This is a genomic window from Mesorhizobium sp. CA8, assembly GCF_020164955.1.
GTDB lineage: Bacteria > Pseudomonadota > Alphaproteobacteria > Rhizobiales > Rhizobiaceae > Mesorhizobium.
Genome location: NZ_JAIUHG010000031.1, coordinates 1 through 55,561, shown reverse-complemented (window position 1 = coordinate 55,561; position 55,561 = coordinate 1). Strand labels below are relative to the sequence as shown.

Genomic DNA, 55,561 nt, shown 5'->3' with positions numbered 1-55,561 from the left:
TGCTAATTCGTCGTCGTGCCGGGCGGCCGATCGGCGGATCGACGCGGGCAAGGCGTCGGAGGAGGCTGTGCCGGCATGCGTCAGCCACTCCCAGGCGGGCTCCGGGGCGGGGGTTTCGGAGCCCGTCCGCTTTGCGTGAAGCGAGGCGGACTGAACGGGCCGCCGACGCGGCGAGCCACCGAGATCGGCTTCACCGACCTGCTGGCCCGGTCGGCCACGCACAACGCGGGAACCCTAAGCGGCGTCGCGCATTCAACGCAGGGGCCTTGATGAGCCGTGACCTGTGCGTCGCCGGTCGCGCAGGGAGGTCCGCAATCCTGTGAAGCTCGCTTCAGCATTCCTGGCCGCCGGCATGCTGCTGGGCGCTGTTCAAGCGCGAGCCGTGGAACTGTCGATCGTGTCGGGCGATACCGGCAACGGCATCAAGGTGCTGCGCGAGATACTGGATCGTTACGAGAAGAAGAGCGGCAACAAGGTCGATATCGTCGTCATTCCGCCCTCGACCACCGACCAGTTCGGCCAGTACCGACTCTGGCTCGCCGCCGGCAGCAGCGATATCGACGTCTACCAGACCGACGTGATCTGGGCCCCGCAGCTTGCCAGCCAGCTGGTCGACCTGACCGAGGCGACAAGGGATGTGGTGGGTGAGCATTTCCCGTCGATCATCCAATCGCAGACGGTCAACGGCAGGCTGGTCGCGCTGCCGATCTTCACTGACGCGCCGGCGCTCTATTACCGCAAGGATCTGCTCGACAAATATGGCGCCAAGGTTCCGACCACCTGGAAGGAGCTGGCCGATACCGCCAAGCTTGTGATGAACAAGGAGCGGGCGGCCGGCAACAAGGACATCTGGGGCTTCGTCTTCCAGGGCAACGCCTATGAGGGGCTGACCTGCAACGCGCTCGAATGGGTGATGTCGAATGGCGGCGGTCGGATCATCGAGCCGGACGGTGAAATCTCCATCGACAATCCGAAGGCGGCCGCGGCGCTCGACATGGTCAAAGGCTGGATCGGCACGATCGCACCGCCGGGCGTGCTCGCCTATCAGGAGGAAGAAACGCGCGGCGTCTGGCAGACCGGCAATGCCGTCTTCATGCGCAACTGGCCCTATGCCTATGCGCTCGGCAACAGCGAGAATTCGCCGATCAAGGGCAAGTTCGACGTGGCGCCGCTGCCCGCCGGCGAAGGCGGGCGGCCGGTCGCCACGCTCGGCGGCTGGAACCTTGCGGTGTCCAGATATTCGAAACATCCAGACGAGGCGATCGAGCTGGTCAAGTTCATCGCGTCGCGCGAGATGCAGAAATACCGGACGCTCAGAACGTCCAACCTGCCGACCATTCCGGCGCTCTATGACGACGCCGACATCGCCCGGCAGCAGCCGATCGTGCCGCGCTGGAAAGAGATTTTTCTCAACGCGCAGCCAAGGCCGTCGGCTACCGCCAGGATCAAGTACAACGAGGCATCCAGCCAGTTCTGGACTGCCGTGCACGACACGATCTCCGGCCAGGGCGGCGCCGCCGACAATCTGGCCGATCTCGGCGCGAGGCTGACCAGGCTGAAAGGCAAGGGCTGGTGAGCGCGGCAAGGCAATCGCCGCTGATGCGCCGACGCGTGCGCACGGCCTGGCTGTTCCTCGCGCCGATGCTTCTCGTGCTCGCCGCCGTCGCCGGCTGGCCGTTCCTGCGCACGGTCTATTACGGTTTCACCGATGCTTCGCTGGCGGACCTCGACGCGCGGCAATGGGTGGGCTTCGACAATTACTTTTCGGTGCTGCGCCTGCCGAGCGGCCGCCTGCTCTATGACGGGTTGCTCGTCGATCCGGTCTGGTGGCGCGCGGTGTGGAACACGGTGCGCTTTGCCGTGGTGTCGGTGGCCTGCGAGACGGTGCTGGGCATGATCGTGGCGCTTGCGCTCAACACGGAATTCCCGGGACGCGGCATCGTGCGGGCCGCGATCCTCATTCCCTGGGCGATCCCGACCATCGTCTCGGCCAAGATGTGGCAGTGGATGCTCAACGACCAGTTCGGCATCATCAATGTCGCGCTTCTCAATCTCGGCCTGATCGACACCAAGATCGCCTGGACCGCCAATGCCGATACCGCGATGATCGCCGTGCTGATCGTCGATATCTGGAAGACGACGCCGTTCATGGCGCTGCTGATCCTGGCGGCCCTGCAGATGCTGCCGCGCGAGATTATAGAGGTGGCGAAGCTCGACGGCGCGAACCCGTGGCAGATCTTCTGGCGGGTGACCTTGCCGTTGATCCGTCCGGCGGTGATGGTGGCGGTGATCTTCCGCGCGCTCGACGCGCTGCGCATCTTCGACCTGATCTATGTGCTGACGCCCAACAATGTGCAGACCAAGTCAATGTCGATCTTCGCGCGCGAGAACCTGTTCGAGTTCGACAAGTTCGCCTATGGCTCGGCCGCCTCGACGCTGCTTTTCCTGATCATCGGCCTGCTCACCATCGCCTATATCCGCATCGGCCGGCTGAGTTTCGAGGGAGGGCGCTGATGTGAAGATGCTGAAGCGCGCCGGCTTCTACCTGCTGCTCCTGGCGATCGTCTTCGTCGCGGTGTTTCCGTTCTACTACGCCATCGTCACCAGCCTGAAATCGGGAACAGAGCTGTTCCAGGCGGGCCTCTGGCCGCAATCGTTCAGCCTTGCCAATTACCGCAACGTGCTGACCGAAGGTCCCTTCCTGCGCAATCTCGTCAATTCGCTGATCGTCTCCGGCGCGGTCGTCGCGGTCTCGCTGCTGCTCGGCGTCACCGCGGCCTATGCGCTGGCGCGCATTCGTTTCCGCGGGCGCTCGGCGCTGATGCTGGCCATGCTGTCGGTCTCGATGTTTCCGCAGGTCGCGGCACTTGCCGGGCTGTTCGAGATCATACGGGCGCTGCATCTCTACAATTCGCTGCTGGCGCTCATCCTGTCCTATATGATCTTCACGCTGCCGTTCACGGTCTGGGTGCTCACCACTTTCGTGCGCGACCTGCCGGTCGAGATCGAGGAAGCGGCGATCCTCGACGGCGCCGGACCATGGACCATCCTCACGCGCATCTTCCTGCCGCTGATGTGGCCGGCTTTAGCCACCACCGGGCTGCTCGCCTTCATCAGCGCGTGGAACGAGTTCCTGTTCGCGCTCACCTTCACCTCCACCAACACGCAGCGCACCGTGCCGGTGGCGATCGCGCTGCTGTCAGGCAATTCGCAGTTCGAGATTCCGTGGGGCAACATCATGGCCGCCTCGGTGATCGTCACCGTGCCGCTGGTGGTGCTGGTGCTCGTCTTCCAGCGCAGGATCGTGTCGGGTCTCACGGCTGGCGGCGTCAAAGGCTAGATACGACGCGAAAAAGTGACCGGAAAGCGTGCGCCGAAATGTCGGATCAGGTCGCGGCGAGCCGTCCTTGGATCGTAGAGCAACCCGCGCCGGGACGCCGGCGCCAGGAGACGATCATGATCACCTTTCCCAATGAATCCACCAAATATCGCACCGCGCGCGAAAAATTGCTGCGCAAGGAAATCGAGCTGCGCCGCGCCATGGAAGCGGTGGCGGAGGCAAGGCGCGCTTTGCCGCCGGGTGGTTTGGTTTCGCAGGACTATGTGTTCGACGCCCTGGACGACCAGGGCCAGACGGCGAAAGTCAAGCTGTCGGACCTGTTCGCGCCGGGCAAGGATACGCTGATCCTCTATCAGATGATGTTCCCGCGCCACCCGCAGGAGACGCGCGAGGTGGCGGCGAGCGGCGAGACGGCGAAGCTTGCCCGGCAGGACCAGCCATGCCCGTCCTGCACGGCGCTGCTCGACCAGTTCGACGGCGCGATCGGCCATCTCGAAGCGGCGGGCTTTAACTTCGCGGTGGTGGCGAAGACCGCGCTCGACAATCTGCTAGCGCTCGGCCGCGACCGCGGCTGGAAAAACATGCGGCTCGTCTCGTCGGCCGGCAACGCTTTCAAGCGCGACTACAACTCCGAAACGGCCGAGGGCGCGCAGATACCGCTGCTTTCGGTGTTTCACCGTAATAGTGACGGCATCCGGCATTTCTGGTCGTCGGAGCTAGACTTCGCGCCATCGGACCCGGGCCAGGACCCGCGCGGCATCGGCACCTGCGAGATCCTGTGGAACCTGATGGATTTCACGCCCGAAGGGCGGCCGAACTGGCACGAGCAGCTGCAATATGCCGGGCAGACCGCCGGCGCGCACTGCCACTGATGGCGATGCGGGCGCCCGGCCCGCGCGCTTCCTTTCGAGGCAACCTCTTAGGCAACCCTGGGGCCGGTGCCGCGTTGGGGAAGGCGGAGGGGCTGTTTCGGATCGGAGATCGAGATGAAAACGCTGCTGCCCCTGGTCGCCGTCGCGCTTCTTGCCGGCGCGCCCGCCGCGTTCGCCCAGTCGGACAATTCAGACGCCGTGGGACCGATGGTGACCGAGAACAAGGTCGACACCCAGACCTTCGTCACGACGGTGCCGAATGCCAATATGTTCGAAATCGAGTCGAGCAAGCTGGCGCAAGAGAAATCGGCGTCGGCCGACGTCAAGGCTTTCGCCGCGCAGATGATCAAGGATCACAGCAAGGCCGGCGAGGATTTCAAGGCGGCGTTGAGCCAGGGCCAGACCACCGCGTCGATCAAGCCCGCCGGCCCCGCGCTGCAGCCTAAGGAACAGCAGCTGCTCGACGACTTGAAGGCTGCGAGCGGCAAGGAATTCGACGCCAAATACATCAAGATGCAGGCCGACGCGCATAAGGACGCTGTGGCGCTGTTTTCCACCTATGCCAATTCCGGCGACGACCCGGCGATGAAGGAATTCGCCAAGAAAACGCTGCCGGTGCTGAAGATGCACGAGAAGCATGTGAAGGAACTGGCGGTCGCGCATCAGTGAGGCCGCCCTTGCCTTCTCCCCTTGCGGGAGAAGGTGGCCGCGAAGCGGCCGGATGAGGGGTGTTCCAGCGGAGCGAGACGCTGGCAATAAGCCACACGGGTTGGACGAGCGATTTTGCCAGGCTGGAACACCCCTCATCCGTCTCGGCGCTATCGCGCCGATCCACCTTCCCCCACAAGGGGGGAAGGGAAGGCTGGCGTTCCCTCGCTGCCGCGATAAGCTCGCGCGCAACAAAGGGAGGACCGCCATGGACAAGGAAGTCATCGAAGTGCCTGTGATGTCGGCCAAGGTGCGCTCGCTCGGCCTGCCGTGCTCTACGGCGGTGCGGGCCAACGGCTTCGTGTTCATCTCGGCGACGCCGCCGGTGGACATGGTGACCGGCGAGATGGTGCGCGGCGACATCGAGACCCAGACCGAGGCGTCGCTGAAGGCGCTGAAACATTGCCTGGAAGCGGCCGGCACCTCGCTGGACAAGGTAGTGATGGTGCGCATCTACGCCGTCAATTCCGGCTTCTACAGTGCCATCAACCGGGTCTATGCGCGGTATTTTTCGACCAACCCGCCGGCACGGAGTTTTGTGCCAGTGGCGTCATGGCCGATGGAGTTCGATATTGAGATCGAGTGTGTAGCGGTGGCGTGAGGGCTAATTCTGAACAAGTTTGAATGACAGGTTGTTGCACAAGGGAGTTCGGACGTACCTTTGATCGGAATGATGCGGTTTCGTCTATGGTTTATGCTGCCGCTTGGTCAACTTCATCATTATCAGCCTTACTGCGTCGGGAAAGAAGCGAAAGTATCTTACTCGCGTAATTTTTGCTGGGAGCGTATAAATAGTCCTCACTCATATGGTGCTTGAGGTGTTCTTTTAGCATCTCAATCTTCGTCTGGGTACGAAGCTCGTACCTTTCGTCGTTTGTTAGTTCCATCCCCTCCTGCGACGCGTATGAGACGTCGGTAGCGATAATACTAATCTTATATAGGTCTTGTCTTTTCCGATTAATATTTAGGATCTCTGATATAAGCCTATATAAAATCGAGTAACAGACCACGAGCACAGATGCTGATATCGCTACGTATGGAATTCGGGAAATCAAGAATTCAACAATCCCAATCTGATGGTTTTGAAGGAAGAAATTGAGAAGCTTTTCAGAATTTGCAAATAATCTGATCGTTATCAATCCGATTATCAAAAGCGGAACGACGCATATCCCTGCATAGAGACGTATGTTGTTCGTCCCCTGCTTAACGTATCCCGCTATTTCTGTCGGAAATAAATTTATATTATTTTTAATCTCCCGAAGATACGCTTCTTTCTTAGATATATCGCTGCTAATCTCTTCTCTTTCGGAATTCAACTTGTTTATGCTCAATTCAATTGCTTTTACTCGTTCATTTCGCTCATTTTCAACCGAAACGCCGATAGCAATTCTCTTGTCGATTTCGTCGCTTGATTGTTTAAGATGTTGAATATTTGAATTTAGCTCCTCTATTTCCGAATTATTTGCCTCAATCTCGTTGCTTTGTTCCGCAATTTTACTTATATTATATTGCGTCTTGTTATACGATATCTTGGCTTCTTCTAAGTACAACTTGAGAGAGCTTTCAATTCTATCCTTCTCAATCGCAAGATTCTCAAATAGATTTACAATAGAAGAGAAAAACTTCTGCTCAACTCCCTGTACTTCAATTCTCGTTATACTCGCAGTTTTCCAGAATCGCTCACTAGGCCTGATGCCGAATCCACCGATGAATCTCTTCGGCTCAAAGGAAAATGAAGAACCATCATATTTTGCCGTTTCTACGATCGTGGCGCCGTTTGAAATCTCTACAAAGCTTATTTCCATCTCATGATAATCTTCGTATCCAGTGCAATAGACTTTAACTGAGGTGACGTACGCTGTTTGAATTAGGTCAAAGCTAAGCCACTCTTTTTTTGCTTTTATCAGATTACCCGAGCTCTTGTTGCCGATGAGCTGAGTGGATTTTCTCGTGCGGTGTGAAAAGAAGGAAATATCCATCTCGGCTGGCGACGGTATGGTGCTGGTTCCCAACTCTTCAATCTTGGAGAGATTCAATTCGTTTGGGGGAGGTGGTAAGTCCGCTTTGGGCTCGTCTGATGCATTTTCCGCAGCCATCGAAGACTCCTTTAGGAAAATTCGATTTCCACGTTACACAAAATTTGGGCGCGGAAGAATGCCGATTTGGAACTCATGCACAGCAATTGTGCAAGCAAAGTAATTCGGATGAAAGGAAGCGATATCGCTATTTAGCCAATCTATTTGGCTGTCGGCTAACCCTCACCCAAAATACTCCTGCAGCGGCCGCACCTCCAGACTCCCCGCCCGCAGCGCCGCAATCGCCTCCGCCACCGCCGCCGCACCTGACAGCGTCGTGTAATACGGCACCTTCTGCATCAGCGTTGCCCTGCGCAGCGACTTCGAGTCCGACACGGCCTTCTGACCGTCCGTCGTGTTGAAGACGATCTGGACCTGGCGGTTGCGGATGGCGTCCTCGATGTGGGGGCGGCCTTCCAGCACCTTGTTGATCTTTTCGGCCGTCACACCGTTCTCGGCGAGGAAGCGGGCGGTGCCGGAGGTGGCCAGCACTTTAAAACCTTGGCCGGCAAGGCGTTTGACAGCCGGCAGGATGCCCTTCTTGTCCTCGTCGCGCACCGAGACGAACAGCGTGCCGGAGCGGGGGAGATCGACACCCGCTCCGAGCTGGCTCTTGGCGAAGGCCAAAGCAAAGTCGCGGTCGAGGCCCATCACCTCGCCGGTCGAGCGCATCTCCGGGCCGAGCAGGATGTCGACGCCGGGGAAGCGGGCGAAGGGGAAGACGGCTTCCTTGACCGCGATGTGGCCCGGGTTGCGCGCGTCGGGCATGGCGCCGTAATGGGCGAAGGCGTTTTCCAGCGTCTCGCCCGCCATGATGCGCGCGGCGATTTTCGCAATGGGACGCCCGATGGTCTTGGCGACGAAGGGCACGGTGCGCGAGGCGCGGGGGTTCACCTCCAGCACATAGACCGTGCCGTCCTTGATCGCATACTGCACGTTCATCAGGCCGCCGACATTGAGGGCGCGCGCCAAGGCCGCCGTCTGGCGCTCCAGCTCGTCGACGAGGTCGGAGGGCAGCGAGTGCACCGGCAGCGAGCACGCCGAGTCGCCCGAATGGATACCGGCTTCCTCGATATGCTCCAGAATGCCGGAGACGAAAGTATCCTTGCCGTCGCACAGGCAGTCGACATCGACTTCGATCGCACCGGAGAGATAGGTGTCGAACAGCAGCGGGTTCTTGCCGAGCAGCGTGTTGATCTGGCCGGTCTTGTCGTTGGGGTATTTCTGCTTGATGTCCTCAGGCACCAGGCCCGGCACGGTGTCGAGCAGATAGGTCTGCAGCATGCCTTCGTCATGAATGATCTGCATGGCGCGGCCGCCGAGCACATAGGATGGGCGCACCACCAGCGGGAAGCCGAGCTCGCCGGCGACGAGGCGGGCCTGCTCGACCGAATAGGCGATGCCGTTCTTCGGCTGGCTGAGGTTGAGCTTGTGCAGGAGCTTCTGGAAGCGGTCGCGGTCCTCCGCCAGGTCGATCATGTCGGGCGAGGTGCCGAGGATCGGGATGCCGGCTTTCTCCAGCGCGTCGGCCAGCTTCAGCGGCGTCTGGCCGCCGAACTGGACGATGACGCCGACGAGCTCGCCCGAGGCCTGCTCGGCGCGCAGGATCTCCAGCACGTCCTCCGCCGTCAGCGGATCGAAATAGAGCCGGTCTGAGGTGTCGTAGTCGGTCGAGACCGTCTCCGGGTTGCAGTTGACCATGATCGCTTCATAGCCGGCGTCGCGCAGCGCGAAGGCGGCATGGCAGCAGCAATAGTCGAACTCGATGCCTTGGCCGATACGGTTCGGGCCGCCGCCGAGGATGACGACCTTCTTGCGCGACGACACGCGCGCCTCGTTGGCAGGCTCGCCGACGAAGGGCACTTCATAGGTCGAGTACATATAGGCGGTCGGCGAGGCGAATTCGGCGGCGCAGGTGTCGATGCGCTTGTAGACCGGATGAACGTCGAGCTTTTGCCTTGCCTTCTGAATCGCTTCCGCGTCGGTCTTCGTTAGCGAGGCGAGGCGGGCGTCGGAAAAACCCATCGCCTTCAGCATGCGCAGATTGACGGCATCCTGCGGCAGGCCGTGCTCGCGGACGCGTTCCTCCATGGCGATGATGCCGGCGATCTGCTCGAGGAACCACGGGTCGATCTTGCACATGGCGTGCACGTCTTCCAGCGAGGTGCCCATGCGGATCGCCTGCGCCACCATGCGCAGCCGGTCCGGCGTCGGCGTGCCGAGCGCGGCGCGGATCGCGTTGCGGTCGTCGGTGTGGCTGGCGGCGGTGCTCCCGTGGCCAAGGCCCGGAATCTCGATCTCATCCAATCCGGTGAGACCGGTTTCCAGTCCGCGCAAAGCCTTCTGCAGCGATTCCTGAAAAGTGCGGCCGATGGCCATCACTTCGCCCACCGACTTCATGGCGGTGGTCAGCACCGGCTCGGCGCCGGGGAATTTTTCGAAAGCAAAGCGCGGGATCTTCGTCACCACATAGTCGATGGTCGGCTCGAACGAGGCGGGCGTCGCGCCGCCGGTGATGTCGTTCTCCAGCTCGTCCAGCGTGTAGCCGACGGCAAGCTTCGCCGCGACCTTGGCGATCGGGAAGCCGGTGGCCTTCGAGGCAAGCGCCGACGAGCGCGAGACGCGCGGATTCATCTCGATGACCACCAGCCGGCCGTCGGCCGGGTTGACGGCGAACTGCACGTTGGAGCCGCCGGTCTCGACGCCGATCTCGCGCAGCACCGCGATCGAGGCGTTGCGCATCATCTGGTATTCCTTGTCGGTCAAGGTCAGCGCCGGCGCGACGGTGATGGAATCGCCGGTGTGCACGCCCATCGGATCGAGGTTCTCGATCGAGCAGATGATGATGCAATTGTCCGCCCTGTCGCGGACGACCTCCATCTCATACTCCTTCCAGCCGAGCACGCTCTCCTCGATCAGCACCTCGGTGGTGGGCGAGGCATCGAGGCCCGACTGGACGATGTCGTAGAATTCGGCACGGTTGTAGGCGATGCCGCCGCCGGTGCCGCCCATGGTGAAGGAGGGGCGGATGATGGCCGGCAGGCCGACATGGTCGAGCGCCTGGGCGGCGATCGCCATGGCATGGCTGATATAGCGCTGCTTGCGGTCGCCTTCGCCGAGGTTCCAGCGGGTTTCCAGCGCATCGAGCGCGGCATCGAGGTTCTCCGGGTTTTCCGCCTTCAGCGCGGCGCGCTCGGCCTCATGGATCTTGCGGTCGGCGTCCTTGACCTCGGTGGCGTTGGCCAGCATCGACTTCGGCGTCTCGAGCCCGATCTTGCTCATCGCCTGGCGGAACAGCGCGCGGTCCTCGGCCTTGTCGATGGCGTGGGCGTCGGCGCCGATCATCTCGACTTGATAGCGCTCGAGCACGCCCATGCGGCGCAGCGACAAAGCGGTGTTGAGCGCCGTCTGGCCGCCCATGGTCGGCAGCAGCGCGTCCGGCCGCTCCTTGGCAATGATCTTGGCCACCACTTCGGGCGTGATCGGTTCGATATAGGTGGCGTCGGCCAGCTCCGGATCCGTCATGATGGTGGCTGGGTTGGAGTTGACCAGGATGACGCGGAAACCCTCTTCCTTCAGCGCCTTGCAGGCCTGGGTGCCGGAATAGTCGAACTCGCAAGCCTGGCCGATGACGATGGGGCCGGCCCCGATGATCAGGATCGACTTGATGTCGGTGCGTCTTGGCATGTCTACGGGTTCCGTTCGGCGAGCGGCTTGCACGAAAAACCGGGACGGGAGGACCCGGCCGGTTGTGCTTGCGATTCTGGTATCAGGCTAGGAGGGCCTTATAGGGAAGAGTTTTGCGGGATGTAACCCCGAAAATGAGGCAGTAGGGCAGTAGGGCAGTAGGGCAGTAGGGGCATCTCTTCCCTATTGCCTTACTGCCCTACTGCCTTATTCGCCTGTATCAGTACCCAAGGCCAGCGCGTCGGTGATCTCGAAGCGCTCGGAAACGCCGATGCGGATCAGGTTGAGGCTGCCTTCGCGGGTGAAGCGGAATTCGTCGGAGGAGTCGGAGCCGGCGGGCTTGCCGTCGCGGAAATTGATGAGGCGGGTACCGCCGTCCGGCCAGGTCACGGTCACGACGCTGTCGCCGCCCTCATGCGCTACACTGATTTCACAGCGGGTCATCGGCTGGCCGACATGGCGGGCGCAGGGGATGCCACCGGCGGCATCGGGGGCAGTGGCGTCGGATTGAGCGGTTGCCGAGGCCGCGAAGGCGAGGGCGTAGGCATCCCGCATGGCGATCGCGCTGATGTCGGTTGCCGTTGGCGGAGCGGCCGGCTCGCTGCGACCCAGGCGCGCTGCAATGTCCGGCTGCGGTTCTTCGGAAGACTCGGGCGGGTTGGCTTCCCGTGGCAGGCTGGCGTCCGTCGCCGGCGCTGCTGCATCTTCAGGGGCCGGCGCCGGGTTGGTGGGGCTGAGATAGCGGGCCGGCGCCCAGCCGGTTATGTGGGCGTCCTGCGTATCCTCGACCTTGCACCACGGATTCTTGTTGACGGTCCTGCAGCCGTAATTCTTCACGGCCGTGCCGTTGGGCAGGCGTGCTGCCACCTTCCCACTTGCTGAAGCGGTGGCGCGGATGTTGAGGAGATCACCCGGCGCGAGGCCGCCGATAATCGATACGATCGGGCCCGGCGCATCCTGGGCCATGGCCGGCAGGGCCGCCGCCAGCAATGGAGCGACGAAGAACAGCGCCGATGGGAGCTTAACCTTGCGCTTCATGCATAGGCTCCGCTCGATTGGGATATGAACTCCGTTCAACCCTCATAAAACCGGTCCGCAGCGCGTGTGCCCATTCCGGCCGTCCCGCCTGTTCGGCCTGCTTTGCGGCGGCTTCATGGTCGTAGTCCACGGCGATACCCTCGAAGCGGTCGGCGCGGCCGGGCACGTCCAGCTCGACGATGCCGTAGCGGGCATGCGGCGAGCCTTGCTCGGAGACATGCGCCGGCGGCGTGTCATCCTCATAGGCGGGGCAGCCGACGCTGCCGGGGTTGAAGACGACCGGGCCGTCGGGAATACGGATCAGCTCGTTGCGGTGGCTGTGGCCGCACAGCACCAGGCGGCAGGCCGGATCGAGCGGCTTCAGCCGGCGCCTGATCGCGGCGAGCGGCGCGCGCACCAACTGGCCATCGACAATGGCGTCGGCAAGATATTTTTCGTCATGGTCCGGCCGGGCGTGGAAGGCTATGACGCCGGGCACGATCTCCAATGTGAGCGGCAGGGCGAGCAACGCCTCGCGTTGCGGCGCGGTCAGCCGTTCCCGGGCGTAGCGATCGGACGGCCACATGGCTTCATCGGCTGTGTCCTGCGCCACGCGTCGGTCGTGATTGCCGCGCACCGTCGGCAGGTTGAGCGCCTGCAACCGTTCCATTGTCTCGCGCGGCCAGAGCGGGCCGGAGACGCAGTCGCCGAGATTGACGATGATGTCGGCGCCACCCCGCTGGTTCAGATCGTCGAGCACTGCCTCCAAGGCGAGCACGTTGCCGTGGATGTCGGCCACTACGGCGATCCGCATGAGAGCTCCATGACAGGCAATTTCGTCAGCGCCGCATCAGGCGTCCACTTCCATCTCGGACGTGCCGACCGCGGGCAAAGCGGAGTCGCCGTCGGCCGCGGCAATCACGCTGTCGAGCAGGCCGGGGAAGCGCTTGTCGAGGTCGTCGCGGCGCAGCGTGATCAGCCGGCTGGTGCCGACCGCCTCGCTACGGGTGACGCCCGCCTCGCGCAGCTTGGCGAGGTGGTAGCTGAGATTGGTCTTGGAGGCGAGGTCGAGGAACTTGCTGCAGTTCAGCGGCACGCCTTCCTTGCGAGCCAGATAGCGCACGATGGCAAGCCGGGTCGGGTCGCCGAGCACGGCGAGCACGATCGGCAGGCTGATCTGGTCGGCGGTTGGATGGGGCAGGCTCATGGCCCAGAATTAAGCACAAACGGCACGAACTTCAACGCGGCTTCCTTTTCTGCCGACAGACATGGCCTCTTCCTTCGGCCCCGTCCTGACACAGGGCTGTCAGCAGGGTTCAGCTATTTTGTCCCCGCTCGGTTGACATCATGCCCTGTTATGTCCAATTGTTCAATAACCTTTGAACTAAGGACAGTTTCCCATGGACAAGCGGATCTTCTGGCTTGCGCTCGGATCGTTCGCGATCTCGACCGAAGGCTTCGTCATCTCCAGCCTTCTTCCCGATATCGCCACTGACGCCGGCATATCCGTGCCGCTCGCCGGCTCGCTGATCACCGCCTTCGCGCTCGCCTATGCGTTCGGCGCGCCGGTGCTGGCGACGCTGACCGGCGAATGGGACCGGCGGCGCGTCATCTTGTGGACGCTGGTGTTCTTCGTCCTTGGTAATGTTGCTGCCGCGCTCAGTTCGTCCTTCGAGCTGCTTTTGATCGCCCGCATCGTGATGGCGCTGTCGTCCGGCCTGTTCGCGGCGACCGCGCAAGGCACGGCGGTGGCGCTGGTCGACGACCACCACCGGGCACGCGCCATCGCCGTCGTCGTCGGCGGCACCACGGTGGCCGTGGCGGTCGGCGCGCCGCTCGGCGCGCTGGTCGCGGCGATCGCCGGCTGGCGCGGCACTTTCTTCGCCATAGCCGGGCTCGGCGCGCTGGCCGGTGCGATCCTCTGGTACCGGTTGCCGCGCGGCATCGTCGGCACCAAGCTGCCGCTGAGAGCGCGGCTGGCGGCGGCAGTGCGGCCCGGCGTGATGCCGATCCTGCTGAGCACGGTGCTGGCGCTGATCGGAGCCTTCACGGTCTTTGCCTTCATCGCGCCCTTGGCCATAGAAGGCGGCGAGCTCTCTCCGATCGCGCTGCCGGGCATGCTGCTCGCCTTCGGCATCGGCGCCGTCATCGGCAACATCGCCGGCGGGCAGGCCGCCGACCGCTTCGGCGCCACCCGAACCGTCGCCTGGTCGCTGGCCCTCTCCGCCGCGATGCTCGCCACCTTCTCGGTGATCCCGACCTTCTTGCCGCATCATATCGCTGGGCCGGCGCTGATGGCCATGATGGTGCCGTGGGGCATCGTCGGCTGGGCTTTTCCGCCGGCGCAGGCGAGCCGCATCATAAAGATCGCGCCGGATGCCGCACCGATCGTCTTGTCGCTCAACGCCTCGGCGCTCTATCTCGGCGTCGCGCTGGGCGCGGTGGTCGGAGCCGCGGTGCTGCGCTTCGGCGCCCCGGCCGATCTCGGCCTGGTCGCCGCCGTGTTCCCGATCGTCGGGCTGGGCGTCGTGCTTGCCGGCCGGATGTTGGCGCGCCCCGTGGCGATGCCGGCGGAATAACCAGTCAAAGCCTGGTTGACGGCCGCCTCCTCAGTTCGAAGGGGCGGCCGTCGGTCTTGCGCCGGCCGGCGCACTACGCCGTCTGATCCTCTCTTAAGCTGGCCGCCACATCTGCAGGATCGAGGCGGCCAGCAAAAGGCCGAGCACGATGTTGAGCGCACGCCATTGGCGCTCGGTCTTGAGCAGGCGGGCAAGCAGGGTTCCCGCCACGCACCACAGCGACAGCGAGAACGCTGCGGTCAGCCCGAACACGGCACCCAGCAGCAGCGCGAGTTGCAGCGGACCATCCGCCAGGGCCGCGAAAGATGCGGCGGCGCCGAGCCCCATTGCCCAGCCTTTCGGATTCATCCACTGGATGCCGGCGCCGCCGAAAAAGCTGTTCGGCTTGGCCATGCTGATATCGAGGTTGGGCGGACCGCTGCGGCCGATCTTGATCGCCAGCCAGATCAGATAGAGCGAGCCGGCGATCTTCATGGCAAGCTGCAGGGATGGAATGGCGACTAGAAGTCCAGCCAGGCCTGCCGCGCCCGCGGCTGCCACGGTAGCCAGCCCCGCAGCGCTGCCGGCCATCAGCGGCACCGACCGGCGAAAGCCGAATTGCGCGCCGGACGCGGTCGACAATGTCGTGGCGATGCCAGGCGTCGAGGTGGAGATCAGCGCGAACAGGACCAGCGGGATGATGGTGTCGGACATGCGAGCTTCCCAATCGAGGAGCAGGCATGCTGAGGCGCTTGGCGGCATCAGTAAATGCAATGTTTGATATCGTTTCCATTAGCAATTATAATGCCGATCATGATCCGCGACCTCGACACGACCCTCATCCGCACCTTCGTCACCACGGCCGACAAGGCCAGCATGACGGCGGCCGCCAATGCGCTTCACCTGACGCAAGGCGCCGTCAGCCAGCAGGTCAAGCGGCTGGAGGAGATGCTCGGCCAGAGCCTGTTCGAGCGCGACCGCCGCGGCCTGAGGCTGACGCGCTCCGGCGAACGGCTGCTCGACAAAGCGCGCCGCCTGCTACAGCTCAATGACGAGATCCTCACCGAGATCAGGGGAAGGGCGGTTGCCGGGCAGGTGCGGCTCGGCGTGCCTTACGACCTCGTCGGCACGCTGCTCGCGCCCGTGCTGAAAGCCTATACCGAAGCCTATCCGCAGGTGGAGATTTCGCTGGTCTGCGCTTCCTCGCCCGAACTCGCGGCGGCCCTGGCGGCCGGCACCATCGACCTTGCCGTCATCGAGGAGCGTGTCGGCCCGACCGTGGGCGAATGCCTGCTCGTCGACCGGCTGGTCTGGGTCGGCGCCAGAGGCGGGGCGGCACGCCTGAAGCGGCCGCTGCCGGTTTCGATCGTCGCCGACACCTGCGCCTTCCGGCCGGCGGTGCTCGCCGCGCTTGGCGAGCATGGGCTCGACTGGCGCACCGTGTTCGAGAACGGTAACATCGATGCCACGACCGCGACGGTGCGCTCTGACCTTGCGGTGACTGCGTGGCTTGCCTCGACGGTTCCGGCCGATCTCGACATCTTGTCCGATGCCGGCCTTCCGGCGCTGCCGAATTTCTCCGTCAACCTGCACCTGCCGAAACATGCCACCGCGCCAGCCGCAAAGGCTTTTGCCAGCCATATCCGCGAAGGTCTTTCCCGCTATCGCCAAGCGGCGTGACGCCACCGCCGGTCAGCCATTCGATGCCGCCATGGCGACCGCCAATTGCGCATCGAAAGCGCGCTTGAAGGCCGGCCGCGCCTCGCCGCGGGCGACATAGGCGGCAACGTTCGGGAACTCGTTCAGCAGTCCCGATCTCTGCAGCCGGCGTAGCACGCCCACCATGACAAGGTCGCCTGCGCTGAAGGCGCCATCGAGCCAGTCGGAATCGCCGAGATGGCGGGAGAGCTCGGCCAGCCGCTTGCGGATCCGGTCATCGACCAGGGGCAGGCGCTCATCGTGCCACGGCGCATCGCGCTCGAGGATCACGGCGGATGCGCGCTCGAGGATCGGCGGCTCCACCGTGCTGTACGCGGCGAACATCCAGGCGACCGCGCGCGCCAGGGCGTTCGCATCGTCGGGCAACAGGCCCACGTGACGCACCGCGATGTGGAGGACGATCGCGCCTGACTCGAACAGAGCGAGATCGCCTTCTTCGTAGGTCGGGATACTGCCGAAGGGATTGATCGCAAGATGCGCGGGCTGCTTCATCGCATCGAATGAAACGAGGCGAACATCATAGGGCTGGCCGACTTCCTCGAGCGCCCAACGGACTTGCATGTCACGCGCGAGCCCTCTGCCGCCATCGGACGATCGTTCAAAGGCGGTGATGATGGGCATCATCGGCGGCTCCTGACCGTTCAATCGTCGTTTCAAAGAGAGGCAATGCGCGGCAGGTCTGGCCCGCCGCGCGACAGCCTTGTGCTACTTCCAGGTCCTGCGCCGTTCGAGCTCGGCTTGGGAAGGCTCCTGCTGGGCAAACGAGCCCGTACGGATTTCGCCTCCGCGCTCATAGGTCGCGATGATGACGCCGGTGGTGGAAGCCTGCGATTTGACGAGCTTGAAGGCGGCGGGCATCGCGTTGTCGCCGAACAGCCGCTTACCCTTGCCCAGCACCAGCGGGAAGGTCATCAGCCGGATCTCGTCGATCAGCCCGTTGGCGAGCAGGGTCTGGATCAGATTGCCCGATCCCTGAATGAGCAGGTCGGGTCCGTCTTCCTGCTTGAGTTCCTCAAGCCCTGCAACAATATCGGGCCCAAGCGACCGGGTGTTCTGCCAGGTCAGCGACTCCGGCCGATGCGTCGCCACATATTTGGTCGCAGGGTTGAAGACGTCGGCGATGGCGTCGTTCTGATACGGCCAGTACGCGGCGAAGATGTCGTAGGTTCTGCGGCCGAGCAGCAGGTCGAAGGGTTTGGAGAACAGTTCCTCCATGGCCGCGCCTGCCACCTCGTCAAAATAATGGAAGGTCCAGCCGCCGAATTTGAAGCCGCCGACCGGATCCTCTTCCGGCCCGCCCGGCGCCTGCATGACGCCGTCGAGGCTGACGAACGTGGCGGCGATGATCTTGCGCATCTGTCTTCTCCTTTTCGCTGATCCGCGCCATCGCGGCCGGATTTCTGTCTTTTCCTGGAATTGCTCCAAGGACGGACGGCAAGGCCGCTTTCCGACACGGCCCCGCGAATTTCTATCGCGTGTTGTCGGCGCGAATGGTGCGTGACGAGAACCAGACCTCGCCGAAGACGGCAGTGGCGGTGCGGTCGGGCGCCTTGTCTTTCCTCAGCCAGATCGAGCGGGTGCGCGCGGCGCGCTCGCGTGTCGGTATTTTCGCGCCCGGCTCGGCGGTGGAGGCGCCGACGCAAGGGATGAACCAGGAGCCCATGAAGGGCCTGCAAGCAAGGCCGTTTTCCAGGCGGGTTATGAGGACCGCGAGGCCGACCGTTTCGGAAGGGCGCCAGGGAAAGACCATGCGGCCGCCGGGTTTCAGCGCTTTCAGCCATGCGGTGGGCGGCGCGACTACGCCGGCATTGACATAGATGATATCGGAGGGCGGCAACGGCTTGGCGACGGCGTTGCCCTGGATAATTTCGACGTTGGCGTATCGGGCAAGGTTCGCCTTGGCGCGCGCGGCAAGATCGGCCTCGATCTCGAAGGCGGTGACGCCGCCGCCCGGCTCGACCAGTCTCGCCAGCAGCGCCGTGTAATAGCCTGTGCCGGCGCCGATATGGGTAACGTGCTCGCCCGGCTTCGGCTCGACCTTGCCGAGCCACATCGCGTGCAGCATCGGCTCGCCATTGTTGATGCCCTTGTCGGCATCGAGCACGACGAGGACATTCTGGTAGATGTAGCCAGGATCGGCGCTCGGTGTCTCGAACCGGCCTTCGCCGGCAAAGACAGTCCATGGCCCCGGACCCAGGAAAGCCTCACGCGGTACCGAGGCGAACACCTCCTCGATGCGCGGATCGGCCGACCGGGCCTGCGCAGCCATCAGCCTGGCGTAGAATCTGCGGGCTTCGTCCGGTTTGGCCATAGCGCCAAGATAGCGCGTCCGGCTGGAATGTCGCGGTCAGCCGGCGAAGGTGTCGTAGAGCAGCTTGACGTTGAGAACGAGGATGATTGCGGCCACCACCCAGGCCAGGACCGCGACGGCACGCGATATGGCGAAACTGCCCATCTTCTTGCGGTCGGACACGAACTGCACCAGCGGGATGACCGCGAAGGGCAGTTGCATCGACAGCACCACCTGGCTGAACACAAGCAGCTGGGCCGTGCCCTTTTCGCCATAGAGCGCGGTGATGACCACCACCGGGACGATGGCGATGCCGCGCGTCATAAGGCGCCGCGCCCATTGCGGGATGCGCAGCCGCAAAAAGCCTTCCATCACGATCTGGCCGGCGAGCGTCGCGGTGACGGTCGAGTTCAGGCCGGAGGCAAGCAGCGCGACCGCGAACAGGATCGAGGCGATGCTTAGGCCCAGCAGCGGCGACAGCAGCTCGAAAGCCTGACCGATCTCGGCAACGTCGTTATGGCCGGTATCGTGGAAGGCGACCGCCGCAACGATCAGGATCGACGCATTGACGAACAGCGCCAGGATCAGCGCGATGGTCGAATCCGTCGTTGCCCATTTGATGGCGTCGCGCTTGCCGCTGTCGGTGCGCTCATAGGCGCGGGTCTGCACGATCGAGGAGTGCAGATAGAGATTGTGCGGCATCACGGTGGCGCCGATGATGCCGATGGCGATGTAGAGCATCGCCGGATTGGTGACGATCTGCGACGACGGCACGAACATCGAATGCAGGATCGTGCCGGCCGGCGGCGCGGCGACGAAGATCTGGATGGCAAAGCAGCCGAAGATGATGATCAGCAAGGCGATGACGAAGGCTTCGAGATAGCGGAAGCCCTTGTTCATCAAGAGAAGCACCAGGAAGGCGTCGAGCGCGGTCAGCATGGCGCCGCCGATCAGCGGAATGCCGAACAGAAGCTGCAGCGCGATCGCCGTGCCGATCACCTCGGCGAGGTCGCAGGCGATGATCGCCAGCTCGCAGGCCATCCAGAGCACCAGATTGACAGGGCGCGGATAGTAGGCGCGGCAGGCCTGGGCGAGGTCGCGGCCGGTGGCGATGCCAAGACGCGCGGCAAGCGCCTGCAGCAGGATCGCCATCAGGTTGGACAGCATGATGATGAAAAGCAGCGTGTAGCCGAACTGCGCGCCGCCGGCGAGATCGGTCGCCCAGTTGCCCGGATCCATGTAACCGACCGAGACCATATAGCCCGGTCCCATGAAGGCAAACAGGCGGCGGAACCAGACGCCGGTCTGTGGCACCGCGATCGAAGCGTTCACCTCGCGCAGGCTGGGCGGCTCGTCGTCGGGCCTGTCAAATCGCCATGCGGGTCGGGCTACGGTTGCTGCATCGGCATCGGACATGGGATTTCCGCCGGAATTGTCGAATGTTCCTTTCATGTACGCCATGGCTCAACATTATGCAATAGGCTATATTTCATTGTTCATGCTTTCGTGATACGCCGGAGCAAGTCTGGACGCGGGCGACCGCAAACGCCGGTTGCGCCCGGGCGGGAATGCAAATAAACGGCCGGACCATCAGGGGTTCGTGTTATGGATACGATCCCGATTCAGTCGAAGAGATAGGGGCATGGTGCCGTCCGAAAACCCCTTCACACTTTTCGGCATCATGCTCTGGGACAGGCCAGGAGGAGCGCATATTGGCGCTTAGGAACAAACCGGTTCGACGCGAAGAGCCGCTTCCCGATGCCGAGATCCATTCGGAAGGATTCCGGCAGACGCGCGAGGCGCGCCGCAGCGCGCTAGTGGAGGACTATGTCGAGCTGATCGCCGACCTGATCGAGGACGGCAACGAGGCGCGGCAGGTGGATATCGCAGCAAGGCTCGGCGTGGCGCAGCCGACGGTGGCAAAGATGCTGACCAGGCTGTGCGCCGACGGGCTGGTCTCGCGGAAGCCCTATCGCGGCGTGTTCCTGACCGAGTCCGGCCGCAAGGTCGCCGAGGAAAGCCGCATCCGCCACCAGACTGTGGAGGCCTTCCTGCGCTCGCTGGGCGTCAGCGCCGAGACGGCGCGCATCGACGCAGAGGGCATCGAGCACCATGTCAGCGCCGAAACCCTGGAAGCTTTCCGCCGGGCGATGACCCCCGCACGTTGAGTTCGGGATCGATACAGCGCTGCAGGGCGGCAAAGTGTCGGTACCGACCTGGCGAAAAATACTGTGACTTGACGTATTCGTTGCGATAATTGTCTGAAGGGGGCGGTTGCGGGCCGGTTCCTCCTGACGTTCGCATTGCGAGGAGTTGCCATGCTTTGGAGAGGCCGCCGTCAGAGCGACAACATCGAGGATGACCGCAGCGACAGCGGGCCTGGCGGCGGATTGGGCGGTGGCGGCCAGTTCCGCATCCCGATCGGCGGACGTACCGGTGGCGGCGGCAGCATCATCCTGGTCGTCCTGATCGTGCTCGCCGGATGGTATTTCGGCTTCGATCCATCGCAGATCCTGGGCGATGGCGGCGGCCAGATCACTGAAGACACCGGTTCGCAAAATGGCGGCTCGCCCGCCAATGACGAGATGAAGCAGTTCGTCGCGACCGTGCTTGCCGACACCGAGGACACCTGGACCGGCATTTTCAAATCCCAGGGCCTGACCTATGAAGATCCCAAGCTGGTGCTGTTCAGCGGCCAGGTCCGCTCGGCCTGCGGCTTCGCCTCGGCGGCGGCCGGGCCGTTCTACTGCCCGGGCGATCACAAAGTCTATCTCGACATGACCTTCTTCCAGCAGCTCGACCAGCAGTTCGGCGCTTCCGGCGAGTTCGCGCGCGCCTATGTTGTGGCGCACGAGGTCGGCCACCATGTGCAGAACCTCACCGGCATCATGGGCAAGTTCAATCAGTTGCGGCAAGGCATGAGCGAGGTCGACGCCAACCAGCTCTCGGTACGCATTGAGCTTCAGGCCGATTGCTTCGCCGGCGTGTGGGCGCACTACACGCAGCAAAAGGGCATCTTGGAACAGGGGGACATCGAAAGTGCGCTCAATGCGGCCAAGCAGATCGGCGACGACACGCTGCAGAAGAGGATGCAAGGTTATGTCGTGCCGGAGAGCTTCAATCATGGCACTTCGCAGCAGCGGCAGACCTGGCTGGCACGCGGCTTCAAGAGTGGCAAGCTGTCCGACTGCAACACGATGAGCGGCCCGATCTGAGGCGGCGCGTCCACCTCTTTTCCACTGACGATCCGCGATCGAAGGCCGCTGGCAAGGGATGTCAGGATAAGGCGTTCGCGTATTGTTCCCGCCGGCAACGTCGCCTATAAGTTGCCGCCCGCCTCGGGCGGCCTGAGGAGCTTATCGCCATGATCGACCCGAAAACCGCCAAGCGGGGCCTCGCGCTCGTTTTCACGACGCTGCTGCTCGACGTCATCGGCTTCGGCATCATCATGCCGGTGCTGCCGGCCTATCTGGAGGAGCTGAGCGGCGTCAGCGTGAGCCAAGCTGCCATCGAGGGCGGCTGGCTGTTCTTCGTCTATGCTGCGATGCAGTTCTTCTTCGCGCCGATCATCGGCGGCTTGAGCGACCGCTTCGGTCGTCGGCCGGTCCTGCTTGCCTCGGTGCTGACCTTCTCGATCGACAACCTGATCTGCGCCATCGCCTGGTCCTATCCGATGCTGTTCATCGGCCGCGTGCTCGCCGGTATTTCCGGCGCCAGCTATTCGACGACATCCGCCTTCATCGCCGACATCTCGAACGACGAGAACCGGGCGAAGAATTTCGGCCTGCTCGGCATCGCCTTCGGCGTCGGCTTCGTCATTGGCCCGGTGCTGGGCGGTCTGCTCGGCACGTTCGGGCCGCGCGTACCGTTCTATTTCGCTGCCGCACTTGCCTTCGTAAATTTCCTGATCGCGATGTTCCTCCTGCCGGAAACGCTGGACGAAAAGCACCGCCGGCCCTTCGAATGGAAGCGCGCCAATCCGGTCGGCACGCTCATGCAGATGCGCAATTATCCAGGCATCGGCTGGATCGGGCTGGTCTTTTTCCTGATGACGCTCGGCCATATGATGTATCCGGCGGTCTGGGCATTCGTCTCGAATTACCGCTATGGCTGGAACCAGCAGCAGATCGGCTTCTCGCTTGGCGCCTTCGGCTTGTGCGGGGCGATCATCATGGCGACGGTGTTGCCGCGGATCATTCCGAAACTTGGCGAGTGGAGGACAGCTGCGATCGGACTGACCTTCACCGCGCTCAGCGCCTTCGGTTATGCGTTCTCGACCCAAGGCTGGATGATCTATGCGGTGATCGTGGCCGGTTGCCTGGAAGCGCTGGCAGACCCGCCGCTCAGGAGCCTCGCCGCCGCCAAGGTGCCGCCTTCGGCGCAGGGCGAATTGCAGGGCGCGATGACCTCGATCTTCTCGATCACCTCGATCATCACGCCGTTGCTCTACACGGCGACCTTTTCATGGTTCACGAGCCCGGCCGCACCCGTCGTGTTCGGCGGCGCGCCCTATGTGCTGGGCGCAATTTTCCTGACGCTGGCGGTGATCGTCTTCGTGACGAAGGTGGCCAAGCCGACGCCGAAGGAAGTCGAGCGCATGCACACGCAGGAACCGGTGACGGACGCTGCTTAGGCTGGTGGTTTAGGCTAGGCGCATTCGGCCAGCGCTTCCTCGCCGCGCCGCTCGCGGATCAGGTTGACGAAACGCCGGAACAGGTAATGCGAATCCTGCGGGCCGGGCGAGGCCTCGGGATGGTGCTGGACCGAGAACACAGGCCGGCCGGTCAGCGCGATGCCGCAGTTGGAGCCGTCGAAGAGCGACACATGGGTTTCCTCGACGCCTTCGGGCAGCGAGTCCGCGTCGACGGCGAAACCGTGGTTCATCGAGACGATCTCGACCTTGCCGGTGGTGTGGTCCTTGACCGGATGGTTGGCGCCGTGGTGGCCCTGGTGCATCTTCTCGGTCTTGCCGCCGAGCGCCAGAGCCAGCATCTGGTGGCCGAGGCAGATGCCGAACACCGGAATGTCGGTCTTCAAGAGGCTCTGGATCACCGGCACGGCATATTCGCCGGTCGCTTCCGGATCGCCGGGGCCGTTCGACAGGAAGATGCCGTCCGGCTGCATGGCGAGGATCTCGTCGGCGCCGGTCTTGGCCGGCACGACGGTGACCTTGGCGCCGAGCCCTGCCAGCAGGCGCAGAATGTTGCGCTTGACGCCATAGTCGACGGCGACGACATGCATCGACGGCGCGTCCTGCTCGCCATAGCCTTCGTTCCAGACCCAGGGCGTCTCGCGCCAGACCGAGGACTGGCCCGACGTGACCTCCTTGGCGAGATCGAGGCCGATCAGGCCCGACCAGGCAGCCGCCTGCCGCTTCAAGTCCTCGATGTCGAAGACGCCATCGGGCGCATGCGCGATGACGGCATTGGGCATGCCCTTCTCGCGGATCAGCACGGTGAGCGCGCGGGTGTCGATGCCGGACAGCGCGACCATGCCGCGCCGCTTCAGCCAGTGGTCGATATGGCCGGCGGCGCGATAGTTGGACGGGTCTGTGACATTGGCCTTGAAGATCGCGCCGACGGCGCCGGCGCGGGCCGCCGGATGCAAGTCCTCGATGTCCTCGTCATTGGTGCCGACATTGCCAATATGCGGGAAGGTGAAGGTGACGATCTGGCCGGCATAGGACGGATCGGTGAGGATTTCTTCATAACCGGTCAGCGCGGTGTTGAAGCACACTTCCGCAACCGCCGATCCGGTGGCGCCAAGGCCGCGGCCTTCGATCACCGTGCCGTCGGCAAGCACCAGAAGGGCGGTCGGCTTTTCGGTGGCCCAGGGGGCGGTGGTCGTGGCCATGGCGGCACTCCTAGAGGCTGTTTCGCAATTGTCCCGCAAGCGGGACGATCCGCGCAACAAACGGCGCGCGGCGGCGAATTCGCGAGCCTGCGCGCAACCAAAGTTTCAGTTCATGCGAGGCTCAGTACATAGGCGAAGGCACGGGAGCGGTCAATGCGGCGCCCCCGAACCACGGCCGATTTGCTTTCGTCCAGCAATATCAGCAGCTTGGCGGGATTTGCGTTGGCCGTTCGGCAAAGCTATTGTCCGCCGCATCCGAAGGAGAAGCACGATGCGCGAGAAAATCGCCGAATCCATGAAGAGCGCGATGAAGGCGCAGGACAAGCACCGCCTGCCGACACTGCGGCTGATCCAGGCCGCCATCCACGACCGCGACATCGGCAATCGCGGCGCCGGCAAGCCGCCGGCGAGCGAGGAGGAAGTCCTGCAGATCCTCGCCAAGATGGTGAAGCAGCGCGAGGAATCCGCCAAGGCCTTCGAAGACGGCAAGCGGCCGGAACTGGCGGCGCAGGAGCGCGGCGAGATGGAGATCATCCGCGAGTTCCTGCCGACGCAGCTCGACGACGCGGCGATCACCGCGGCAGCGCGCGAGGCGATCGCGGCGACCGGTGCCGCCAGCCAGAAGGACATGGGCAAGGTGATCGGCGCGCTGAAGCAGAAATATGCCGGCCAGATGGACTTCGCCAAGGCGAGCGCCATCATCAAAGGTCTGCTGCAATAGACGGCAGCCTCAGTCCTTGCAGATCGGCACCGGCTGCGGCGGCGGCGCCGGATGGTCCTTCTTGTACTGGGCGATGATCGGCTCCAGTGTCTTCTTCGGCCAGAATTTGGGGGTGCCGATCTCCTTCAGGCAGGAGGCGTTCCAATAGGTACCCGCGCTTGAGAGCGCCTGGCCGGCAGCCTTGGCCCGCGCGACAGCGGCGATGTCGCGCGATTCCGGATAGATGTAGAGCGTCGTCGGGTTGTTCTTCACGAGGGGGATGATCTGCTCGGCATCGGCGGGCGACCAGCTGGTGCAGCCATTGCTGCGGCCGCCGGCATAGTTCACCAGCTTGCCGAACGGAACCAGGCCGTCATGATCGGCGTAGGAGCTTTGCGGGCTCTTGCGCATGCACAGGCCCTTCAAGATCGCGGCTGGATGGCCGCCGATCACGCGCTGCCTGGCGTTTGCCGCTTCGCCTTCGCCGTCGAACTGGATGAAGGTGCGCATGAACGCCGCGTTCTGCGCGCCGACACGGTAGTAGCCCTTGAAGGACGTCTTGGCCTCCGCGGTCATATAGGCGCCGCCGGCTGTGAGCTCGGAGTCCATCGCGTTGCCGAAGTTCTTCGCGCAGCGCCTGCCGTTGGAGAAATCGGCAATGCCCTTGAGATTGCGGCCGCCGCCATGACCCGAGGAAACCGCGCGGAAGAGCTGCTTGGCCTCGCAGATGATGTAGTAGCGCTGGCCGAGCACGCTGTTGCCGAGGTCGCCGGGACGCGTCGCATCCATGGCGAAGTAGCAGGGGTTGCTGACCGAACCTTCGCTGACCTTCTTCTGGTAAAGCGCGCGCGCCCGCTCCAGCACGACCTGCGAGATCTGGCCCTCGCCGTCGCCGACATGGCGCTGCAGCCAGTCGGGAATGGTCGACGGCCGCAAAGCGGCGAATGAGCTGACCGATGCCGTCAAAGCGGCCAGGATCGCGACAAGACAGAAGATGGCCGCGCCCAGCGGAACAGATATCAACCGCACCCTTCGCCCCTCCTGTCGAAATGTCTCGTACGCGTGAATCACCCGGGCCGATCATAGAAGGTCTCGCATCCATCGGCGAAACACTTCTAGTTTAGCGACGCCTTTTAGAGGTCGGATTTTCGGCCCGCTTCGATTGAGCTATGATCTGATTCCGGCGCGCCCACGCCTCCTCCCTCCACCGGGAAAGCATCGTTCATGCAGGGCAGTCGATCACCCGGCCAACTGTTCGAGCGCCAGGCATAAGGAGGGGTTGCCAAGACTGCTCGCGGCAGGAGGTTTTCGATGCGGCTTTCCGCACCCGTCTATCATCTGAAACGCCAGGCGAAGCTCCTGTCCCGCAGGGAAAATGTTCCGCTTCATCAGGCGCTCGACCGCGTTGCTGGTGAAGAAGGCTTTGCCACCTGGAGCCTGCTTGCGGTCAAGGCCGCGGAGGCTGAGTCCGGCGACAGGCTGCTGGCGCGGCTTATGCCCGGCGACATGGTGCTCGTGGCGGCGCGGCCGGGGCAGGGCAAGACGCTGATGAGCCTCGATCTTGCCGTGGCGGCCATGAAGCAAGGCAGTCGCGCCGTATTCTTCACCCTGGAATACATGCACGCCGACATCCTCGATCGGTTCCGTGACATCGGCGTCCAGCCTGCCGATTTCGACCACCTGTTCACCTTCGACAATTCTGACGCCATCAGCGCCGCCTACATCATCGAGGCGTTGCAGTCGGCGCCGCGCGGCACGCTCGCGGTGATCGACTATCTGCAATTGCTCGACCAGAAGCGCGAGAATCCCGAGCTCATGGTCCAGATACGCACCTTGCGATCGTTTGCCCGGGAACGCGGACTGGTGCTGGTCTTCATCTCCCAGGTCCACAGATCATATGATCCCACCCGGAAACCGTTCCCGGATATAGAAGATATCCGGCTGCCGAACCCGCTGGACCTGTCGCTGTTCGACAAGGCCTGTTTCCTGAACAAGGGCGAAATCCAGTTTCAGGCGACTTGAGCGGTCCATGCCACTTCCATGCCAGTCTCGACCGGGAAACGAAGCATGATCGAGATCGTCAAACCTGCGCTCGAACATTTGCCGTCCTACAAGGCGGCGCTCGAGCGTGGATGGTCGCCCGACAATGTGCGGCTCCTCGAGGCGACGCGCGAGCAACTCGAGGCGATCGAGAAAGATCCCGTTGAATTTCTCGCCGGCCTTGACGACCCCGGAGCGAAGGGGCCGCCCATCGCTTTGCCCGACGGCACCGAGGTCGCGCGGCTGCCTGGATTCCGGCGCTGGATCTGGGACGGCGAGGCCGCCGGCTCTATCGGCTTTCGCTGGCAGAAGGGCACGTCGGAGCTGCCCTCGCATGTGCTTGGCCATATCGGCTATGCGGTGGTGCCGTGGAAGCGCAACCGCGGCTATGCCACCGAAGCGCTGCGGCTGATGCTGGACGAGGCGAGGGCGGTCGGGCTCGACTATGTCGAGATCACCAGTGATCTCGACAATCCTGCCTCGCACAAAGTGGTGCTTGCCAATGGCGCAGGCTGGTCGGGCGGTTTGCCAAAATTGCAGCCTATGGCGGCGCAGAGAGCCTGAGGTTCCGGGTCGATCTTTAAATTATTCCGCGGCCGCCGGCAGCGGCGGTGTCGCGCGGCTGCGCCATTCCCAGGTCTGCGAGGCAAAAGCCACCACGACCGCCACCAGCATGGCGAGCACACCGGCGAGCGGCAGGCTGCGATAGCCCAGGCCGGCATTGAGCATCGCCGCGCCAAGCGACGCGGCGAGGGCGATGCCGACGTTGAACCCGGACGGGATCAGTGAGGAAGCGAGGTTGGAGGCATCGGCCGTCCAGGCGAGGATGCGTGTCTGGATCGGCGCGCCGATGGCGAAGTTGAGACCGCCCCAGATGACGATTGCCGCGATCATCGGCACGGGGTAGGGGCTGACAAGATGGATGACGCCGAGCGCCACGGCCTGCAGGGCGAGCATGACGATAAGCGAGGGCATCAGCTTCCAGTCGGCGAGCTTGCCGCCGACCAGAACGCCGATCGTGGCGCCGACGCCGTTGAGCAAAAGCACCCACGGGATCAGGCTCTCGTCGAGGCCGGTCACTTCGAGCAGCATCGGCGTGATGTAGGTGAACAGCGCAAACTGGCCGATCATCAGCATCAGCATCAGGATCAGCGACGTCCAGACCTGTTGGCGGCCGAGCACACGAACTTCGCGCGCCAGCCCGGCAGGCCGGTTGGCGGCGCCCGCCCTGCGCGGCAACAGCGCCAACATGGCGACAATCGCGATGATGCCCAGCGCGCCCATCACCCAGAAGGTCGCGCGCCAACCCCACAGGCTGCCGATCGCGGTGCCGGCGGGCACGCCGATGACATTGGAGACCGTCAACCCCGAGAGAATGACCGCGACCGCCCGGCCGCGCTGGTCCTCGCGCACCAGGGTGACCGCAACCACCATGGCGACGCCGAAATAGCAGCCATGCGCCACAGCGGTGGCGATACGCAGCAGAAGCATCGAGGTGAAGTCGGGCGCCAGTGCGCAGGCTACCTGGCCGAAGGTGAAGGCGATCGTGAGCCCTATCAGCAGCGTCTTGCGTGAGACTTTGCTGGTCGTGAGCGCCAGCAGAGGGCCGCCGATCGCGATGCCGCAGGCATAGCCGGAGACGAGATAGCCGGCGGTCGGCACCGAAACGCCGAGACCCTGCGCCACCTCCGGCAGCACGCCGGCAATGACGAATTCGGTGGTGCCGAAGGCAAAGGCGGCAAGGAAAAGGGCAATCAGCGGCAGCATGGTTCAAAACATATGCGAGGAATGTATGGTCTCAAACCACGCTCGGGCGGTTGCGGCAATGCAGAAATTGGCGATGGCGCTTTAGCTTTTCTTGACTGGACCGTTCGATGCCGGCCCGTCGCTCCGACTACGCGGCTGTCTTGCGTCCATACGGGATCTTCAGCCAAGCCCGTTCATGGAGATAGTAAAGCAGCGACTTGGTGACGACTTCGGTGAGCCCGATGGTGGCCGCGAGCTTGATGCTGCCGGTGACCACCAGCGATATGATCATCGTGTCGATCGTGCCGGTGGCGCGCCATGAAAGCGCCTTGGCGAAGCTGCGCGAATGCGTGTCCATCGACCGATCGTCCTCCCAACAGGTCCTCAGGCGATCCTTAGCCGACAGCAGCGGGGATGAGCAAAGACTAATTTTTCGGCTGTGCTCGATCGCCTCAGCTCGCCTTCAGCCGCGAGCCGCCAAGCAGGCCGCGCTCCTCGAGCACCGGATAGGCGATAGAGGCAAGCAGCGAGTTGATCTGCTTCAGGTCGCGGATCGTGTCGAGGTGGATCGAGCTCGTCTCGACGCTTTTGGCGGTGCCTTCGCGCAGGCGCTGGAAATGGCTGGCGCTGGTTTCCTTCTCGCGCTCGCGCAGCAGGTCCTTCTCCAGAACCAATTGCCTGGCGGTTTCCGGGTCGCGCGAGACCAGAACGTTGAAGGCAAGGCGCGCGTTGGCCAGCACCGAGGAATGGAAGGCGCAAAGCTCCTGCCAGCCTTCAGGCGTGAATTCCAGGCCACGCTCCAGCTTCTTCCTGACATGCACCAGCATGTTGCGCACGACGATGTCGCCGACCTGCTCCAGCTTGACGCAGGCGCCGATCAGCTCCTGGCACCGCAATGCCTCGTCCTCAGTCAGCGGATTCCTGGTGATCTTGGCGAGGTAGAGCTTGATCGCGGCGTGCTTCCTGTCGACGCGGTCGTCGAGCGCGGCAAGCGCCTTGATCTTGGCGGGATCGGCATCCTCGTAAAGCTCGATGATGCGCTTCAGCATGATCTCGACCGTCTCGCAGACCCGCACCACCTCGCGCGTGGCGTTGGCCAGCGCCTGGCTCGGCGTGTCGAGGGCGCTCTCGTTGAGGGCCGAGAGCTCCACGACCTCGAGCGCGGCGGCGGGTTGAGGCTTGCTGCCCAGCGCTACGATCTTTTCGGAAGCGCGGTAGACGAGGCCGGCCAGCGGCAGTCCGGCCAGCAGGATCAGCACGTTGAACAGGATGTGGGCGTTGACGATCTGATCCGGGGCGGTCTTGCCAAGGAAGGCGACATCCGGCCTGAAGGTCATGATCAGGACCAGCATGATCAGCGAGCCGAGACCGCGCATCAAAAGGTTGCCTATCGGCACGATGCGCACCTCCGGCGGTGCCGACCGCGTCAGCATCGGCGCAATCAGCGACGAGCCAAGGTTGACGCCGAGCACCAGGACCACGCCGAGCTCCGGGGTGATCAGCCCGCGGCCCGCCAGCGTCGCCATCAACAGCACCGCGGCGATGCTTGACTGGAACAGCCAAGTGACCAGCGCGGCCAACAGATAGGTGGTGACGGAATCACCCGAGAAATAATTGATGATCAGCGGCATCAACTGGCTGTTGCGCAGCGGCTCCGACGCCTGGCCGATCATTTCCAGGGACAGGATCAGGAGGCCGACGCCGATCAGGATGCGGCCCATCTGCCGCCAGTCGCGCCGCTCGGTGGCCATGAACATGACCGTGCCGGCGATCAGGCAGAGCGGCACCAGAAGCGTGAGATCGAAGGTGAGCAGCTTGGCCACCAGCGCCGAACCGATCTCGGCGCCGCGCACTGCCAATTGCCCGGCGGCGCCCGAAACGATACCTGCTCCGGCGAAGGAGCCGACCAGCAGCGTCACCGCCGTCGAGCTCTGCAGCGCGATCGCCAGCCCACAGCCGGCCAGCACCGCCATGATCGGATTGCGCATGGTGGCGCGCAGCCTGTGTCGCAGCACGTCGCCGTAGGCGCGCTCGACCCCTGTCTTGACCATGCGGGTGGCGAACAGCATCAGCGCCACCGCGCCGGCGAGGTGCAGGAGGACGACAGAGCCGCTCACAGCCGAACTCGCGAGTTGGCACCGGCGGTGCGGAGAGGGGTACGAATCTTAGTCATTTCAACGAGTCGAAATATACCAGTTAAGATTAGCCGAATAATAGATTTTTCTGATGCGATGATCGTCTCGGCTCGACGGCGCATGTCGGAAATGAATGGTGGAAGCATTGGTTGCATGCGCCTGGCGGCCGCGCTTCGCCTCATAGCGGCCGACGCCAGGGCGCGTGGTCGGGGCGATCCGAAGCGTTGTTGAAGCGGCCGGCGCAAGCCTCGGAAACTATTCATCTTCGGCGCGGTCACCGCGCGGTAATCCGCGACAACCCGGAAACTCAGAAGGCGGTCACCCGGCCGCCTTCTTTTCGTCTGTGAAAAGCGGGTACGATGGGCCAACCAGAGTCGCCGTCGCCGGGCGGCTTGATTATATGGAGGGCAAACGAGTTTCCCCGATGCGCTTTCCGCCCGCCTTCCTCGACGAGATACGCGACCGTGTGCCGATTTCGCAGGTCATCGGCACGCGCGTCGCGTGGGACAGGAAGAAGACCAATGCGTCGCGCGGCGACTATTGGGCCTGCTGTCCGTTCCACGGCGAGAAGAGCCCGTCCTTCCATTGCGAGGACAAGAAGGGCCGTTACCACTGCTTCGGCTGTTCGGTTTCGGGCGATCACTTCAAATTCCTCACCGAGCTCGACGGCATGAGTTTTCCCGAGGCGGTCGAGAAGATCGCCGAAATGGCCGGCGTGCCGATGCCGGTGCGGGACGAAGCGCAGGAGCGGCGCGAGAAGGAACGCGCCAGCCTGACGGACGTCATGGAAATGGCGACGGTCTTCTTCCAGGAGCGGCTGCAGAGCGCCGAGGGTGCCAAAGCCCGCGCCTATCTGCGCGACCGCGGGCTGACGCCGGCAACGCAGCAATCGTTCCGGCTGGGCTATGCGCCCGACAGCCGCAACGCGCTCAAGGAACATCTTGCCGCCAAGGGCGTGCCGAAGGCCGATATCGAGGCCTGCGGCCTGGTGCGGCACGGCGACGACATTCCGGTCTCCTATGACTGGTTCCGCGACCGCATCATGTTTCCGATCCCGGATTCGCGCGGGAGGATCATCGCCTTCGGCGGACGGGCGCTGGCGCCCGATGCCTTGGCCAAATACATGAACTCGCCGGAGACCGAGCTCTTCCACAAGGGCAACGTGCTCTACAATTTCGCGCGCGCCCGCAAAGCCCTGGCAAAAGGCGGCACGGTGATCGCGGTCGAAGGCTATATGGACGTGATCGCGCTGGCGCAGGCCGGCTTCGAGAACGCCGTGGCGCCGCTCGGCACGGCGCTCACCGAAAACCAGCTCGAGCTTCTGTGGCGCATGGCGCCGGAGCCGGTGCTGTGCTTCGACGGCGACAAGGCCGGGTTGAAAGCGGCATGGCGTGCTGCGGATCTGGCGCTCCCCTCCGTCCAGGCCGGGCGCTCGGCACAGTTTGCGCTGCTGCCGGAAGGCAAGGACCCGGACGACCTGGTCAAGGCCGAAGGGCCGGATGCCTTCCGGGCGGTGCTGGCGGAGGCGCGACCGCTTGTCGACCTTCTGTGGATGCGGGAGACCGCTGGCGGCGTCTTCGAAACGCCGGAGCGACGCGCCGAGCTGGGAAAAAGGCTGGGTGAACTCGCCAGCCGTATCCGGGACGAGAGTGTTCGCTACGAATATCAACAGGTGATGCGCGAACGGGTGCGGAGCTTCTTTGGCGCCCAGCGCGACACCAGGCAGGCCCGGCAGGATGGCGGCCGGCCGGGAGATCGCGGCCCGGGCAAGGCCACGGCACCTGGCGGGCAGTTCGCCAAGGGCGGAAGCGGCCGCATCGCGATAACCGAAAGCCTCGGCCAGTCGGTGCTGGTCAAGCGTGGCGGCGAGGGCATGTCGGTGCGCGAGGCGACGATCATCGTGGCCCTGGTCAACCATCCGGCGCTGATCGACGAGAATTTCGCGCATGTCGAATTCCTCGACCTCGCCAATTCGGATTTGCGCAAGCTGCACGCGGCCATTCTCGACGCCATGGCGCATGACGCGGCCGACGAGCGCGGCGCGGTCATCGCCACCATCGAGCGCGCCGGATGCAGCGGCATCTGGGAGCGGGCGGTGGAATTGATTAAGCGCGCGCGGCAATGGCCGGCGCTCGAAACCGCGGCGCTCGACGACGCCCGCGACGCCTTCAACCAGGCGATGCACTTGCAGCGTAGCGCCCGCACATTACATAGAGAGCTGAAACAGGCGCAGGCGGCGCTCGATGCAGACCCTTCGGACGAAAACTTCCGGCATCTCGTCGAGATTCAAGCGCAATTCAACGATGTGCAGGCAACGGAAGCGCTGATCGAAGGGTTCGGCGTTTCATCGGGCAGGGTTGGCCGCGTTTGAGGCCGAACACCAGCCATTGAAATGGAAATGAAATGCGCAGCGCGTCGAATCGACGCCTCTAAGTCGGGTAATTGATTCGCTTTTTTCATGCGAATCATGCCAGAGGCGCTTGACCTTCTGGCAGATTGGCGGAATCAGGACGATTCGAAACGTTAACCGTGCCCGGCGTCGGCGGGAAATTTGAGCGATGTGAGGTACTGGTGATGGCTGGACAGGCAAAGTGCCTGCTCCAGATATCACGGTTAAGCTGGACTTAATGCGTGTCGCCCAAAAGTGGAAAGCCGGTTTTGGGCGACATGCACAAACAAAAAGAGATGACGCGGTTGCCGGATCGGTAGAAAGCGTTCCGGCGCACATCCGGCAAACCGGTCCGACAGTTTACGCGGCCTCGATAGCGGCCGCTTGGAGACGACAAAGAATGGCGACAAAGGAAAAGGAAGAGGTCGAGACCGAACGCGAAGGCGCCACCGATGGCCCTCTGCTCGACCTTTCCGACGATGCTGTCAAGAAGATGATCAAAGCCGCGAAGAAACGCGGCTATGTCACGCTCGACGAGCTCAACGCGGTGCTGCCCTCGGAAGAGACGGATCCGGACCGCATCGAAGACATCAATGCGATGCTCAGTGACATGGGCATCAACGTCGTCGAGGACGACGAGGTGGGCGAGGAGACCGAAGCCGAGCCGGCCGCCGACGCCGAGGAAGACGCCAACGAGCTTGCCGAGCAGACCGGCACCGCCGTTGCAACCACGACCACCAAGAAAGAGCCGACCGACCGCACCGACGACCCGGTGCGCATGTATCTGCGCGAGATGGGCTCGGTGGAGCTTCTGTCGCGCGAGGGCGAAATCGCCATTGCCAAGCGCATCGAGGCCGGCCGCGAAACGATGATCGCGGGCCTGTGCGAAAGCCCGCTGACCTTCCAGGCCATCATCATCTGGCGCGACGAGCTCAACGAATCGAAGATCCTGCTGCGCGAGATCATCGACCTCGAAGCGACCTATGCCGGCCCCGAGGCCAAGCAGGCGCCTGTGGTCGAACGCGTCGAGGAAGCGGCCAAGCCCGAGGAGAAGCCGCGCGGCCGCGTGGCGGCTCGCGAGGAAGAAGACGACATCACCAATGTCGGCGGCGACACGCGCGGGCTGGAGGAAGAGGAAGACGACGAGGACGAGGCGAGCCTGTCGCTGGCCGCAATGGAAGCGGAACTGCGCCCGCAGGTGATGGAGACGCTCGACGTCATCGCCGACACCTACAAGAAGCTCCGCAAGCTGCAGGACCAGCAGGTCGAGAACCGCCTGGCCGCTGCCGGCACGCTCTCGCCCAGCCAGGACCGCCGCCTGAAGGAACTGAAAGACCAACTGATAAAGGCGGTGAAGTCGCTGTCGCTCAACTCCGCGCGCATCGAGGCGCTGGTCGAGCAGCTCTACGACATCAACAAGCGCCTGGTGCAGAACGAGGGCAAGCTTTTGCGCCTCGCCGAAAGCTATGGCGTGCGCCGCGAGGAATTCCTCAAGGAGTATCAGGGCTCGGAGCTCGATCCGAACTGGACCCGTTCGATCGCCAACCTGACCTCGCGCGGCTGGAAGGAATTCACCAAGAACGAGAAGGACACGATCAAGGAGCTGCGCGCCGAGATCCAGAACCTCGCCACCGAAACGGCGATCTCGATCCTGGAATTCCGCAAGATCGTCAACCAGGTGCAGAAGGGCGAGCGCGAGGCCGCGATCGCCAAGAAGGAAATGGTCGAGGCGAACCTTCGCCTGGTCATCTCCATCGCCAAGAAATACACCAACCGCGGCCTGCAGTTCCTGGATCTCATCCAGGAAGGCAATATCGGCCTGATGAAGGCGGTCGACAAATTCGAGTACCGCCGCGGCTACAAGTTCTCGACCTATGCGACTTGGTGGATCAGGCAGGCCATCACCCGCTCGATCGCCGATCAGGCGCGCACCATCCGCATTCCGGTGCACATGATCGAGACGATCAACAAGATCGTGCGCACCTCGCGCCAGATGTTGCACGAGATCGGCCGCGAGCCGACACCGGAGGAGTTGGCCGAGAAGCTCGCCATGCCGCTGGAAAAAGTGCGCAAGGTGCTGAAGATCGCCAAGGAGCCGATCTCGCTCGAAACGCCTGTCGGCGACGAGGAGGATTCGCATCTCGGCGACTTCATCGAGGACAAGATGGCGATCCTGCCGATCGACGCGGCGATCCAGGCCAATCTGCGCGAGACGACGACACGGGTGCTTGCCTCGCTGACGCCGCGCGAGGAACGCGTCCTGCGCATGCGTTTCGGCATCGGCATGAACACTGATCATACGCTGGAGGAAGTCGGCCAGCAGTTCTCGGTGACGCGCGAGCGTATCCGCCAGATCGAAGCCAAGGCGCTGCGCAAGCTCAAGCATCCGAGCAGGTCTCGCAAGCTCAGAAGCTTCCTGGACAGCTGAGCGGAACGCAATCATACGAGATCGAAAGGGCGTCTCGGCGCCCTTTTGCGTTTTTCGGCTGCCTCTCATGCCGCCTTGCCGGGTTTGCCCGACAGGAGGATAATTCCGGGGTCGGATGCATTTGTGGGCGACAAGCCGGATGCCCGCCCCGGCGCCGGTCGCAGTGGCCAGGCGTCGCGCTCCGTGGCTCCCGGTGGGAGGTGTGCCATGACGACCTATATCATATTGATCAACTGGACTGAGCTCGGCGCCAAGAATGTTCGGGAGTCGCCGAAGCGGCTCGATGCCGCCAAGAAGCTGCTGGGGGAAATGGGCGGCTCCTTCAAATCATTCTACTTGACCATGGGCGAATGCGACATGGTCGCCATCGTCGAAGCGCCGGACGATGCAGTGCTTGCCCGCTTCGCGCTGCTGTTGTCTTCGGGCGGCAATGTCAAAACGCGAACGATGAAGGCGTTTCCGGAATTCGCCTATCGCGAGATCATCAGCTCGCTCGGGTAACTGGCTGAAGGAAGCGGCGTGGCTGTTGCGAAGCCGCGCCGCATCCCCGATAGTCGCGCCATGCCCGAGCCGTTGCTGACCGTATGGTACAACACACGCTGTCCGGTGTGCGACGCCGGCATCAACCGGCAGAAGCGGCGGCTCATCGAGGCGGTCAAGGCTGGCCGCGTCGACTTCCGCGACATTAATTTCGAACCTGAGGCGCTCTCCGCCTTCGGCGCCTCGCTCGAGGATATCCGCCGGCGTCTGCATGCGACCGACGCCAGCGGGCGACTGCTGGTCGGCGCCGATGTGGCGATCGCGGTCTGGCGGCTCACGCCGGGCGAGGAATGGCTGGCGAGCTTGTTCGGCAACCCGATCGCGCTGCCCTTGACGCGCTTTGCCTATGACCGCTTCGCGGACCTTCTCTATGCCTGGAACCGCCGCAAGGGCCATTGGTAGGCGGCTTGCTCCTACCCTCTCCGTGCATTACGGGCAGCTCTTGGCCAAGGCTGCGATACATCTTAAGATATATCTTCACTTCGAGCACGGTTAGCCTTACGTAAGATGTATCGTAAGATATAACTCAAGGAGCAATCCATGCACAAACACGGTCACTTCGGGCATAGCCATTTCGGCGAGCGCATGTTCATGCATATGGCCGGCAAATTCGGCGGCCGCAGCGGCGGCGGCTTTGGCCCGTTCGGCCATGGCGGCAGGGGCGGCGGACGCGGCGGCCCGGGCGACATGTTCCGCGCTGGGCGCATGCTTGCCGACGGGGATCTCAAGCTGATCACGCTGTCGCTGCTGGCCGATGCGCCACGCCACGGCTACGACATCATCAAGGCGCTGGAAGAGCGCACCAGCGGCATCTACAGCCCGAGCCCGGGCGTGGTCTATCCGACGCTGACCTTCCTGGAAGAGGCGGGCTATGCGGTATCCTCGAGCGAAGGCAACAAGAAGGTGTTTTCGATCACCGAGGCCGGCAGGGCGCATCTCGAAGAGAACCGCGAGATGATCGACAGCGTGCTCGATCATCTCGAGCGCTTCGGCCGCAAGATGGCCGCGGCGCGCGAATGGTTCGGCTGGGGCGACGACAAGGACGAGGGGCGCCGCGGCCGTTCGGAAACGCGCGACCGGTTCCGCGCGCTGCGCCACCGGCTGCGTGCCGCGCTGGGCGACATCGCCGACGCGCCGGAAGACAAGCAGGCCGAGGCGATCAGCATCCTGGAAGACGCCGCCGAGGCGATCGAGGCCTTGGCTCGTCGCTAAGACATTCTCATAGGAAGCTCCAAAAGCCCGGATCGCTCCGGGCTTTTGCATTCAGTTCGCGACCGCAAGGGCAGGGGATCATTCCTTGCCGACATATCCGCTGATCAGCTTCTCGTTGCGCGCCTTCTCGATCTTGGCGGTGGTCTCGGCCGCGATCCGCTCGTCGGTGCGGTACTTGACCAGGTTAACCAGACTGCCGGTGAGCAGCAGCACGCCCATCGCCCAGTAGCCTTTGGTCGAGAGGTCGACCGGCGCCAGCCACAGCGACAGCGCCAGCATGAAGTAGGCTGCGCCCACCGATACCGTGTTGAACAAAATATAGGTCTGATTGCCGTTCATCGTATTGCTCCTTGGATTTGGTCTGTTTCGGGATTTGATCTGTTTCGGAAATAGCGGGTTCAGTTCAGGGATTTGAGGCGCGCCAGGACGTCCTCAGCGCGTACCTTGGTGGCCGGTCCATGACCTGCTTCGGCGAGGTGCTCACGGATCGCCTCGTGGCGCAGTTCGCCATCGATTTCGTCGAGGATGCCGGCTTCCTCGAACGGGTCGCTGCTTTCCTTGATGCGGGCCAGCAGTTCCTCCGCTTCGTTGATGCTCGTGGTGCGGCCGATCGAACGGTTGAGGCGCGACTGCGCCTTGCGTTCGGCATCGATCGCCCGGGCCGAGATCATGCCCTGGTCGAGATCGATGATGCGGCGATGCGCCTGTTCTACGGACAGACGCATCCGCAAGGTCTTCTCGCCCAGGCTTTTGGCCGCGGCGCGACGGACCTCGCGCTCGTTCTCGAGCTCGGCGATCGCGGAAGCGCCGCCTTCGGCAAGCCGCCTGGTTGTTGGCCGAGAGCGCGCTGAGGGTACGGGTTTCCAGATCGGCGATGCGGCGGTCGAGGCTGGTCTGCTCGGTACGCTAGCGCACGATCAGCGAGGCGAGCGTCTGCTTGGCGGCGGCGAGTCCCGCCTCGGCGTCGCGGGTGCGCTGGGCCAGAAGGTCGATGGCAAAACGATCCTTCAGATTGTCCTCGGCCCGCGCGCTGGCGCCGTCCAGCAATGTCTTGATCAGGCTAAGCATGGTCTTCTTCTCCCTGTTTCGTGAACGTTGTTCACAAGCTCAACATAACAGGAAATGAACGTTGTTCAAGGGCTATTTTGAACGCTGTTCATGTAGCGCCGCACATGGTAAACGCAGGCAACGGAATGAATCCCGGGCCGGGCTTGCCGACTTCGGACATAAGGACAAGAAAGAAGCATGGCGCTGGACAAGGAAGAGATGAGTGAGAAGGTGCTCGCCATTGCCGAGGCGCTGCTCAACGAGGGCGGCGCCGACAACCTGAAAGCGCGCACCATTGCCGAGCAGGCCGGCATCTCGGTCGGATCCGTCTATAACCTATTTGCCGATCTCGACGAGGTGCACCGCGCCGTCAACATGCGGCTGCTCGACCGGCTCGGCGCGACAGGCATCGCGGCGATGGCCGATCTCGAAAGGCAAGGGGTAACCGATGTCCGGCACCGCATCCTGGCGATGGCGGCGGCCTATGTGCGCTTCGTCGAGGCGCATCCCGGCAGCTGGCCGGCGGTGCTTGCGTTCAACCGCCGCCGGGCGACGCGGCCGGGCCCCGATGCCTATGACGCGCTGCTCGACGCACTCTTCGACATCGTCGCCGGCGTGCTCAAGGCAGGCGATTTCGGCCTCGACGACGACCGCCGCGCGCTTGCGGCCCGGACCTTGTGGTCAAGCGTGCATGGCATTGTGACCAGCGGCTATGTGGCGAATTCGGACAGCAGGCAGGCCGAGGAGATCTGGCGTCAGATCGAGCTTCTGGTCGGCGTTTTCGTCAAGGGGCTGGAACACGGCGGCGCATTCGCGCATGCTGACGCAAAGCCTGCGTAACAAGGGGCGCCGCCAATCCTTGGTGCCCGCGTGAATGGGAGTTTTGAAAATGTCTTTTCTGAAGAAGCTTTTTGGGGGCGGCGGTAGCGAAGCAACGGAGACCGGCAGCGCCAAGCCGGCCAAGCAGGTCGAGCACAAGGGATTCCTGATCAGCGCGACGCCCTACAAGGCCGAGGGCCAGTACCAGACCTGCGGCGTCGTCTCGAAGGAAGTGGATGGTGTGATGAAGGAGCACCGCTTCATCCGCGCCGACCGTTTCGCCGGGCTGGACGACGCTGTCGACATCTCGATCAAGAAGGGCATCCAGCTCGTCGACGAGCAGGGCGAGCGGATGTTCGGCTGAAGGTACTTCGGCTGCGCCGGCCAGCTTCTCCTTGATCAGAACGCGACCTTGTCGCCGCCCTTGAGCTGGAGGATCTGCCGCGCTTCGTCGGGTGTGGCGATCGAGGCGCCGAGGCCTTCGATGATCTGGCGCACTTTGGTCACCTGTTCGGCGCTGGAGCGGGCGAGCTTGCCCTTGCCGATCCATAGCGAGTCCTCCAGGCCGACCCGCACATTGCCGCCCAACGCAATCGCCTGCGTGGCGATCGGTAGTTGGTGGCGGCCGGCGCCCAGCACCGACCAGTGATAGTCGTTGCCGAACAGGCGGTCGGCGGTGCGCTTCATATGGGCGACGTCTTCCGGGTGGGTGCCGATGCCGCCGAGGATGCCGAACACGCTCTGGACGAAGAACGGCGCCTTGACCAGGCCGCGCTCGACGAAATGCGCCAGCGTGTAGAGGTGGCCGATGTCGTAGCATTCGATCTCGAAGCGCGTGCCGTTGTCGGCGCAGGTGCGCAAGATGTGCTCGATGTCGCCAAAGGTGTTGCGGAAGATGCGGTCGCGCGAGGATTCCAGATAGGGCCGCTCCCAGTCATGCTCGAATGTCTTGAAGCGCTCCAGCATCGGGAACAGCGCGAAATTCATCGAGCCCATGTTGAGCGACGCGACTTCGGGCGCGAACATCTTGGCCGGCCTGACGCGCTCCTCCACGCTCATCGTCGCCGCACCCCCGGTGGTGATGTTGACCACGCAGTTGGAGCGCTGCTTGATGATCTGCAGGAACGGGGCGAAGGCCTCGGTCGACTGGTCTGGGCGCCCGTCGACCGGGTTGCGGGCGTGGAGGTGGACGATCGCCGCGCCTGCCTCGGCCGCCTCGATGGCCGCGGTCGCGATCTCTTGCGCCGTCACCGGCAGATGCGGCGACATTGACGGCGTATGGATCGAGCCTGTGACCGCGCAGGTGATGATGATCTTGTTCTGGTTCGCCACTTTTGGTGCCCTGACTTCGTTGTTGGACTGCGCCTATTTAACCGCGCCTTACTTTGATGCCGGAAATGAACTGCTTCGACAGCACGATGTCGAGCAAGCTAATCGGCGGTGCCGCCAGTGTCAGCCCGGTGAACAGCACCCCCAGTCGGTGGTGAATTCGCCGACGAACACGGTCAGCCCTTGCGGCAGTGTCTTCAAATTGTCGGAGGTGGTCAGGACCAGGGGGAAGAAAAAGTCGTTCCAGCTGTTTGCGCTGGCGGCGGGCGGATCGCTGTCGGCAGAGCAGGATATCGGATCGCGCTCGGCGCCGTGAGGCTGGTCCTGCGCGAGGACCGCCATCCAGCCGTGGTGCTGCCGCCGCCGTAGGGGGCGAAAATGCAAAAAAGAGGCGGGCGCTGGCGGGCGCCTGCCTCTTTTATTTCCGGCATCGGCGGTCAGGCCGCGGCGGCGACCTGGTCAGCCGTGGCGGCGGCGATCGCGTCGACCTTGGCGGTAGCCTTGGCAAGCGCGGCGGTGACGGCGTCGGCGCCCATACCGACACCCTCGACGCGGATGATTTCGACATCGGTCATGCCGAGGAAGCCGAGCACGCTGCGCAGATACGGAACCGCATGGTCCATCTGCACTGCGGCGCCTTCGGAGTAGATGCCGCCGGAAGCGAGCACGATATAGACCTTCTTGCCGTTGACGAGGCCCTTCGGGCCGCCTTCGGCATAGGCAAAGGTCTTGCCGGAGCGGGCGACGTGGTCGACCCAGGACTTCAACGTCGAGGAGATGTTGAAGTTGATGAAGCCTGTCGCGAGGATCACGGTGTCGGCAGCGAAAAGCTCGTCGAGCACGGCGTCGGAGACGCCGACGACCTCGGCCTGGCGCGGCGTGCGTGCTTCGGCCGGCGTGTAGATGCCGGTGGCGTAGTCGGGATCGATATGCGGCAGCGGATTGGCGACGAGATCGCGCACGACGAGCGTATTGGACGGATCGGCGGCAAGCAGCTTCTGAGCAAGATCCGTGGCGACGCGGGTCGAGTGCGAAGCGGCGCCGCGCGGGCTGGAGGTGACGAGAAGAATAGACATGGCGGTGTCCCCTTCGGGTTGGATTGAACTTTCCGCCCAAATATGGGATTGCTGTCCCATCAGGATAACTGGCATAATATGTATACAATCCATCAAAAAAATGGATGGCATGGCCGTGCAACCAAACCCAACCCTAGATCAACTCCAAATCCTGGTGGCAGTGGCCGATACCGGCAGCTTCTCGGCCGCGGGGCGCAAGCTCAATCGGGCGCAGTCGGTGGTGAGCTACGGCATCGCCAATCTCGAAGCGCAGCTCGGCCTGAAACTGTTCGAACGCGAAGGCGTGCGCGAGCCGCAACTGACCGATGTCGGCAAGGCGATGCTCGAAGATGCGCGGCGCATGATCGGCGTGCTGCAGCGCATCCGTTCGCGTGCCGACGGCTACCGGCAAGGGCTGGAAGCGGAAGTGGCGATATCTGTCGACGTGGCGCTGCCCTCACCGGCGCTGGTGCGGGTGCTCAAGGCCTTCGAGGCGCAATTCCCGGCGGTCATGCTCCGGCTTTATATTGGCTCTCTCGGCCTGATTGTCGATCAGGTCGTCAACGGCCAGGCGGATCTTGGCTTCGGCGGCTTGCAAGGCGATGCCGATGTCAATCTGCTGCGCATCGGCTTCATCTCGCTGGTGCCGGCTGCCGCACCCGATCATCCGCTGGCGAAGCTGCCGAAGCCGGTCGGGATCGAGGATCTGCGCGAGCACATCCAGCTTGTCGTCACCGACCAGTCGGAGCGGACGCGCGGCCGCGACTATGGCGTGTTTGCCTATCGCACTTGGCGGCTGACGGATTTGCGCACCAAGCACGCGCTGATGCGCGAGGGGCTTGGCTGGGGCGGCCTGCCGCGCTGGCTGATCGCCGACGACCTGGCCAGCGGACGGCTGGTCGAGCTCGATCTCGAGCCTTACCGCGAAGTCCGTTCGCCGATGTACGCCATGCACCGCAACGACCGCAGCCCCAAGCCGGCAGCGACTTGGCTGATCGATGAGTTCAAGCGGCAGCTTGGCTGCTTCAACGAGACGGAGCCGGGCGTGTGGACGGAGGAGGGGCCGCAGACAAGCCGTCCATGAGCGCGATCAGCGCCGCGCGGTAATCCGCGGCGGATCCACCGGCCTCGATAGCCAGAGCTGCCCGATCGAAGGCGGCCGCCAGCAAAGCGGTCAGCGCCTCGACCGGCAATCTGATCATTGCTTGCGCACGCATCGCGGCGACCAGGCCTTCGCGCAGCGAGCGGTTGCCGTGGCGGTTGTCGATCTCGTCCATGGCGGCGCGCCCGAGCACGGCCGGCCCGTCGAGCAGCAGAAGCCGCGTGCGGCCGGGCGCCTGCATTGCCTCGAGATAGGCGTCCGAGCCTGCGATCAGCGCGTCGCGCGCGGACAGCGAAGGCGGCGAGGCATGGTCGATCTCGGCCGCAACGGCCGCTGCTTCCTGCTCGACCACTGCCGCGAACAGCGCCTGCTTGTCGGCGAAGTGATGGTAGAGCGCGCCGCGCGTCACGCCGGCCTCGGCGACGATCTCCGGCGTGCCCGTCTCGGCATAGGATTTTTCCGTAAACAGCTTTCGCGCCGCGCGGATCAGATCGGCGCGCGTCGCCTCGGTGCGGTCGCGGTTGGAGCGGCGTTCGGACCCTTGTTGCATACATGCAGCCTGTATGTTATTTGCATTTACATACAGACTGTATGTTGGATGAGAGGAGAAGGAAAGATGAAGACGACCAGCTATTATCCGGTGCTGATGACGGACGATGTCGCAGGCACCGCGGACTTTTATGTCGAGCATTTCCGCTTCGAGCCGCTGTTTGCGAGCGACTGGTATGTCCATCTGCGCTCGTGCGAGGACAGGCGCGTCAACCTCGGCATCGTCCAGGGCGACCATGAGACGATACCGGAAGAAGGGCGGGGGCGGACATCGGGCCTGCTGATCAATTTCGAGGTCCGCGATCCCGACGCTGTCTATGAGCGGGTCGTCGCCGCCGGCCTGCCGATCCTGCGCAGCTTGCGCGACGAGCCGTTCGGCCAGCGGCACTTCATCACCAGGGATCCCAATGGCGTGCTGATCGATGTGATCAAGCCGATCCCGCCAAGCGAGGAATTCCTGGCGCAATATGCCGAGGGCGTGGCCGGGAGTTAGGCCAGCGGCGATCTTAGCTCGTCCGCGCCACCGGCGTCACCGTCACCTGGCTGACGCCGGTTCGGCGCACGACCGTGCAGAGCGTCTCGCGGCCGATGCGCTCGGCGTCGAGGATGCGCACGAGGTCGTCGACGCCGGTGACCGGCCGGCCGTCTATTGCCGCGATGACGTCGCCTTCCTTCAACCCGGCCTTGGCGGCGGGACCGTCCTTCTCGACGCTGCGCAGGCGCACTGCCGTGTTCGTGGTCACCTGCGACAAGAGTGCTGCCCGGCGCGGCAGGTTGGTCGTGTCGGCGGAAACGCCGATGAAAGCGCGGCGCACGCGGCCGAAGCGGATGATTTCCGAGATGACGAAATTGGCGGTATTGGAGGCGACCGCGAAGGCGATGCCCTGCGCGCCGTGGATCATGGCGGTGTTGACGCCGATCACCTCGCCCGCCGACGACACCAGCGGTCCGCCCGAATTGCCGGGATTGAGTGCGGCATCGGTCTGGATGACGTCGTCGATCAGCCGGCCGGTCGAGGCGCGCATCGAGCGGCCGAGCGCCGAGACGACGCCGGCGGTGACGGTCCATTCGAAACCGAGCGGATTGCCGATCGCAATCGCGATCTGGCCGCGGCGCAGGCGCTTGGAATCGCCGAGCGGCGCGACGTCGGCAAAGCTGCCGTCGGCGCGCACGAGCGCGATGTCGGTGTCGGGATCGCGGCCAAGCACATGACCCTCGCGCGAAGCACCGTCCGGCATGGTGACATGCACGGCGCGCGCGTCGCCGACGACATGGAAATTGGTGACGACCAGCCCGTCCTGCGCGATGACGAAGCCGGAGCCGTGGCCGCCGGCCCCTATGCGCTCGATACGGCACACGGCCGGTCCAATGCGGTCGACGGCGTCGGCCACGGATGCCGAATAGGCATCGAGCAGAATGTCGTCAGATGGAAGTTTTTCGGCTGCGAAAGCCATCGGCGTATTCCCGTGTGGAATGATGTTTTTCCTTGGCGCGGTCGTTGCCCCAAAACCGCACAGCACTTATGGGCGACACGCAGTATATATGTGCGGAGCGGGCTCGGCAGCCGCGACCTGACCATGTGGCCAGTCCGGCCGGCGACTAGCCGTCAGGCGAGTACCCCCGGTGCCGCAACGGAGCGATATCTGGGTCACCGAACCCAGGAGACAGTCTTATGAGCGACTTCAATCTCAGTGCCTTTTCCGACGCGATCGCCGATGTCGCGGCCACCGCTGCCCCCGCGCTGGGGAGTTTCGTCACGCACCATCACCGCACCGCGAGCGCCTTCCACTGGCGCGACGGCTATTTCGTCACCGCCGAGGAGGCGGTCGAAGCCGGCGAAGAGATCGAATTGACGCTGGCGTCCGGGGAGACCGTGAAGGCGGAACTCGTCGGCCGCGATCCGTCGACGGGCGTCGCGCTGCTGAAACCGGCTTCTGGCGCTGACGGTTTGCCGCAACTCGCCCAGGCCGGCGCCGTGCGGCCCGGCAATCTGGCGATTGCCGCGGGCAATAGCGATGGCGCCGCGCTTGCCGTGTTCGGCACGATCGGCGAGGTCGGGCCGGCCTGGCGCTCGATGCGCGGCGGCACGATCGACCGGCGCATCAACCTCGCCATCAACACCGGCGGGCGATTCGAGGGCGGGCCGGTGCTCGACGCCAAGGGTGGCTTGATCGGCATGCTTTTGTTCGGACCGCGCCGGCGCGCGCTGGTCATGCCTTACGAGACGATCGAGCGCGCTGTCGCGACGCTGCGCGAGAAGGGCCATGTCGCGCGCGGCTATCTCGGCGCCGGGCTGCATCCGATCCGCAATGGCGATACAAAAGGGGCCATGGTGATGAGCCTCGACGACAGCGGCCCGGCCAAGGCCGCCGGCCTGCATGTCGGCGACATCATCGTCGCCTGGAACGGCGAGGCTGTGCATGGTCCGCGCGAGCTGATCCGCAAGCTTGGACCGGATAGCGCCGGCACAACCGTTACGCTCGGTGTTTCGAGCGGCGGCGCCGAACGCGACGTGTCGATCACCATCGGCGAGAAGCCGCTGAACTGAGAGGGCTGATGACAAACAGCGCAGCACAAGCGATTGCACGACCGGAACCGTCGGCCCATCGGTTGACGGTGCTGGTGGCGCTCGGCGATGCCCAGCGCGCCGAGCAGCTTGCAGATGCGCTTGCCGCCAGTGACGATCTGCTGCCGGTATTGGCTGGAAGCGGCGTCGGCCAAATGGCGGATGTCGCCATCGCCGACGAGGCCGGGCTGGAAAGCCGGGTCGTCAGTTCGGCCACGCCCATTGTCCTGCTTTCGCGGCGTGTGGGCAGCGAACGGGTAGTAGACAACGCGCTGGCCGTGCTGCCTATCTCCGCAGATGGCCTGCTGATCGCCGCCGCAGCGCGTCTCGCGGCCTCCGGCTACCGCATCGACAGGGCTGGGCGGTCAGAGGTCGCGCATGGCGATTTCCATCATGAGGAGCTTGCCGAGGAAGAAACGCCTGACGACAACCAGGCGCGCCCGGCTTTGTCGCCGCGCGAAACGGAGGTGCTGGCGCTGCTCGCCGAAGGCGCGCCGAACAAGGTCATCGCCCGGCGGCTCAACATTTCCGTGCACACGGCGAAGTTCCATGTCGCCGCCATCCTGATCAAGCTCGGCGCCGCCAACCGCACCGACGCCATCGCGATCGCGATGCGGCAAGGATTGGTATTGGTCTGAGCCTATCCGCGCACGACGTTGCGTAACTTCGGTCCGCCCCTTCGGCTCTTGCGCCAAGTGTATCGCCCGCGCAAGTTGCCTCCCGAATTGAAGAGGGAGGCGAGACATGTCGCTCAAGGGGAAGACGCTGTTCATCTCGGGCGGATCGCGCGGCATCGGGTTGGCGGTCGCGCTGCGCGCGGCGCGCGACGGCGCCAATGTGACGATCGCGGCCAAGACCGCCGAGCCGCATCCGAAGCTGCCGGGCACGATCTACAGCGCGGCGGAAGAAATCGAGCGGGCCGGCGGCAAGGCGCTGCCGGTGCTTTGCGACATCCGCGACGAGGCCCAGGTAGCCGATGCGGTGGCAAGGACCGTCGCGCGCTTCGGCGGCATCGACATCTGCGTCAACAATGCCAGCGCCATTCAGCTCACGGGCACGCTGGAGACCGACATGAAGCGCTACGACCTGATGCACCAGATCAACACGCGCGGCACTTTCCTGGTCTCCAAAATGTGCATTCCGCACCTGAAGGTGGCCGAGAACCCTCACATCCTGAATCTGGCGCCGCCGCTCGATATGAAGGCCAAGTGGTTCAAGAACCATGTCGCCTACACGATGGCCAAGTTCGGCATGTCGATGTGCACGCTTGGCATGAGCGCCGAGTTCGCTGCAGCTGGCATCGCCGTCAATTCGCTATGGCCGATCTCGACCATCGATACGGCTGCGGTGCGCAATCTTCTGGGCGGCGCCACGGTGGCTGCGATGAGCCGCTCGCCCGACATCATGGCCGACGCCGCGCACGCGATCTTCCTGCGTCCGTCGCGCGAGGCGACCGGCAATTTCTACATCGACGAAGAGGTGCTGCGCGCCGAAGGCGTGACGGACTTTTCGATCTATGCGCCGGGCGCGGCCGATCAGCTCGCGGGCGACTTCTTCGTCCCCGACGAGGTGTTCGCGAACTCGCAGACGAGGGTAAAAAGGATCTACTGACGGACCGGGTCCGCCTCAATCCACCTCGGCCTTCTTACCCTTCGCCAGCGCCATCACCCGGTCGATATAGGCCAGCATCAGCGCCGAGACGACGAAGGCGAGATGGATGATGGTCAGCCACATCAATTGGTCGGTCGTATAGGACACCGAATTCAGGAACACCTGCAAAAGGTGGATGGAGGAGATGGCGACGATGGTCGAGGCGACCTTGACCTTCAACGAGCCGACATCGATCGTTCCCAGCCAATGGACCTCGCCGTCCTGCTCGTCGAAGCGGCTGACGAAATTCTCGTAACCCGAGATGATCACCATCACCACCAGCGAGGCGACAAGCGCCGCGTCGATCAGACCGAGCATCTTCAGGATCGTATCGGTGTCGCCGAGCGTGAAGGCGCTCATGACGAACTCGTAGAGCTTCTTGCTGAAGGACAGCGCGTAGATCGCCAGCGCCAGGCCGAGCCCGAGATAGAAGGCGACCAGCAGCCAGCGCGAGGCCAGGATGACGGATTCGATGGCGAGTTCGAGACGCTTCATGAAGGCTTCCGGTCAAGTTGCGATAGAGCGTTTCACCGTTTCACCGAAACGGCGAACCGATCTATCTCTTTGTTGACGCAATTCCGGACGGAAGGCTGCGCGCCGAGCCTAACCGCTTCACACTTTTCCTAGAATTGCTCTGGGCCGTATTTCGGCCAGATGAAGCCGGTTTTCAAGACAAAAAGCCCCGCCGGGGAGGGGACCCGGCGGGGCTCAGTGTGTCCCGCTGGAGTCGGGACAGGGCAGGGAACGCCCTACACAGAATCTGGGTGCCGCAATGCGGCGATTCAATGAGCAGGGCGGGTCAAGCAGGACAATTCCTCTTGAGGCGGCAAGGAAAAGGCCCGTCCGAAGCGGACGGGCCTTTCTCTTGCGCGCTGATTCCGAAAATCCGGGCAGGACCTTGAAATCAAACGCTCATTGTTGCTCGCTGTTGCTGGCCACCGGCGCCACGAGCGAGGTGATGCGGCGGATGGCGACACGCCGGTTCTCGCGGTTCGGACCGGGCGTGTTCACCTTGAGATATTCCTCGCCATAGCCCTGCGTGGTGAGGTTCTCGGCCGGGATGCCGAAGGCGTTGGTGAGCGCTTCGGCGACCGCCTCGGCGCGGCGGTCAGACAGCGCGAGATTCGCGTCCGGCGTGCCGACGGCGTCGGTATGGCCCTCGATCAGGAAGGTTTCCGCCGGGTTCTTCTTCAGAAGCTTTTCCATGGCGGTGGCCACGCCTTCGAGCTTCTGCACTTCGGTGTCGGAGATCGTCGCCGACCCGAAATCGAAGTTCAGCGTGTCGAGATCGATACGCCGGGCGATGTCGCGCACGCGGGCCGAGCGCTTGACCTCGTCGATCGAGTAGAGGCGCTGCACCCTTTCCACCGGAGGCTGCTCGAGGAAGGTATAGTATTCGTCCGGATCCTGGACCTCCTCCGAATCCAGGATGTAGTCCCGGCGCGGGATGTCGAGCCGCATCGGTGGCAGGTCGTCGCCGGGATCGCGCCACTCGTCGACATCGTTATAGTAGCGCTCGTCGACATAGCTCAGCACATATTCGCGGCCATCCGATGTAATGCGCGATCGCCGGATGACGTCGCCATTACGGTTGCGGATGGTGATGATCCTCACGCCGTTGTCGCGCTCCACGATTTCGCGGGTGCGGCCGTCCGAAAGATCCTCGTAGTAAACATCCCTGGCGCCGCGGGTGATGCGAGGAGCTTCGTTGCTTTCCACGAATGTCTGGTTGTTGAACTGCAGGATCACCCGGTCACCGAACTGCTTCACCACGTCGGCACCCTGCGGCCGGCGGCGCTCGCGGACAACCTGGTCGGGCGTAAGCTCGATCCGCTTGCCTTTCTCCTGGTCCACGGGGACGATCTTTTCGGGCTTGATTGCCTGCTGCGCCGACTTGTCGTCGGTGGGCGGCGGTCCCTGATCGACTGGAGCCGGCCTCTGCGCCTGTTGGCCGGCTTGTTGCCCGGCCTGATTGCCGCCCTGCTGCTCGGCTTGATTACCGCTCTGTTCAGCGCCGGCTTGGCCAGTCTCGTTCTGGCCGGCCGGCTGGCGGCCCTTGTGCCTGCGCATGGCATCCTTCTGGCTGTCGAGGACAGGTGCTTCGTTCGGGTTGGCAGGCGCCGCGCCCTGCGCGGCATTGCCGCCGTTTTCGGGCTGGTTGTTGTTGGCAGGCTGATTGTTGGCCGGCTGTTCACCAGTGGCAGGCTGCTGCTGCCCGGTTGCGGGCTGCTCGCCCAGCGGTTTCTTGGCCTGCCTCTTGTTCTGGTTCGATGGCTGTTCCTGTTGAGCCGGCGCCTGCTCGGTCTCGGCAGGTGCCTGCGCGGTTCCGGGAACCGGCAACGGCTTGAGCTTGCGAGAACCCTGGCCTGCTGGCGTCTGTTCGGCAGGGGTCTGATTTTGCTCGGCAGGTTGCTGAGCCTGCTTGCGCTGCTTGCCGGGCTGGTTGTCATTTGCCGGCTGTTCTGGCGGCTGTTCCGCGGGTACGGCTTCCTGCTGCTGCTGATTGAGCTTCTTCTTGCGCAGTTGCTGCTGCTGGTCGGGGGCGGCCTGCTCGGCCGGAGCTGTCTCGCCCTGCTGCTGATTGAGCTTCTTCTTGCGCAGTTGCTGCTGCTGGTCGGGGGTGGCCTGCCCGGCCGGAGCCGTCTCGCTTTGCTGCTGATTGAGCTTCTTTTTGCGCAGTTGTTGCTGCTGGTCCGGGGCGGCCTGCTCGGCCGGTTGCTCAGCCGGCGCCGATTCGGCCTGCTGGTTGCGCTTCTTCTTACGTGGCTGCTGCTCTTCGGTTGCAGGCTGACCGCCCTGATCGGCTGGAGCCGCCTCGGTCTGTTGCTCGCGCTTCTTGCGCGGCTTGAGCTGCTGCTCCTCAGTTGCAGGCTGGCCGCCCTGTTCGGCCGGGGCCGACTCGGTCTGCTGTTGCTGGTCGCGCTTCTTGCGCGGTTTGAGCTGTTGCTCGGCCGGTGCAGCCTCATCTGACTGGCCGGACTGCATCTGTTGCAGCTCCTGCCGCTTCTTGCGCGGCTTCTGCTCGGACTCGGCAGGTGCTGCTTGTTCGGTGGCGGGCGCCGATTCGCTTTGCTGCTGTTGTTCGCGCTTCTTCTTGCGCGGTTGCTCGGCTCCGCCCTGCGCGCATTCCTCGGCCGACTGGCCTTCGGCGCAAGCGGCCTGAGCCAGGACGAGCGGCGCGCCGTGCAGGCCGCCGGAAGTGACACCCCCCTGCAGCGGGTACGCGCCCAACGGCGCGGATGCCATAAGCAGGCCGATTGCCGTGCCCGCCAGAATCCGTGGTTGGCGTTTCATATCGATTTTCTCCTAGTGGGGTCCCATCCCTGCCCAAACTTTCGTCAACCGCAATTGGTTCCGCCGGGCATTGGCGCCAGCCAAGGATGCCTGGCCGGCCTTTTGAAGGCAATTTCGTGTTTTTCTAATGTTGATACTGGGTCACCCGTCATCGCACGCTTGACCGAAAGGCTGCGGAGGGCCAAATCCACCAGAATGACCGCGCCATTCTGGAAAACCAAGACGCTTGAAGCGATGACCCCGGCCGAATGGGAATCGCTATGCGACGGCTGCGGCAAATGCTGCCTGTCGAAGCTCGAGGACGAGGATACGGGCGAGATCTTCTGGACAAGCGTCGGCTGCCGGCTGTTCGACGCCGAGAACTGCCGCTGCTCCGACTATGCCAATCGTCTGGCGCGCGTGCCTGATTGTGTCGGCCTGACGCCGCAGAATGTGCGCACCATCACCTGGCTGCCAAAGACCTGCGCCTACCGGCTCATCGCCGAGGGCCATGATCTCTACTGGTGGCACAGGCTTGTCTCGGGAAGCGCTGCGACCGTGCACGAAGCCGGCATTTCGATCCAGGGCCGTGTGAAGGCCAAGGAAACCGATCTGGCCGAGCCGGACGACTACTTTGATTATATACTTGACGACGAACCGTGACCGGTTCGCGTCTGGCGGGTTCGCGTTTTGACGACGAGCCCTAGCGGGCTCGCGTTTTTATGACGAACCCTGATGGGACGCGCTTTTGACGAGGAACGACGAATCCTGCGGGTTCGCGTTAGAAGCTGAGGGGGTCAGCGTTTTGGCGACGAGCGACGAACCCTGGCGGGTTCGCGCTTATATGAACCGGACATGAATGACCGGTTCGCGGAAGGTTCAGACGCAAAAAGGCATTTTCCAATCATCGGTTCTATGGGCGACAGCCCACAATAAGGAGAGAAGACGATGTTCAACACGATTAAGACGGCAGCCCTTTCGGCCCTTGTCGGGCTTGGCACTTTGGCCGCCATTCCGGCGCATGCGGACAGCCTCTATCTCGGTTTCGGGGACAGGCATGACCCGCGTTTCGGCATCTATACCGGCGATGATGACGGCTACCGCCGCGACTGGCGCCGCGACCGCGACTGGCGCGGCTGTTCGCCGGACCGCGCCCTCGACAAAGCCGAGCGCATGGGTCTGCGCCGCGCCCGCATCGTCGACATCAGCCGCCGCACGGTGAAGGTTGTCGGCCGCCAGTATGGCGACCGCGTGGTGGTGGTGTTCGCCAACGAGCGCGGCTGCCCCATCATCTATCGCTGAGGCTGAAAGGACGGTCCTTTGCGAGGATCGTCTATGCGGATGATCCTCTGCGAGGATAGCGGAGCCCCTCGAGATGAGGCGCGGCTCGAAAAAAGCCCCGGAGGACCGATCCTCCGGGGCTTTTTTGCGTGTCGCCTGCGACGCCTGCGCGCCGACCCGATCGTTACTTCAGCTCGAAGGTGACCGTGACCTGGACGTTGTAGGAGTTTTCGCCGGCCTGAACCGGGACGGCCGAACGGGCCGCATCGAAAGACTTGGCCGCCATAGGCATCGGTACCGGGGCGATATTCTGATCGGTGATCTCGAGCACCTTGCCCAGGCTGACGCCGGCCGCTTCCGCAAGCGTCTTTGCCTTGGCCATGGCGTCGGCGACCGCCTTCTTGCGCGCCTCGGTGATCGTCGCTTTCGGATCGTCATTGGTGAAGGTGATGCCGCCACCCTGATTGACGCCGAGCGACACCGCCTTGTCGAGGATCTCGCCCGTCTTGTCGACATTGCGCACGCGCACCGACAGCGTGTTGGTCACCTGGTAGGCGACGAGCTCGGCTTCCTGACTGCCGTCGGCCTTGTTGGTGTAGTTGTAGCGCGGGTTGATCTGTATGCCGGCGGTCTGCAGGTCGCGTTCGGCAATACCTGCGGATTTCATCGCCGCGATCACCGCCGCCATGGCGTCGTTGTTGGCATCGAGCGCTTCGCGCGCGCTCTTGGCCTCGCGCATGACGCTGAGCGAAAGGATCGCCATGTCCGGCGCCACCGTCGCTTCGCCTTCGCCGGACACGATGATGCGGGGCGGAGGCTGGGTGTCGGCGGCGCTTGCCAGCGCCGGGAACGCGACCGCGGCAGCGAGCGCGATGGGCAAAAGATGTCTGGTCATGAAAACTCCTCGAAGTCTGCGGTCCGCAGCCCCGATCCACATCTGCCTCGACCCGCAAAAAGGCATCGATTCCCGGCAGTGCGGCGCAAGGGCCGGACCTGTTTCGCGCCATAGAGGCGCAGGCCGCTCTACGGCGCGAATATGGGCTGATTTTGGCGTTTTGCGCCAGCGCTTTCGAAAGCCTTGTGCGGACGAGCGAAAAACACTAAGCCAGCCCGCGTGGGGCCTGTAGCTCAATGGTTAGAGCCGGCGGCTCATAACCGCTTGGTTGGGGGTTCGAGTCCCTCCGGGCCCACCATTATCGTTATTTATCAATGGCTTACGGGCAGGTTCGCCAACAGGTTCGCCAAGAGGTTCGCCAAGCATGGGCTTGCGCGTCACAAGACGCACGACTCGATCCATCCCCTGGACCGCCAGCCGAACCTGCGATGCCTCGCGCGAATAGAGTTCGGCATGATCGATATCGTCGTGACCGAGCACATCCATGAGCTGTCTGGTTGAGGCCTCTGCCTCGGCGAGATAAACGCCAAGCGACTTTCTCAGTCCGTGCAGCGTCAGCCCTTTCGGAAGCCCGGCGAGCTTGCACCAATGAGCCATGGTGCCGGTCAGGGATTTGGCGGAGAAGGGCTGGCCATAAGCCGTGACCAAGACCGTTTCGCCCCGCTTGTCAGTGGCATCGAGGATTTCGGCAAGCATCGGTGTAATCGGAACGAAAAGCCGCTTGCCTCCGGTCCTGGTCTTGTTCTTGCCCTGGGTGATGTCGAAGCCGTCGAACTGACGTTCCTCGCCATCGATCATGACCCTGCGTGTGACCCTCTGGTCCCATCGCAAATCGGCGACATCGCCGCGACGATTGCCCAGCCAAAGCGCGAGGCCATAGCAGGTACGCGCAGCCGTGCCGAGCGGCCAGCGCTGTTCAAACTTCTGCATTGCTTCGCTTGGCCAAGCCTTCCAGCCTGTGTAGGCGGGACGCCATTCCACAGCTGCGGTGGGATCGATTTCGATCCATTCCAGGCGTATCGCGACATTGACGAGTTTGCGTATCGCAACCAGCAGGTGCTTAGCCTTGTGTGGTGTCGCGATGAAGCGTCCCAGAAGCTCCTCGACGTGCACTCGCCGCAGGTTCTTAACGGGCACATCGCGCCATGTAAGGGGATGGTCATCGACAACCCGCAGGCCCAGAAATTCCTCGATCAGACGGCTGTTCTTGAATTTCGTACTCTCATCATGGGCGAGCCACTTGACCGATGCTTTCAATCTCTGCTCCGCCGCACCGAAGGTTCCCGGCAAGGCAGCACCCGGCATCCTTACAACCTGCGCTTTGTGGATCTTCCGGCCCTCGACCGCGGCTTGGTAGGCTTCCTTGAAACCTACATCGTTCGGGGCGGGCAGCGTCACCAGACGTCCGTTGACGCGGTAGCGCCACCGCGTCGTTCCATGCCGATCCTTGTAGGAAGACAAGCCCGGATATTTGTCTTTCAGGCGCTGTTCCATCAGGGGCCTAGACTATTCTCGACGATGATTCCCTTGCAAGAGAAAGTCGACAATATTCTCTTCATCGTCGCCGGGGAGATCGGCGAACGCGGCCTCCAGTTTGAGGCGATCCCAGATTACACGACTATCTATTTTCTTCGGCTTTGGCATGCGGCGGTCGGCGACCATTTGGTCAAATTTGGTTACGCCTACGCCGACATAGCGAGCGGCCTCTTCACGTGAGAGACCCCGAGGAGGGTAGGGAAGGGAATCGCTTTTCATGACCTCGCCGCCGGCATATGTCCGCCTAGTGCACGGACTTCTGTTCAGAGATCAGGATCTAGAGTGCATCAACCTCCGCCGGAAGGGCACCGATCTAGCACTGCGGCAAATTGCGGTCTCGGCGTATAAATAGGATGGTTATGTGAGTTCAGGTGTTCGAGTCGGGAGAGCGCTACCGCCTTTCCCCCGGTCGGAGACCATGCGATTTTTCTACAGTGTCGGGCGCGATGGGCCTCTCTCGATGCCGCTAAGACCTGTAGGGACGTGAGAGTCTGACCCGAAGCTATCCACGGCACGTACGGCAGCTTTGCGCCTGCAGATCGGCGACACGCATCCCGAGCAAACGGGATGTTCCGATTTCTCTATTCGACATTTGGTCAGTCCTCCTCCCCCCGCCCGTGTCTGTTTCGCCGCCACCCGAATCCGCAGCCTGCCGACAGTCTGGTGTTGCAGTTGAGGAGCATCAGCATGCCCGCTCGTGAGAATCTGCTGATATTATGAATGAATGATGAATGGCGCGCGGCTGTAGTTCGGCCCTTGCTGCGATCGCGGAAGGCAGGCTTATTGTCGGGTCGCGGGCCGGGCCGGAGAGGCAGCGGCTAGGCGGGTACGCTGCAGAGCAAGGCCGCCTGAACGGCGTCGAAGAAGCGCCGGACCTCAGCGCGCGCATCATTGGCGTCTTGGCCCCGTTCGGTCGCGACCGAAAGCAGATGCGTAGCAGTTTCCCGCCAGAGCGTAGCTGCCTCGTCACTCGGAAGGCGAGCAATTGCGTTCGCCACGATTCGAATGGCGGGAAGTTCTCGACTAATTGGGAAGGCATATACCGACATGGACCGGATGACCCGCAAATGTTGCACGCCGAACCTATCGATCGAAAGGAAATAGAAGCTTAAGGGGCGCGGCCCAAGCCATTCGCCAAGACCGCGTCGCC

Annotated in this window: 55 protein-coding genes, 1 tRNA gene and 2 pseudogenes; 29 read left to right on the top strand and 29 right to left on the bottom strand. The window is 63.4% G+C overall.

Going from position 1 to position 55,561, the window contains the following annotated elements:
- The first annotated feature begins 319 nt into the window (after positions 1–319).
- From LB553_RS26460 to LB553_RS26435, 6 genes are all read left to right on the top strand, one after another.
- Positions 320–1,576, top strand: a complete 1,257-nt coding sequence (locus LB553_RS26460; RefSeq protein WP_224517629.1) for an ABC transporter substrate-binding protein — start codon at positions 320–322, stop codon at positions 1,574–1,576.
- Between the two features lie 23 nt (positions 1,577–1,599).
- Entirely contained in the window at positions 1,600–2,514 is a 915-nt protein-coding gene (locus LB553_RS26455) for a carbohydrate ABC transporter permease (RefSeq protein ID WP_224517679.1), read from the top strand.
- A gap of 7 nt (positions 2,515–2,521) precedes the next feature.
- Positions 2,522–3,340, top strand: a complete 819-nt coding sequence (locus tag LB553_RS26450) for a carbohydrate ABC transporter permease (RefSeq protein ID WP_224517677.1) — start codon at positions 2,522–2,524, stop codon at positions 3,338–3,340.
- Between the two features lie 116 nt (positions 3,341–3,456).
- The gene (locus tag LB553_RS26445; protein ID WP_224517627.1) at positions 3,457–4,212 is read left to right on the top strand and encodes a DUF899 family protein; all 756 of its coding nucleotides are present in this window, start codon (positions 3,457–3,459) and stop codon (positions 4,210–4,212) included.
- 114 nt (positions 4,213–4,326) lie between these two features.
- Positions 4,327–4,881, top strand: coding sequence for a DUF4142 domain-containing protein (locus LB553_RS26440; protein WP_224517625.1), 555 nt, complete (start codon positions 4,327–4,329; stop codon positions 4,879–4,881).
- Between the two features lie 247 nt (positions 4,882–5,128).
- Positions 5,129–5,521 carry a Rid family hydrolase gene (locus LB553_RS26435; RefSeq protein ID WP_224517624.1) on the top strand — a complete coding sequence of 131 codons (393 nt, stop codon included), beginning with the start codon at positions 5,129–5,131 and terminating at the stop codon, positions 5,519–5,521.
- A gap of 91 nt (positions 5,522–5,612) precedes the next feature.
- Here LB553_RS26435 and LB553_RS26430 read toward each other — a convergent pair whose 3' ends face one another.
- The 5 genes from LB553_RS26430 to LB553_RS26410 all read right to left on the bottom strand — a co-directional run bounded on the left by LB553_RS26430 (position 5,613) and on the right by LB553_RS26410 (position 12,906).
- Entirely contained in the window at positions 5,613–7,016 is a 1,404-nt protein-coding gene (locus LB553_RS26430) for a hypothetical protein (RefSeq protein ID WP_224517622.1), read from the bottom strand.
- A 162-nt stretch (positions 7,017–7,178) separates the two neighbouring features.
- Entirely contained in the window at positions 7,179–10,682 is a 3,504-nt protein-coding gene (gene carB / locus LB553_RS26425; RefSeq protein WP_224517619.1) for a carbamoyl-phosphate synthase large subunit, read from the bottom strand.
- 207 nt (positions 10,683–10,889) lie between these two features.
- Complete coding sequence (locus LB553_RS26420) at positions 10,890–11,720, bottom strand: SH3 domain-containing protein (protein WP_224517618.1); 831 nt, start codon at positions 11,718–11,720, stop codon at positions 10,890–10,892.
- On the bottom strand, positions 11,704–12,513 hold the full coding sequence (locus tag LB553_RS26415; protein WP_224517615.1) for a metallophosphoesterase family protein: 810 nt from the start codon (positions 12,511–12,513) through the stop codon (positions 11,704–11,706). Before LB553_RS26415 ends, LB553_RS26420 begins: the two co-directional genes overlap by 17 nt.
- A gap of 36 nt (positions 12,514–12,549) precedes the next feature.
- Entirely contained in the window at positions 12,550–12,906 is a 357-nt protein-coding gene (locus tag LB553_RS26410; protein ID WP_224517613.1) for an ArsR/SmtB family transcription factor, read from the bottom strand.
- Between the two features lie 193 nt (positions 12,907–13,099).
- Here LB553_RS26410 and LB553_RS26405 point away from each other — a divergent pair, with 193 nt between their 5' ends.
- Entirely contained in the window at positions 13,100–14,278 is a 1,179-nt protein-coding gene (locus tag LB553_RS26405) for an MFS transporter (protein WP_224517611.1), read from the top strand.
- 93 nt (positions 14,279–14,371) lie between these two features.
- Here the strand turns inward: LB553_RS26405 and LB553_RS26400 are convergent, their stop codons facing one another.
- Positions 14,372–14,971 (bottom strand): LysE family translocator, encoded by a 600-nt coding sequence (locus LB553_RS26400; protein ID WP_224517609.1) that lies wholly within the window; start codon positions 14,969–14,971, stop codon positions 14,372–14,374.
- Between the two features lie 90 nt (positions 14,972–15,061).
- On the opposite strand from LB553_RS26400, the gene LB553_RS26395 reads away from it, so the two are divergent.
- A complete protein-coding gene (locus tag LB553_RS26395) occupies positions 15,062–15,937 on the top strand; it encodes a LysR family transcriptional regulator (protein WP_412033381.1) in 876 nt (291 codons plus the stop codon).
- Positions 15,938–15,949: 12 nt separating this feature from the next.
- Here the strand turns inward: LB553_RS26395 and LB553_RS26390 are convergent, their stop codons facing one another.
- From LB553_RS26390 to LB553_RS26375, 4 genes are all read right to left on the bottom strand, one after another.
- A complete protein-coding gene (locus LB553_RS26390) occupies positions 15,950–16,600 on the bottom strand; it encodes a glutathione S-transferase family protein (RefSeq protein ID WP_224517607.1) in 651 nt (216 codons plus the stop codon).
- A gap of 81 nt (positions 16,601–16,681) precedes the next feature.
- Complete coding sequence (locus tag LB553_RS26385) at positions 16,682–17,332, bottom strand: dihydrofolate reductase family protein (RefSeq protein WP_224517606.1); 651 nt, start codon at positions 17,330–17,332, stop codon at positions 16,682–16,684.
- A gap of 112 nt (positions 17,333–17,444) precedes the next feature.
- Positions 17,445–18,245, bottom strand: a complete 801-nt coding sequence (locus tag LB553_RS26380; RefSeq protein ID WP_412033380.1) for a protein-L-isoaspartate O-methyltransferase family protein — start codon at positions 18,243–18,245, stop codon at positions 17,445–17,447.
- Positions 18,246–18,323: 78 nt separating this feature from the next.
- Complete coding sequence (locus LB553_RS26375; RefSeq protein ID WP_224517602.1) at positions 18,324–19,682, bottom strand: Nramp family divalent metal transporter; 1,359 nt, start codon at positions 19,680–19,682, stop codon at positions 18,324–18,326.
- Between the two features lie 296 nt (positions 19,683–19,978).
- Here LB553_RS26375 and mntR point away from each other — a divergent pair, with 296 nt between their 5' ends.
- The 3 genes from mntR (at position 19,979) to LB553_RS26360 (ending at position 22,899) form a co-directional block, all read left to right on the top strand.
- A complete protein-coding gene (gene mntR / locus LB553_RS26370) occupies positions 19,979–20,434 on the top strand; it encodes a manganese-binding transcriptional regulator MntR (RefSeq protein WP_224517600.1) in 456 nt (151 codons plus the stop codon).
- Positions 20,435–20,584: 150 nt separating this feature from the next.
- Complete coding sequence (locus tag LB553_RS26365) at positions 20,585–21,481, top strand: neutral zinc metallopeptidase (RefSeq protein WP_224517598.1); 897 nt, start codon at positions 20,585–20,587, stop codon at positions 21,479–21,481.
- Positions 21,482–21,630: 149 nt separating this feature from the next.
- Positions 21,631–22,899 carry a TCR/Tet family MFS transporter gene (locus LB553_RS26360; RefSeq protein ID WP_224517596.1) on the top strand — a complete coding sequence of 423 codons (1,269 nt, stop codon included), beginning with the start codon at positions 21,631–21,633 and terminating at the stop codon, positions 22,897–22,899.
- Between the two features lie 14 nt (positions 22,900–22,913).
- On the opposite strand, the gene carA is transcribed toward LB553_RS26360, so the two are convergent.
- Complete coding sequence (gene carA / locus LB553_RS26355) at positions 22,914–24,119, bottom strand: glutamine-hydrolyzing carbamoyl-phosphate synthase small subunit (RefSeq protein WP_224517594.1); 1,206 nt, start codon at positions 24,117–24,119, stop codon at positions 22,914–22,916.
- A gap of 271 nt (positions 24,120–24,390) precedes the next feature.
- Between carA and LB553_RS26350 the strand changes: the two genes are divergently transcribed.
- Positions 24,391–24,840, top strand: coding sequence for a GatB/YqeY domain-containing protein (locus LB553_RS26350; RefSeq protein ID WP_224517593.1), 450 nt, complete (start codon positions 24,391–24,393; stop codon positions 24,838–24,840).
- Positions 24,841–24,849: 9 nt separating this feature from the next.
- On the opposite strand, the gene LB553_RS26345 is transcribed toward LB553_RS26350, so the two are convergent.
- Positions 24,850–25,848, bottom strand: coding sequence for a murein L,D-transpeptidase catalytic domain family protein (locus LB553_RS26345; protein WP_224517591.1), 999 nt, complete (start codon positions 25,846–25,848; stop codon positions 24,850–24,852).
- Between the two features lie 282 nt (positions 25,849–26,130).
- On the opposite strand from LB553_RS26345, the gene LB553_RS26340 reads away from it, so the two are divergent.
- Together LB553_RS26340 and LB553_RS26335 are read left to right on the top strand one after the other, a co-directional pair.
- On the top strand, positions 26,131–26,841 hold the full coding sequence (locus LB553_RS26340) for a DNA helicase (protein WP_224517588.1): 711 nt from the start codon (positions 26,131–26,133) through the stop codon (positions 26,839–26,841).
- A gap of 45 nt (positions 26,842–26,886) precedes the next feature.
- Positions 26,887–27,443 (top strand): annotated as a pseudogene (locus LB553_RS26335) (GNAT family N-acetyltransferase).
- 1 nt (position 27,444) lies between these two features.
- Here LB553_RS26335 and LB553_RS26330 read toward each other — a convergent pair.
- From LB553_RS26330 to LB553_RS26320, 3 genes are all read right to left on the bottom strand, one after another.
- A complete protein-coding gene (locus LB553_RS26330; RefSeq protein ID WP_224517586.1) occupies positions 27,445–28,626 on the bottom strand; it encodes an MFS transporter in 1,182 nt (393 codons plus the stop codon).
- A gap of 127 nt (positions 28,627–28,753) precedes the next feature.
- Positions 28,754–28,963 carry a DUF2061 domain-containing protein gene (locus tag LB553_RS26325; RefSeq protein WP_095766624.1) on the bottom strand — a complete coding sequence of 70 codons (210 nt, stop codon included), beginning with the start codon at positions 28,961–28,963 and terminating at the stop codon, positions 28,754–28,756.
- A 94-nt stretch (positions 28,964–29,057) separates the two neighbouring features.
- The gene (locus LB553_RS26320) at positions 29,058–30,722 is read right to left on the bottom strand and encodes a Na/Pi cotransporter family protein (protein WP_224517584.1); all 1,665 of its coding nucleotides are present in this window, start codon (positions 30,720–30,722) and stop codon (positions 29,058–29,060) included.
- 442 nt (positions 30,723–31,164) lie between these two features.
- Between LB553_RS26320 and dnaG the strand changes: the two genes are divergently transcribed.
- From dnaG to LB553_RS26295, 5 genes are all read left to right on the top strand, one after another.
- Positions 31,165–33,111, top strand: coding sequence for a DNA primase (gene dnaG / locus LB553_RS26315; RefSeq protein ID WP_224517582.1), 1,947 nt, complete (start codon positions 31,165–31,167; stop codon positions 33,109–33,111).
- A 418-nt stretch (positions 33,112–33,529) separates the two neighbouring features.
- Positions 33,530–35,557, top strand: coding sequence for an RNA polymerase sigma factor RpoD (rpoD, locus tag LB553_RS26310; protein WP_224517581.1), 2,028 nt, complete (start codon positions 33,530–33,532; stop codon positions 35,555–35,557).
- A gap of 207 nt (positions 35,558–35,764) precedes the next feature.
- Entirely contained in the window at positions 35,765–36,058 is a 294-nt protein-coding gene (locus tag LB553_RS26305; RefSeq protein WP_224517578.1) for a GYD domain-containing protein, read from the top strand.
- A gap of 60 nt (positions 36,059–36,118) precedes the next feature.
- Positions 36,119–36,499, top strand: a complete 381-nt coding sequence (locus LB553_RS26300; RefSeq protein ID WP_224517674.1) for a thiol-disulfide oxidoreductase DCC family protein — start codon at positions 36,119–36,121, stop codon at positions 36,497–36,499.
- Positions 36,500–36,637: 138 nt separating this feature from the next.
- Positions 36,638–37,309 (top strand): PadR family transcriptional regulator, encoded by a 672-nt coding sequence (locus LB553_RS26295; RefSeq protein ID WP_224517577.1) that lies wholly within the window; start codon positions 36,638–36,640, stop codon positions 37,307–37,309.
- A 78-nt stretch (positions 37,310–37,387) separates the two neighbouring features.
- Here the strand turns inward: LB553_RS26295 and LB553_RS26290 are convergent, their stop codons facing one another.
- The 3 genes from LB553_RS26290 to LB553_RS26280 all read right to left on the bottom strand — a co-directional run bounded on the left by LB553_RS26290 (position 37,388) and on the right by LB553_RS26280 (position 38,377).
- Positions 37,388–37,648, bottom strand: a complete 261-nt coding sequence (locus LB553_RS26290; protein ID WP_224517575.1) for a YiaA/YiaB family inner membrane protein — start codon at positions 37,646–37,648, stop codon at positions 37,388–37,390.
- Positions 37,649–37,707: 59 nt separating this feature from the next.
- Complete coding sequence (locus LB553_RS26285) at positions 37,708–38,034, bottom strand: PspA/IM30 family protein (protein ID WP_224517573.1); 327 nt, start codon at positions 38,032–38,034, stop codon at positions 37,708–37,710.
- A gap of 181 nt (positions 38,035–38,215) precedes the next feature.
- Positions 38,216–38,377, bottom strand: a complete 162-nt coding sequence (locus tag LB553_RS26280) for a hypothetical protein (RefSeq protein WP_224517571.1) — start codon at positions 38,375–38,377, stop codon at positions 38,216–38,218.
- A 177-nt stretch (positions 38,378–38,554) separates the two neighbouring features.
- On the opposite strand from LB553_RS26280, the gene LB553_RS26275 reads away from it, so the two are divergent.
- Together LB553_RS26275 and LB553_RS26270 are read left to right on the top strand one after the other, a co-directional pair.
- Positions 38,555–39,196 (top strand): TetR/AcrR family transcriptional regulator, encoded by a 642-nt coding sequence (locus tag LB553_RS26275; RefSeq protein ID WP_224517569.1) that lies wholly within the window; start codon positions 38,555–38,557, stop codon positions 39,194–39,196.
- Positions 39,197–39,245: 49 nt separating this feature from the next.
- Positions 39,246–39,539 (top strand): HlyU family transcriptional regulator, encoded by a 294-nt coding sequence (locus LB553_RS26270; RefSeq protein WP_224517567.1) that lies wholly within the window; start codon positions 39,246–39,248, stop codon positions 39,537–39,539.
- A gap of 35 nt (positions 39,540–39,574) precedes the next feature.
- Here the strand turns inward: LB553_RS26270 and LB553_RS26265 are convergent, their stop codons facing one another.
- The 3 genes from LB553_RS26265 to LB553_RS26255 form a co-directional block, all read right to left on the bottom strand.
- Positions 39,575–40,507, bottom strand: a complete 933-nt coding sequence (locus tag LB553_RS26265; protein WP_224517565.1) for a 3-keto-5-aminohexanoate cleavage protein — start codon at positions 40,505–40,507, stop codon at positions 39,575–39,577.
- A 120-nt stretch (positions 40,508–40,627) separates the two neighbouring features.
- A complete protein-coding gene (locus LB553_RS26260) occupies positions 40,628–40,846 on the bottom strand; it encodes a hypothetical protein (protein ID WP_224517563.1) in 219 nt (72 codons plus the stop codon).
- 95 nt (positions 40,847–40,941) lie between these two features.
- Positions 40,942–41,580: an FMN-dependent NADH-azoreductase gene (locus LB553_RS26255; protein WP_224517561.1), complete on the bottom strand. Its 639-nt coding sequence runs from the start codon at positions 41,578–41,580 to the stop codon at positions 40,942–40,944.
- A 115-nt stretch (positions 41,581–41,695) separates the two neighbouring features.
- On the opposite strand from LB553_RS26255, the gene LB553_RS26250 reads away from it, so the two are divergent.
- Positions 41,696–42,643: a LysR family transcriptional regulator gene (locus LB553_RS26250; RefSeq protein WP_224517672.1), complete on the top strand. Its 948-nt coding sequence runs from the start codon at positions 41,696–41,698 to the stop codon at positions 42,641–42,643.
- On the opposite strand, the gene LB553_RS26245 is transcribed toward LB553_RS26250, so the two are convergent.
- On the bottom strand, positions 42,585–43,211 hold the full coding sequence (locus LB553_RS26245) for a TetR/AcrR family transcriptional regulator (protein WP_224517559.1): 627 nt from the start codon (positions 43,209–43,211) through the stop codon (positions 42,585–42,587). The two genes, LB553_RS26250 and LB553_RS26245, sit on opposite strands and share 59 nt — an antisense overlap.
- A 66-nt stretch (positions 43,212–43,277) precedes the next feature.
- Between LB553_RS26245 and LB553_RS26240 the strand changes: the two genes are divergently transcribed.
- Positions 43,278–43,703 carry a VOC family protein gene (locus LB553_RS26240; RefSeq protein ID WP_224517557.1) on the top strand — a complete coding sequence of 142 codons (426 nt, stop codon included), beginning with the start codon at positions 43,278–43,280 and terminating at the stop codon, positions 43,701–43,703.
- Between the two features lie 13 nt (positions 43,704–43,716).
- Here LB553_RS26240 and LB553_RS26235 read toward each other — a convergent pair whose 3' ends face one another.
- Positions 43,717–44,664: a S1C family serine protease gene (locus tag LB553_RS26235; RefSeq protein ID WP_224517555.1), complete on the bottom strand. Its 948-nt coding sequence runs from the start codon at positions 44,662–44,664 to the stop codon at positions 43,717–43,719.
- Positions 44,665–44,882: 218 nt separating this feature from the next.
- On the opposite strand from LB553_RS26235, the gene LB553_RS26230 reads away from it, so the two are divergent.
- From LB553_RS26230 to LB553_RS26220, 3 genes are all read left to right on the top strand, one after another.
- A complete protein-coding gene (locus LB553_RS26230) occupies positions 44,883–45,758 on the top strand; it encodes a S1C family serine protease (protein ID WP_224517553.1) in 876 nt (291 codons plus the stop codon).
- Positions 45,759–45,766: 8 nt separating this feature from the next.
- Positions 45,767–46,414, top strand: coding sequence for a helix-turn-helix transcriptional regulator (locus tag LB553_RS26225; protein ID WP_224517550.1), 648 nt, complete (start codon positions 45,767–45,769; stop codon positions 46,412–46,414).
- 106 nt (positions 46,415–46,520) lie between these two features.
- Positions 46,521–47,387 carry an SDR family oxidoreductase gene (locus LB553_RS26220; RefSeq protein WP_224517548.1) on the top strand — a complete coding sequence of 289 codons (867 nt, stop codon included), beginning with the start codon at positions 46,521–46,523 and terminating at the stop codon, positions 47,385–47,387.
- Positions 47,388–47,402: 15 nt separating this feature from the next.
- Here LB553_RS26220 and LB553_RS26215 read toward each other — a convergent pair whose 3' ends face one another.
- Together LB553_RS26215 and LB553_RS26210 are read right to left on the bottom strand one after the other, a co-directional pair.
- Positions 47,403–47,921 (bottom strand): TIGR00645 family protein, encoded by a 519-nt coding sequence (locus tag LB553_RS26215; protein WP_224517546.1) that lies wholly within the window; start codon positions 47,919–47,921, stop codon positions 47,403–47,405.
- A 417-nt stretch (positions 47,922–48,338) separates the two neighbouring features.
- Positions 48,339–50,720: an OmpA family protein gene (locus LB553_RS26210; RefSeq protein ID WP_224517544.1), complete on the bottom strand. Its 2,382-nt coding sequence runs from the start codon at positions 50,718–50,720 to the stop codon at positions 48,339–48,341.
- 195 nt (positions 50,721–50,915) lie between these two features.
- Here LB553_RS26210 and LB553_RS26205 point away from each other — a divergent pair, with 195 nt between their 5' ends.
- Both LB553_RS26205 and LB553_RS26200 read left to right on the top strand, forming a co-directional pair.
- Entirely contained in the window at positions 50,916–51,362 is a 447-nt protein-coding gene (locus tag LB553_RS26205; protein ID WP_224517542.1) for a YcgN family cysteine cluster protein, read from the top strand.
- A gap of 285 nt (positions 51,363–51,647) precedes the next feature.
- Positions 51,648–52,001, top strand: a complete 354-nt coding sequence (locus LB553_RS26200) for a hypothetical protein (RefSeq protein WP_224517540.1) — start codon at positions 51,648–51,650, stop codon at positions 51,999–52,001.
- Between the two features lie 163 nt (positions 52,002–52,164).
- On the opposite strand, the gene LB553_RS26195 is transcribed toward LB553_RS26200, so the two are convergent.
- Entirely contained in the window at positions 52,165–52,875 is a 711-nt protein-coding gene (locus LB553_RS26195; protein WP_224517538.1) for an SIMPL domain-containing protein, read from the bottom strand.
- A 222-nt stretch (positions 52,876–53,097) separates the two neighbouring features.
- Between LB553_RS26195 and LB553_RS26190 the strand changes: the two genes are divergently transcribed.
- Positions 53,098–53,173 (top strand) — tRNA-Ile (locus tag LB553_RS26190).
- 191 nt (positions 53,174–53,364) lie between these two features.
- Here LB553_RS26190 and LB553_RS26185 read toward each other — a convergent pair.
- The 3 genes and pseudogenes from LB553_RS26185 to LB553_RS26175 all read right to left on the bottom strand — a co-directional run.
- Positions 53,365–53,805 (bottom strand): annotated as a pseudogene (locus LB553_RS26185) (tyrosine-type recombinase/integrase); the annotation flags it as partial.
- 576 nt (positions 53,806–54,381) lie between these two features.
- On the bottom strand, positions 54,382–54,630 hold the full coding sequence (locus LB553_RS26180) for a hypothetical protein (protein WP_224517536.1): 249 nt from the start codon (positions 54,628–54,630) through the stop codon (positions 54,382–54,384).
- A gap of 599 nt (positions 54,631–55,229) precedes the next feature.
- Positions 55,230–55,561 (bottom strand): DUF6074 family protein (locus LB553_RS26175; RefSeq protein ID WP_224517534.1); only part of this gene is annotated, 332 nt, incomplete at its 5' end.

Coding starts and splice junctions, on each gene's coding strand:
- LB553_RS26455 (WP_224517679.1), top strand. CDS start 1,600: ATGCGCCGACGCGTGCGCACGGCCTGGCTGTTCCTCGCGCCGATGCTT.
- LB553_RS26450 (WP_224517677.1), top strand. CDS start 2,522: ATGCTGAAGCGCGCCGGCTTCTACCTGCTGCTCCTGGCGATCGTCTTC.
- LB553_RS26445 (WP_224517627.1), top strand. CDS start 3,457: ATGATCACCTTTCCCAATGAATCCACCAAATATCGCACCGCGCGCGAA.
- LB553_RS26440 (WP_224517625.1), top strand. CDS start 4,327: ATGAAAACGCTGCTGCCCCTGGTCGCCGTCGCGCTTCTTGCCGGCGCG.
- LB553_RS26435 (WP_224517624.1), top strand. CDS start 5,129: ATGGACAAGGAAGTCATCGAAGTGCCTGTGATGTCGGCCAAGGTGCGC.
- LB553_RS26430 (WP_224517622.1), bottom strand. CDS start 7,016: ATGGCTGCGGAAAATGCATCAGACGAGCCCAAAGCGGACTTACCACCT.
- carB (WP_224517619.1), bottom strand. CDS start 10,682: ATGCCAAGACGCACCGACATCAAGTCGATCCTGATCATCGGGGCCGGC.
- LB553_RS26420 (WP_224517618.1), bottom strand. CDS start 11,720: ATGAAGCGCAAGGTTAAGCTCCCATCGGCGCTGTTCTTCGTCGCTCCA.
- LB553_RS26415 (WP_224517615.1), bottom strand. CDS start 12,513: ATGCGGATCGCCGTAGTGGCCGACATCCACGGCAACGTGCTCGCCTTG.
- LB553_RS26410 (WP_224517613.1), bottom strand. CDS start 12,906: ATGAGCCTGCCCCATCCAACCGCCGACCAGATCAGCCTGCCGATCGTG.
- LB553_RS26405 (WP_224517611.1), top strand. CDS start 13,100: ATGGACAAGCGGATCTTCTGGCTTGCGCTCGGATCGTTCGCGATCTCG.
- LB553_RS26400 (WP_224517609.1), bottom strand. CDS start 14,971: ATGTCCGACACCATCATCCCGCTGGTCCTGTTCGCGCTGATCTCCACC.
- LB553_RS26395 (WP_412033381.1), top strand. CDS start 15,062: ATGCCGATCATGATCCGCGACCTCGACACGACCCTCATCCGCACCTTC.
- LB553_RS26390 (WP_224517607.1), bottom strand. CDS start 16,600: ATGATGCCCATCATCACCGCCTTTGAACGATCGTCCGATGGCGGCAGA.
- LB553_RS26385 (WP_224517606.1), bottom strand. CDS start 17,332: ATGCGCAAGATCATCGCCGCCACGTTCGTCAGCCTCGACGGCGTCATG.
- LB553_RS26380 (WP_412033380.1), bottom strand. CDS start 18,245: ATGGCTGCGCAGGCCCGGTCGGCCGATCCGCGCATCGAGGAGGTGTTC.
- LB553_RS26375 (WP_224517602.1), bottom strand. CDS start 19,682: ATGTCCGATGCCGATGCAGCAACCGTAGCCCGACCCGCATGGCGATTT.
- LB553_RS26365 (WP_224517598.1), top strand. CDS start 20,585: ATGCTTTGGAGAGGCCGCCGTCAGAGCGACAACATCGAGGATGACCGC.
- LB553_RS26360 (WP_224517596.1), top strand. CDS start 21,631: ATGATCGACCCGAAAACCGCCAAGCGGGGCCTCGCGCTCGTTTTCACG.
- carA (WP_224517594.1), bottom strand. CDS start 24,119: ATGGCCACGACCACCGCCCCCTGGGCCACCGAAAAGCCGACCGCCCTT.
- LB553_RS26350 (WP_224517593.1), top strand. CDS start 24,391: ATGCGCGAGAAAATCGCCGAATCCATGAAGAGCGCGATGAAGGCGCAG.
- LB553_RS26340 (WP_224517588.1), top strand. CDS start 26,131: ATGCGGCTTTCCGCACCCGTCTATCATCTGAAACGCCAGGCGAAGCTC.
- LB553_RS26330 (WP_224517586.1), bottom strand. CDS start 28,626: ATGCTGCCGCTGATTGCCCTTTTCCTTGCCGCCTTTGCCTTCGGCACC.
- LB553_RS26325 (WP_095766624.1), bottom strand. CDS start 28,963: ATGGACACGCATTCGCGCAGCTTCGCCAAGGCGCTTTCATGGCGCGCC.
- dnaG (WP_224517582.1), top strand. CDS start 31,165: ATGCGCTTTCCGCCCGCCTTCCTCGACGAGATACGCGACCGTGTGCCG.
- rpoD (WP_224517581.1), top strand. CDS start 33,530: ATGGCGACAAAGGAAAAGGAAGAGGTCGAGACCGAACGCGAAGGCGCC.
- LB553_RS26305 (WP_224517578.1), top strand. CDS start 35,765: ATGACGACCTATATCATATTGATCAACTGGACTGAGCTCGGCGCCAAG.
- LB553_RS26300 (WP_224517674.1), top strand. CDS start 36,119: ATGCCCGAGCCGTTGCTGACCGTATGGTACAACACACGCTGTCCGGTG.
- LB553_RS26295 (WP_224517577.1), top strand. CDS start 36,638: ATGCACAAACACGGTCACTTCGGGCATAGCCATTTCGGCGAGCGCATG.
- LB553_RS26290 (WP_224517575.1), bottom strand. CDS start 37,648: ATGAACGGCAATCAGACCTATATTTTGTTCAACACGGTATCGGTGGGC.
- LB553_RS26285 (WP_224517573.1), bottom strand. CDS start 38,034: ATGCGTCTGTCCGTAGAACAGGCGCATCGCCGCATCATCGATCTCGAC.
- LB553_RS26280 (WP_224517571.1), bottom strand. CDS start 38,377: ATGCTTAGCCTGATCAAGACATTGCTGGACGGCGCCAGCGCGCGGGCC.
- LB553_RS26275 (WP_224517569.1), top strand. CDS start 38,555: ATGGCGCTGGACAAGGAAGAGATGAGTGAGAAGGTGCTCGCCATTGCC.
- LB553_RS26270 (WP_224517567.1), top strand. CDS start 39,246: ATGTCTTTTCTGAAGAAGCTTTTTGGGGGCGGCGGTAGCGAAGCAACG.
- LB553_RS26260 (WP_224517563.1), bottom strand. CDS start 40,846: ATGGCGGTCCTCGCGCAGGACCAGCCTCACGGCGCCGAGCGCGATCCG.
- LB553_RS26255 (WP_224517561.1), bottom strand. CDS start 41,580: ATGTCTATTCTTCTCGTCACCTCCAGCCCGCGCGGCGCCGCTTCGCAC.
- LB553_RS26245 (WP_224517559.1), bottom strand. CDS start 43,211: ATGCAACAAGGGTCCGAACGCCGCTCCAACCGCGACCGCACCGAGGCG.
- LB553_RS26240 (WP_224517557.1), top strand. CDS start 43,278: ATGAAGACGACCAGCTATTATCCGGTGCTGATGACGGACGATGTCGCA.
- LB553_RS26235 (WP_224517555.1), bottom strand. CDS start 44,664: ATGGCTTTCGCAGCCGAAAAACTTCCATCTGACGACATTCTGCTCGAT.
- LB553_RS26230 (WP_224517553.1), top strand. CDS start 44,883: ATGAGCGACTTCAATCTCAGTGCCTTTTCCGACGCGATCGCCGATGTC.
- LB553_RS26225 (WP_224517550.1), top strand. CDS start 45,767: ATGACAAACAGCGCAGCACAAGCGATTGCACGACCGGAACCGTCGGCC.
- LB553_RS26220 (WP_224517548.1), top strand. CDS start 46,521: ATGTCGCTCAAGGGGAAGACGCTGTTCATCTCGGGCGGATCGCGCGGC.
- LB553_RS26215 (WP_224517546.1), bottom strand. CDS start 47,921: ATGAAGCGTCTCGAACTCGCCATCGAATCCGTCATCCTGGCCTCGCGC.
- LB553_RS26210 (WP_224517544.1), bottom strand. CDS start 50,720: ATGAAACGCCAACCACGGATTCTGGCGGGCACGGCAATCGGCCTGCTT.
- LB553_RS26205 (WP_224517542.1), top strand. CDS start 50,916: ATGACCGCGCCATTCTGGAAAACCAAGACGCTTGAAGCGATGACCCCG.
- LB553_RS26200 (WP_224517540.1), top strand. CDS start 51,648: ATGTTCAACACGATTAAGACGGCAGCCCTTTCGGCCCTTGTCGGGCTT.
- LB553_RS26195 (WP_224517538.1), bottom strand. CDS start 52,875: ATGACCAGACATCTTTTGCCCATCGCGCTCGCTGCCGCGGTCGCGTTC.
- LB553_RS26180 (WP_224517536.1), bottom strand. CDS start 54,630: ATGAAAAGCGATTCCCTTCCCTACCCTCCTCGGGGTCTCTCACGTGAA.